Below are 40,411 nucleotides of genomic sequence, written 5' to 3' on the forward strand. Positions count from 1 at the left end.
GGGTGATTGTGGTGGGGGTGATTGTGGTGGGGGTGATTGTGGTGGGGGTGATTGTGGGTGGGGTGATTGTGGGTGGGCTCAGCGCCCGGTGACACGAGCGACGATCTCGTCCTGCACGGTCTTCGGGGTGGGCTGATAGCTGGCGAAATGCATGGTGTAGTTGGCTCGCCCCTGGGTCTTCGACCGAAGGTCGGTGGAGTATCCAAACATCTCCGACAGCGGCACCTGGGCATCAATCACCTGATTGGCGCCGCGCTGTTCCATCTTGCCGACCTTGCCGCGACGGCTGTTGAGGTCGCCGATGACATCGCCCATGTAATCGTCGGGTGTGACCACCTCGACATCCATGATCGGCTCGAGCAGCGTCGGCTTGGCCTTGCGCGCTGCCTCCTTGAACGCCATCGTGCCCGCAATCTTGAACGCCATCTCGGAGGAGTCAACGTCGTGATAGTCGCCGTCGGTCAACTCGACCTTGACGTCGACCATGGGGAACCCTGCAAGCACACCGGACGTCAGGGCCTCTTGCACGCCGTGACCGACCGACGGGATGTACTCCTTGGGGATGCGCCCGCCCGTGATGTTGTCGTCGAAACTGAAACCGCCGCCGGGACCCGTGGGGATCACGTTGATGACGATCTTGGCGTACTGGCCAGAGCCACCGGTCTGCTTCTTGTGCAGGTAGGTGTGCTTGATGACCTCCTGGGTCAACGTCTCCCGGTAGGCCACCTGCGGCTTGCCCACCGTGGCGTCCACGTGGAACTCACGGAGCATGCGGTCGACGATGACCTCAAGGTGCAGTTCGCCCATTCCGGCGATGATCGTCTCGGCCGTCTCCTCGTCAGTGCGCACCTGGAAGGTGGGATCCTCTTCCGCCAGCGAGACCAGCGCCTTGGACATCTTGTCCTGGTCGGCCTTGGTCTTGGGCTCCACGGCGACGTGAATCACCGGGTCGGGGAACTCGAGTGACTCGAGTTGGATGAACGCTGACGGGTCGCACAGCGAGTCGCCGGTGCGGGTGTCCTTCAAACCGATGGCGGCCACGATGTCGCCTGCGCCCACCCAATCCTGCTCGATCTGCTCCTTGGCGTGCATCTCAAGGAGGCGACCCATGCGTTCCTTGTTGCCACTGCGCGTGTTCAGCACCTGGTCGCCCTTGGTGAGCTTGCCGGAGTACACCCGGAAGTAGGTCAGCTTGCCGACGTGATCGGCGGTCATGATCTTGAACGCCAGTGCGCTGAAGGGCTCGTCCTCTTTCGGGGCGCGGCTGGTGGGCTCGCCCTTGCGGTCGGTGCCGTCCACCGGGGGCAGGTCCAGCGGGCTTGGCATGTAGAAGCACACCGCGTCGAGCAGCGGCTGCACACCCTTGTTCTTGAAGGCAGTGCCGTTGAGCACGGGCACGACCCCGTGATGCAGGGTGGCATAGCGAAGGGCGGAGCGAATCTCCTCGGGGGTCAGCTCCTCCTCGTTGATGAACTTCTCCATCACCGTCTCGTCGGATTCCGACAAGACGTCGATCAGTTCCTGGCGGTACTCGTCGGCTTGCTCGACGAGGTTCTCGGGAATGTCGGTCACCGTCCAGGCGGCCCCAAGTTCTTCGCCGTCCCAGACCCAGGCCTTCATGGTGACCAGGTCGACGATGCCCGCGTACTCGGCCTCCGCACCGATGGGCAGCTGGATGACGGCCACCTTGGCGTTGAGGCGATCCTTGATTGATGCCAACGCGCCGAAGAAGTCAGCGCCGGTGCGGTCCATCTTGTTGATGAAGCACATGCGCGGCACGTGGTACTTGTCGGCCTGGCGCCACACGGTCTCGGTCTGGGGCTCCACCCCGGCGACCCCGTCGAACACTGCGACCGCGCCGTCGAGCACTCGCAACGAACGCTCCACCTCGACGGTGAAGTCGACGTGGCCAGGAGTATCGATGATCTGCACCCGATGCTCAACGCCGTTGACCGTGTCGGTCCAGTGCGCCGTCGTGGCCGCCGACGTGATGGTGATGCCGCGCTCCTGCTCCTGGACCATCCAGTCCATCGTGGCGGCGCCGTCGTGCACTTCACCGATCTTGTAGCTCTTGCCGGTGTAGAAGAGGATCCGCTCGGTTGTGGTGGTCTTGCCGGCATCGATGTGGGCCATGATGCCGATGTTGCGGGTTCGTTCGAGGGGAAGGTTCGACATGATCTCACTCGGTTCGTGCGTCGACGTGTGGGGAAGGTAGGGAGCGGGGAGAGACGGCGAGGCCCGGGCAGGTGCCCGAGCCGCCGACGAAGTGGTTGCTGTAACCGGCCGGAAAGGGCCTACCAGCGGTAGTGGGCGAAGGCCTTGTTGGACTCGGCCATCTTGTGCAGGTCGTCGCGGCGCTTCACCGACGCCCCGATGCCGTTGGATGCATCCAGCAGTTCATTGGCCAGGCGATCGGCCATCGAGCGCTCACGTCGCTGACGGGCGTAACCCACCAGCCAACGAATGGCCAACGTGTTTGACCGACGGGGGCTGACCTCGACCGGCACCTGATAGGTGGCACCACCGACACGGCGGCTGCGAACCTCGAGCGCCGGCTTTACGTTTTCAATCGCCCGCTTCAGCGTTGCGATGGGCTCGGCGCCGGTGCGCTCCTCGATCAAGGTGAGTGCGTCGTACACGACCCGCTCGGCCAAGGAACGCTTGCCCTGGCGAAGCACCTTGTTGACGAACTGGGTGACGAGCACCGAATCGTAAATTGGATCTGGGGACAGTTCGCGGCGAGTGGCCGGACCCTTGCGAGGCATCTCAGCTCTCCTTCTTGGCGCCGTAGCGGCTTCGGGCCTGGCGGCGATCGCGCACGCCGGCGGTGTCCAGGGTGCCTCGGATGATCTTGTAGCGAACGCCGGGCAGGTCGCGGACCCGTCCACCTCGCACCAGAACGATGCTGTGCTCCTGAAGGTTGTGACCCTCACCCGGGATGTAGGCGGTGACCTCCATGCCGGACGACAAGCGGACGCGAGCCACCTTACGCAGGGCGGAGTTCGGCTTCTTCGGGGTGACCGTGTACACGCGGGTGCAGACGCCGCGGCGCTGTGGTGCGCCCTTCAGCGCAGGAGTGGAGTTCTTGTTGCGCTTGGAGGTACGGCCATTTCGGACCAACTGTTGAATGGTGGGCACTGAGGACCTCTTCTGGGTTTCTGGGTCGATGGAGATGGGGGCGACTGTTCGCACGAGGCGGCAGTTCGGGAGCGGGTGGGCTACGGCAGTCCGCCCCTCACGGGACGCACCGATCAAGGAGCAGTCGGCCCAAAGGGACCGAGCACGCAACGGCACGCAGAACAGCGGACAACTCTAACGGGGAGCGACTCGCATGGGCAAAGTACCGGCCGGGACAACAAGGGGACCCGCTCACAAAAGCCGGGCCCCCTGTGCTGTCTTCTGGAGGCGAAACCCGCCCTCGGGCGTGCCACCGCCCGATTGACGGCGCCGAGTTAGGCCAGCGCCGGGGCCGCCAACTTGGATTTATCGGCCGCTGCCGCCGCCTTGGCAGCACTGCGGGTGAGCCGCTTGGCGTCGCCACCCCACGCCGAGAGAAGGTCGACCATCAGCGAGCGGGTAAACCCGTCGAGATCCTTGACCGTGCCCTCGGGCAGGTTGTTGAACAAGGATGCACCGTTCAACGTGGCAGCAAACTTCGAGGCCCGCTGCGCCTTGTTGGCCTTGTCGAGCACGCCGGCGTCGACAGCCTCACTGAGCCGCTCATCGATGATCTTCATCCACGAGTCGGCGGCCTCCAACACGGTGGCCTGATCCTCAGCCATGATCGAACGACCGCCATCGGTCAGCAACAACTGCTGGAGAAAGAAGTCGTCCCGAAGTGCCTTGGGCACCCGAACGGCAAATTCAACCAGCAGCGTCAGTCCAGCCTCGGCCTTTCCCTTGGCGTCGAGACGGCCCATCTCGGCCTGCCAGCGGGGGGCGGCATCGTTGAAGGTGGTGGTCAAACGACCGATGGCCAAAACCTGCAACTCGGCCACCAGGGCCGACTTGGACGCGAAGTACGTATACGCCGTGCCAACCGCTGCGCCCATCTCACGGGCCAGCGCCTGCATGGTGAGCGCTTCCAACCCCCCGTTCAAGACGATGCGGATGGCGGTGTCGATGTACTCCTGGCGCTTGCGTACCCGGTTTGCTGCACGTCCGGTGGTGGGCGCCTCGGTTGCCTGAGTCATGGTTGAACTCCCCTGAATTGTTGTTGTGATGTGTTTTGGAGTGGGTGAGGTGCCCGGGACGACCGGAGTGGTCGATTGGGAAGGCTGTGGCCCGTAGGATTCAGACTGCATGAATGCACTGAAACGCTTCCGTCATCAAGCCACCACCGGGAAGTCCGGGTGGGCTGGCGCCCTTCGAGGACTTCGTCGAGCGGCGGCACGAATCGAGGCACGACACCAGGCAGGCTCCATTGAGGCCTACTTGGACCACACGGTACGGGAGTGCGTTGGATTTGCCACGGCACCGAAAGAGATATCCCATCTTCAATCAGCACGCATCGCTCCTCGGTCACTCTCGGCTGACGCCCGACCCGCCGGTCAATCACCCGTCGATCAGTGTAAGTCCCCCACCACTCAATTGTCCACCATGTTCAATCAATTGAAGCCAGACGAATGGCCTCGTTCATGAGCAAGATTGCCTTGGTGGCCCCCAGCCCTGTTCCATTTCGCGAGGGAGGGGCCGAGCGACTCTGGAACGGCTTGACGGCAGAACTTCGCCGACAGGGGGTGTCCGTCGAACTTTTGAAGGCGCCGATCAGGGAGCGAACGCTCACCCAATTGTTGAAGGGTTATGCAGCCTTTGCCGAATGGGATCTCTCACACTTCGATCAGGTCGTCACCGGCAAGTACCCGGCGTGGGCGATCGATCATCCCAACCATCGGGTCTGGATGCTGCACCCGCTCCGTGGGCTGTACGACCGCTATCCGGCCGGGCTACCGGACCGGCTCCCCAGACCCCTGGACCCGGACCTGCAGGCGGCGCTTGAACTGCCCGGACGGTTGAGCAACGGTGCGGCCGCAGGACCGATCATCGACGAGGCCACCAACCTCATCGGGCGCGCCGCCGAACGACTCGGGGCCGAACACCCCGACCTGGCAATCCCATCACCGTTGGCACGGATGCTGGTGCAACGTCTCGATCACGGGCTGCTCGCAGCCACGAGGGTTCGCTCACACGCCGCCATCTCAGAAGCTGTGGCCCAGCGCCCGAACTGGTTTCCAGCCGGGGTGACGCCGCAGGTGGTTCACCCCCCGCTGGACACCCGGTGGGCGAAAACGCTCAGCACGGTCGCCCTGCCCGAGCGACGAACGTCCGATCCGTTGAAGGTGCTCAGCGTCGGCCGCCTGGAGCAGGCCAAACGACACGATCTAACCATCGGAGCCATACGGGCCATGAAGCGGCCCGCGCAGTTGCGGGTGGTGGGCTCAGGCCCGGACGCCGACCGACTTTCCGAGCTGTGCGACGGCGACGACCGCTGCGAGCTGACCGGAGCCGCGACCGACGAGGAACTGGTCGACGCCTACCGCTGGGCCGATGTGGTGTGCTTTACCGCCGACCGCGAGGACTACGGCCTGGTGGCGTTGGAGGCGCTCACCGCAGGTCGGGGGTTGGTGGCAACCAGCGACGCCGGGGGCGCGCTGGAACTGTTGACCACATCATCTTCGGGTACAGCAATGGGGACCGGATCGTTGACCAAGCCGCCCAACGGCGTCGTCGTACCGCCTACGGCAAAGGACCTGGCCGAGGCACTCGATGTGGTCGCCGCCACCGACGGCGCGGCCCGATCCCTGGGCGAGTCGGCGCGACACGGCGCAGCAAAGCTGAGCTGGGAAACCGCAGTGCGCGCCCTCCTCGACCCCCCGCAGCCGCCAGGACGCCGGGACCGGAGCCAACCGTTGGTCGTGGCCCTCAGCTCCTACCCGGTGTGGCCCCACCGTCAAGGAGGGGAACTGCGGGCATTCCACCTGTTGTCCGGCGTGGCGGAGGCCGGCGCCCGGGTGAAGGTGCTGTCGCTGACCACCGACCCGGACCTCGCCGGGACTCGACGGGTGACGCCCGGGATGGACGAGGAGACGGTGCTGATCTCCCCTCGCCAGAGCGCTGCGGAACATCGCATGCGACTGGTGTCCACGACCCACGCCATCACCGACGTTGCCGCCTCACTGCTGTGGTCCGCCACGCCGGCATTTGCCGAGGCCGCAGGCCGCGACCTCCCCAACGCATCCCTGGCGGTGCTGGTACAGCCCTATCTGGCCACTGCGTTGTCAGCCCTCGCTCCCGAGGGACTACCGGTGATCTATGACGCCCACAACCACGAATCCACGCTCAAGGGCGCCCTGTTGGGCGCTACCCGAGGAGGCCGGTGGCTCGCACGTGCCGCCGCCGAGACCGAACGGGTGGCCGTGGCCCTTGCCTCGGAGATCCTGACGACCACCTCGGAGGATGCCGAGCTGTTTGTCAGCCTCGATGGCGTGGAGCCCGACCGGCTCACGCTGATTGAGAATGGCGCAACGGTCGCGGGGACCCCTTTCGCCGAGGGTGCGGAACGGGAGGCCAACCGCATCCGCCTGCTCGCCAAACTGGGTCTGGGAGACCGAAAGCGGCTGGCGGTCTTCGTCGGGTCGGGCCACCCCCCCAACGTGGCCGCCGCCCGGCACATCATCGACGCTGTCAGGCATCGAGACGATCTGGCGGTGGCCCTGATCGGCCGTCATTCCGACATGCTCAGTGGGCGGCTACCCAGGCACGTTGCCACCCTGGGGCGCGTCGATGACGACCAACTGGCCGAATTTCTGGCGGGGGCGGACGTGGCGCTCAACCCGATCGACGAAGGATCGGGCTCGAACCTGAAACTCGTCGACTACTTCGCCGCCGGGGTCCCGGTGATCTCCTCCACTGTGGGGGCCCGCGGCATCGAGGATCCCCGCCGTTTCGTCCTGCTGGCACCAACCGATGGGCTGGGTGAGGCGCTCGACGCCATCGCGGTTGATCCACGGGTCACCCAACGCGCTCGAGCGGCACGCGCCTACGCCGAATCGCACTTGGACTGGGGGCTCCTTGGCCGACGCGCCGCCGAAGTGGCGCTCGCTCTGGCCCGGACAGCGAGCACCGGGCCAGGCGCTCCCACTGCCGACCGCGCGGCTGAGGCCCAACGATGAGGCCCATCGTGTGGGCCGACGTCACCAACACCGTGCAGGGAACCGGCACCACCGGAGTGCAGCGGGCCGCCAAAAACCTGCTTGCCCCACTGGCCGCAGGCGACGAGCGCCTCGAACTACGCCTTGTTCGCTGGTGCGAACCGTGCGGCGCCTTCCTACAGCTCAACGCCGCCGAACAGGAGCGATTTGCCGCTGCGGCCCCGCCGCCCACGCGCAGGGTCGACCGGCTGCCGCAGCGGGTGCGGCCGGCGGCCAGACGGGCGGCGGACCATCCTGCCATTCGACGACTCAACGCGGCCGCTCAGGCCAAACGTCAGGGCGAGCACCCCTACGCCGAGCATCGTGACCGTTCGACACAGATCGATTCCGGCACCTTTCTGGACCTTGACGCCGCCTGGCACAACCCGCTGATTCGCACCGATCTGCTCCCCGACCTCATCGACCGCGGCGTCCGCACGGCCACCCTGTTTCACGACCTGTTCCCGATTGAACACCCGGATTGGTCCGACCGGGGCACCCGGGCGCTGTTTCCGCCATGGGCCGACGCGCATCTGCGCTCGGACCAGCTCATCGTGGGGAATTCGGACTGGACGCTCCGACGCGCCCTCGACCGTCGTCGTTCGCTGGGCGTGACCGACCCTGAGGTGGCAGGCGTGGTGCACCTCAGCGGCGAATGGCAAGCCGTAGAGGTGGCGTCCCCAGGGGCGGCCTCCCCCGCGGCAGCCTCACCATCGCGCCTCCCACCCGAGCTGGAGGGGCTGCCGTTGGACGGCTACGTGATCTGCGTCGCCACCCTGGAACCCCGCAAGAACCATGCCCTGCTGTTGGACGCCTTCGACCGCTGGTCAACGCGCTCCCCCGGGTTGGGTCTGGTGTTGGTGGGTCGGATCGGGTGGAACACCGGCACACTCGTCAAACGCATCGAGACCCACCCATTGCTCAATCGGCAACTGTTCTGGTTTGCCCACTCCGACGATCCCGCCATGCGAAACATGCTGCGACTGGCCACTGTGGCAGCCATGCCCAGCCACACGGAGGGCTTTGGCCTGCCGGTGCTTGAAGCTCTGGCGCTCGGCACCCCCGTGGTCACCACCAACGGCGGAGCACTGGCGGAGGTGGGCGATGACGCCCCCCTCCGATTGCCCGGCGACGACCCCGCCACCTGGGCGGAGGCGCTGGTTCGCCATCTCGACGATCCTCACTATCTGGCTCGACGACGGGAGGAGGCCCGCGCGGCAGCGCTCACGCTGCCAACCTGGGAGGATGCCCGCGACGAACTGGCCGACCTCCTCACCCGGTAACATCGCCGTCCCCACCCGGCTGGTTCACCTCCATTCCCTCTCATTCACAAGCGAGGTTGGTTTGTACGCGTTTCTCGGCACGACCTCGATGACTCCAACCTCCGAAAAGCCGTCCTGACGTGCAGGTCATCTATCTCTCGAACCGGCCCGACGTGCTGGCGGTCACGGTTGAAGCGCTTCGTCACGCAGTGAGCGAAGCGTTGGACGTGCTCGTCATCACGCCCACCGCCACCGGGCTCAGCGGGGTCACCGATCTGATCGAGTCCGAGTTGCTCTCGGTGGCGGAACGTCGGAGCGCGAAGGCGGCCGACCATGGCGGCCGCAACACCATGCTCCGCGACCTGGCCATCCGCCGCGGTCCGGTGGCCGAGAAGTTTCTGCTCTCCGACGACGACTACCGCCCGCTGGGTGCCATCCCACCCGACTTCTGGCAGCGATCGGGCAGGCTCCGCAACTACGTCAGCCACGACCTGGCCCGTTGGCGCCGCCTCAACACCAGTTACGACGGCACCCAGCTGAACACCTGGTTGGCGCTGGCCCAGTGGGATTGCCCCCACCTGGGGTATGGCTCGCACCTGCCACAGATGATGGTTCGCGATCACTGGATTGAGGCGTTCGACGCATGGGGCCGGTTGTCCGCGGCCACGGCCGAGGCCGGAAGCCCGATGGGCTGGCAGGTGGACGAATGGTCCCTCCCGCTGAACTGGGGCCGACATGTGCATCCCGCGGATTATCACGACGCCGAACCGCATCACACCCTGTGCTGGCCCCAATTTCCCTGGGAGTGGAGCCGCGACTATCGGGCACCCCGTTACGACTTTGAGAACTTCTACCCCGAGCACTATCGCCCGGGCGGACTCTTCGAAGGGCTCCCGCAGGCTGCGCCGAGCGATCCTGGCGCCGCGGCGGCCACCGCTTTCGAAAAGGCCCGCCGCTGGCACGAGCTGGAACGGTCGATGGTCGACCTGCGAGTCCCGGACGGCCTGATCACCCCTTGGACCCACAGCGCGCCCAGGCGCACCGCCCTGAAAGGCCTGCGCCTGGCGAAGTCGGTGCGCTCCTGGACCGGCCTGGCCGCCTCGGGCCGTGACGAAGACCTCACGGAGGACCTGCGACCATGAACGAAGCCAGCGCCGACGTCCGGACATCGGGCGAACCGTCCACCAACAAGCACAGCCCCGTGACCGAGCTGTCTCGTTGGGAGCCGGCCGTCGCCGGCGCCGCGATCATCCTCGGCCTTGCGCTGCGCTTCTGGCCGCGTGGCCCGCTGTGGTTGGACGAGGCCCTCTCGGTCAACATCGCCCGGGTTCCCTTCGGCGAGCTGCAGGCCTACCTCAAACAGGATGGCCACCCGCCCCTGTACTACGCCCTGTTGCACGTTTGGACCGGCACGATGGGCACCTCCACCTTCGCGGTGCGTGCCCTCTCGATCATCATCTCGTTGGCCGGTTTTCCCCTGACCTGGCTGGTGGCGCGCCGGGCGGGCGGAACCCGGGCAGCGCTGTGGGCCGTGGCCGTGTGGGCGATCCTGCCCTACGGAGTCCGCTACAGCACCGAGACACGCATGTACGTGCTGGTCATGGTGCTGGTGTTGGCCGGTTGGTGGTTCCTCGGTCGGCTCTGGTCGGAACCACGATGGCCGGACGCCGCCGCCCTCGCCGTGATTGCGAGCGTCTTGCTGTGGACCCACTACTGGGCGATGTGGTTGCTGGCCGCCGTTGGTGCTGCGACCGTGTTGCGTCGGTGGCTGAACCGGGCCCTACCCAACGCCAACCGGGAACTGCTCCTCACCGGAGGTGCCCTCGGGTTGGCCGGCCTGAGCTTTCTTCCGTGGGTGCCCACCCTGCTGTTCCAGGCCGAGCGCACCGGCACGCCGTGGGGTGCGGTGGAACGACCTACCACCGCAGTGGTCATCACCTTGATCGACTTTGCGGGTCAACCGTCGGCCGAGCCCCAGCTGATGACCTACGTGCTCGTCTTCCTCATCGTGGTGGCCCTCGTCGGGCGTACCCGCGGTGACGACCGGTGGGGGCTGGTCCTGGCAGCACCAGCGCGGCGGCAGGCCATGTGGGCCTTGGCGCTGGCACTCGGCACCCTGCTGATCGGCGCCACCGCTGCCATGGCGAGCGGCGCCACGTTCGTCAGCCGCTACGCCGCAGTGATCTACCCGCTGGTCGTCGTGCTCATCGGCTGGGGCTTGGCCGCCTGCCCGCCCCGACTTCGAGGAGTGCTGGGTGCCGTCGTGCTGGCGGGCTCGCTCGCCGGTATCGCCCTGTCGATCAACGTACCCCGCTCCATCTCCGGCACGGCGGCCCAGGTCATCGAAGCCAAGGCCCCCGACGCGTTGGTGGTGACCTGCCCGGACCAGTTGTCGGTGGCGTTGGGACGCGAACTGCCCGATGGCCAACAGCTGGTGTCCTACCCCGACCTCGACTCCGACCCGAGGTTCATCGACTGGGTGGACTACGCCCAACGGGTGAAGGCCGCCGATCCCGCCGAGGTGGCGGACAACGTCTGGACACTCGCCGACGGTCGTCCGGTGGTGCTGGGATACTCCGACACCTACGACACCCACCGCGAGGCGTGTCCTGCGTTCTTGGCGGCCTTGTCCGAAGGTCATCGCACCGAAACCCTGTTGTCCAGCACCGGCCAGGACGCCTTCGAAAACATGAGCCTGGTGCGTCTCGATCCATGAGTGGACCCGACCAGCAACCAACTGCGGGCGCTCCCGAAACGTCGGGGACTCAGGTCAGCGGTCGGCGAGCCCACGTTCCCGGCCGTTGGTGGTTGACCGTTGTTGGCGCATGGGCGGGCGGGCGCCTGATCGTGCTCACCAGCGTCATGGTTTCGCCCAGCCTGGCCAAACTCGTTCCATCCGCGATACCCCTCGGGCCGGACCTGCGTTGGAGAGCTTGGGATGCACTCTGGTACGAGCGAATGCTCACCCTGGGGTGGGGGCACATCGCTCCCGAAAGCTACAGGTTTTTCCCGGGCTACCCGCTTGCCGCTGAACCGCTCTCGCACATCTTCGGCTCGCTCCTCGCATTGTTTGCAGTCACCTGGCTGACCGCCCTCGCAGGCATAGCCCTCGCCGGTGAGCTCACGAAGCGGGTCACCGGCGATGAGTCATTGGCGCTGCGGGTGATGATCCTCACCGGCCTCTTTCCAGCCGCAATGGCCTTGGTCCTGCCCTACAGCGAGGGCCTCGCGCTTACGCTGGTGGCCGCCACCCTGCTGGCCCTGCTGGACCAGCGCTGGGAGTGGGTGGCGGCACTTTCGCTCTTGGCCTCGGTGGTTCGACCGACCGGCGTTCTGCTGGTTGTCCCAGTGGTAATCGAACTCTGGCGAGCATGGCCCAACGGCACATCACGGAGCCGCGCAGCCATGCTGTCGGCCGTCGCTGCTCCGGTAGTCGGACTGGCAGGAGTCTTCGCCTGGGTGGGCATCGCCTCCGGCGATTGGGGACTCCCCCTCACCGTCCAACGTCAGATCCGCGGCGGTTTTCTCGACCCTGTTCGGGCGGTGGCTCAGCTACCCGGCGAGATCCTTGGCGGCAACCTGTCCGACGGAGTGAACCTGCTGTTCGTCGTCGTGCTGGTGGTCGGAGCGATCGGCATGTGGCGTCTGCCCATGCCAACCTCCTTGCGGGCCTTCGGTGTCGTCACGCTGTTGGTGGCCCTCTCAGCCAACAACATCGACTCGCTGGGGCGCTACGGCATGGTGACCACGCCTCTCATTATCGGGCTGTGCGCCTGGCTGGATCGTCGTTGGGCCTACGCGGCCGCCGTCTCGGTCTCGGCTCTTGGTTTGGCAGCCATGACGCTCACCTCGCAGTGGGGTCTCGTGGTTCCGTAGGACCCGAAACCGAGAGATCACTCGGTGCGTACGGTCACCAGTGTTCCGTTGGGAAGGCTTGAAACGACGCGCCATTGCTTCGGGACCTCGCGCTTCTCCCCTGAAAAGAGCACGACAGCGAGGTCGCCCGATCCGGGAGCGTCCACCCAGAGCGATTCGGGCACAGCCAACTGCAACCCCTGGATCGTGGGGTCACCCGACGTCGGATCGACCTCGAGCCCGACCGAAACGTCCACTCCCGATCGGTTAAGTGCAGCGACAAAGCCCATGGCGAACGAGAACTCCTCGTTCGAGACCCCACCGGGCGACGACTGCGAAACGACGACCCGGCCTCGAGGGCCCAGTGCAGTCTCCGCGGAATCCTTGATGACCTCGACCGGCCGGGAAAAGGAGTCGGACCTTTCACCTTGTGGTTCGAGCGAACCGGTCCTCATCGACGCAAAAACAACAACTCCGGCGAGGGCGACGACCGGGACCAGCCTGCCGAGGTTCCACGGGTGGAATCCGACAGCCCAGTCGCCGCCTCGACCCCGCGAGAGCCTCAAGCCACGGAGTGCCAGGTACGACACGGACGAAGCGACGATCACTGCCGCCAGGCTCTCGAGGTGGACCGTGTAGTACGCGCGAACCGGTCCCCGCCCCTGGCCCAGCATCACCACGGCGCCGAGCCACCCGACGATGGCGATTCCAAGCAGGCGTCTCGCCACCCGTTCGCCGATACGGCCGTTCCCTTCGACCCCGAGGGCCCCTCCGCCTTCCCCCGTGGATGTCCCCCCCGCGTAGCGGTCCCACAACAGCACCATGCCGACCCCAAGCGGGGCCAGGAGCCACAACGGACGACCATGATCCGCCACACCCTCGTAGACGTTGGTCGCACCCAGCCAGGCCGGACGTGGTCGAAAAGCTCGCATTCCGGCCTGTATCGCATCGCCGAACCCCGTCTTCGGAATTGGGCCGTTGCGACTGAACCGCATGATCTTCCAGACGTTGCCGGAACGCCCTGAGACGAGTTGCTGAACCCCCGGCACCAGCCACAGAAGCAGCGCAGTGCCGGCAGCAGCACCCCAGGCCTTCCGCAGGTCAGACCGAGCATCGGTTCGCAACTGGCCCAGAGCCAGCACGGTCAGAATCGCCATGCAGGTCCCGACGTTGCCGACGTGTGCTTGGATCAGAAATGAGGCCACTGCCACGGCGGCCACCGACGACACGACATCTCGATCCCACGCAGCGGCGGCGACGACAACCAGCAGCGGCAGACCCAGGAGTCCCACCATCGGATTCCACGGGGAGGTGACGTAGCTCCATCCAGTCAGCGGGGCGAGTAGAACGAAACTCATCGCGACGGCGAAACCAACCCGTCTCCCCCAGGCCCTCCAAGCGATCCACACTCCCAGGCAGGCGGCGACAGCCGCCAGAGCCGTCATACCAACGAGGTACGCCGCGCTACCGCTCGCTATCAAGCGTGGCCAACTCATCCACCAAATAAAGAGTGGCCCCGGGTGGCGGAATCCATACTGCGAATAGCTCCCCAAGAACGCCGGCCCGGACCTCACGTCCAGGTCCAGCGCCGCCCAATCACCCAGGGGGCTTCCGCTGTCCCAGGAGAGGATGCGAATCGCAGCGATCGCGAACGGCAACAGGACCAGGAATCCCACCAGAAAGGGCAGGGATCGCTCAGCAACGCCATCAAGGCGTTCGGAGAGCCGCCCGATCATTCGCGCCCTCGACCAACCACAAATCCGCTCCAACCTGATGCACGGGTCAGCGATCGTATCCCAGTGTTCGTGCGGACCCTCGACGGGTCAGTTGGCCGAGTGACCGCTACGCCCAGGGGTGACCCCGACGGCATCTGCTCCGATGATGTCGAGGGCGGCCACCGCACCGACCACGATCACCGCCGGCGACCGCACCGCCGCACACCCCAGTTCATCCAGGCGGCACCGCACCACCTCCTGCCGGAGGGTGGTCGCTGCGTGAACCGCCGCCACCGGCGTGTCGCCGGCAAGCCCACCGGCCTGAAGCTCGGCCGCGATCTCCGCTCGGTTGGCCACCCCCATCAGGATGGCGATGGTGCCGCCGACCTTGGCCATCGCCCGCCAGTCCACCGGCGTCTCGCCGGGACGTCGATGACCGGTCACCACGGTGTAGCTCGGCGACACGCCACGATGGGTCACGGGTATGCCCGCCGCTGCCGGCGCCGCCACCGACGACGAAATGCCGGGTACGACCTCCACCTCGATGCCCGCCCGCTGAAGCTCGAGCGCCTCCTCGCCGCCCCGGCCGAACACGAACGGGTCGCCTCCTTTCAACCGGACCACCATCAGCCCCTGGCGGGCCAGGTGAACCAACGTGGTCGAGATCAGTTCCTGTGGCGTGGCGCGTCCCGGGCGCTTGCCCACGTCGATGCGTTCGGTGCCCGTCGGGATCAACGCCATCACCCCCGCTCCCACCAGGGCGTCGTGCACCACCACGTCGGCCTCGGCCAGCAGCCGAGCCGCTCTCAGCGTCAGCAGGCCGGGGTCCCCGGGGCCGGCACCCACCAACGCCACCCGACCCACCGGGGCCGCCTGCCCGCATCCGGCCCCGCCCTCGATACCGGCCGCGTCCCCGGCACCGGCGCCGGCGCCGGCGCCGGTAACACCGTGGCCAGGGTTCAGCGCGCTCACGTGCTCACCCTGGCTCGGGCCGTGGATCGACGATGGACGGAAGGTTCCGGCAGCCAGGGCTGCATTGCGACCACCCCGACCGAAGCGGCCCAATCGCCAAAGGACACCTGATCCTCGGCCGAAACGGCGAATCGCTCCAGCACCGGTCGAACCAGTTCGGGCACGTCGGCAAGGGCCACGTCAGCGCGCAGCAGCACCGCCAAGCGGCCGCTGCCCCCTCCGACGTACACGTCGTAGGTCCGCTTACTGCGACCCACGACCCCCAGTTCGGCCGAGTATGGCCGGGCACATCCATTGGGGCATCCGGTCATGTTCACCCGAAGCGGCAGCCCGGTGTTGCCGGTGTCGGCCAGCACCTTCTCCAGCGCATCAACCAGATCGGGCAGGACACGCTCGGACTCCCCAAGCGCCTGGCCACAGGTAGGAAGGGCGGGGCAGGCAATGGCCAGATTGCGGACTGCTGACTGCTCACTCGCCGTTCGCAGACCGTTCTGGCGCAACAGCGTCTCAACCCGGTCTCGCTCGGTCACTCCACACAGCAGCAGGTCCTGGCGGGGTGTCACCCGAAGTTCGGTGACCAGACCCGCCTCAACGACCGCCGTGATGGCCCGGCGTTTGGCGACGTCGAGACGTCCCGATGGAACCGGCACCCCCAGAGTGCCGCTTGGGCTTGCGGAGGATCGTGACGACTTGGCGCTCAGCCGCACTGCGACGATGCCCGACGACGCCGGCTCGGAGCTGCCATCCTCCGGTCGGCCCAACGGGTCGTGCCAGCCAAGGTGGGCGTGAGTGCGCCATGGGAGCAGCCTCACCGGGGGCGCCAACGTGGCGCCAAGACGGTCCTCAAGCTGGCTGCGCAGCCAACCGATCCCACGCTCCTCCAACAGGTACTTCAGTCGCGCTCGGCTGCGGTCCTGCCGATTGCCGTGGACCCGCTGGGTCTCCACCACGGCGGCGACCAGGTCCACCACCTGTGCCCGGGAAGCCCACGCCAACGGACGGGCCACCACCGGGTAGGTGTCATCGGGACGGGCATGACTCATCCCCATTCCACCTCCCGCCAGGACAACGAAACCGGTGAGTTCCCCGGACGTGCCGTTGCTCAGTGTCGGCACCAGGCCGATGTCGTGGCTGTGGATGTCGACACAGTCGTCGCCAGGCCAGGCCAGGCCGATCTTGAACTTTCGGGGCAGGTAGGCCTCCCCGTACACCGGTTCCACCTCCGCTACGCCATCGCTCCCCGAAGCGGCCTCCTGCGCGATTGGGCGGGGGGCGGCGGTCGCCGACACCGCCCGCTCGCCGTTGACGAACAGATCCCAATATGCGGGGGTCCGTGCCCTGAAGCGGGCCACCAACTCGTCGACCAGCGGACGCAACACGGCAGTTCGTGTCGGATCGGGCAGTGGGCAGGCCATCACGTTGCGCACGACGTCGCCGCACGCTCCCAGCGTGGTCAGACCGGCCGCGTTCACTTCGCTGACCAGGTCGACAAGTTCACCCTTGGGCACCAGGTGGTACTGGACCCCCTGCCGGGTGGTCAGGCGCAACGTGCCGTCACCGACATCGGCCAGGGCATCGAGGGCGGCCCACCCGTGCGGCGAGATGACCCCGCCGGGCACCGAGGCCCGCACCATGCACGAATGCGCCGGACCCAACCGGGCCTGGGTGCGGACCTTGCGCAGGTCTCGATCGTCCTGCTGGTAGATGCCATGAAACTTCAACAACATGGGGCTGTCGCCCGCGAAGGCGTCACCGCCCGCCTCCACATCGGCAGCGAGTTTGCCCCGGAGGTATCCGCTTTCGCGTTTGGTGAGTTCGGCCTTGGTGAGTTCGGCCTTGGTGAGTTCCACGCTCAGGTGCTCCGTCGTCATGTCCGGCCTCCGCTGGTCAGGGCAGGTTGGGTTCCCGGGACCTCCAGATGCAGGCCACATTCGGTTTTGCCCTGACCCGCCCAGCGTCCCGAGCGATCGTCAGCTCCGTCGGCCACCGGCGCGGTGCATGGCCAGCATCCGATGGAGGGGTAGCCACGGTCAGCCAGTGGGTGGGCCGGAAGGTTGTGCCGAGCCTGATAGCTCTGCACGTGGTCATCGTTCCAGGCGGCCAGCGGGTTGATCTTGACGACGCCGCGCGTCAGGTCTTCGTGGGCGACCCGAACGTGCGCGCGCGCCGACGAATCGGAGCGTCGAAGGCCGGTGACCCAGGCCGACTTGCCGGCAAGCGCTCGATTGAGTGGCTCCACTTTGCGGGCCGCACAGCATGCGTTGGTGTCGTTACGCCAGACATCACGGTCCGTGCCGGGCAACGGGTGGATGGTTCGAAGGTTCAGGTTGAAGCGACGACGCAGATCGTCGGCGAACCACTCGGTCTCGGCAAACAGGTAGCCGGTGTCCAGCAACACGATGTCGACATCGGGGATGGCGCCGGCCACGAGGTGCACCAGGGTGGCGTCGCCAAAGCTGGCGGTCACCACCAAACCGCAACCGAAGCGAGCGTCGGCCCAGCGGAGAACCTCGGTTGGGTCGTCTGAAGGAGGGGTGTGAAGCGTCATGAGGACGCCAGTAGATCAAAGTCGACTAATCAGGTCAACTTTGTCGACTACAGTTCTTCCATGTTCGACTACCCCGTGTTTCTCAACCTGGTCGGTGTCGACGTGCTGGTCGTGGGGGGCGGCCCGGTCGGCCTCCGCAAGGTTGCCGGACTCGCCCGGGGCGGCGCCCGGGTTCGTCTCGTGGCACCCGAGGTGGCGTCAACCTTCGACCGTTCGCTGGTCGTCGAGCATCGTCGGCGCCCGTATCGGACCGCCGACCTGGACGGCATGCGCCTGGTGATCACCGCCACCGGAGTCCCCGAGGTGGACAGCCGGGTCAGTGCCGAGGCAACCACAGCGGGCCAGTGGGTCAACGCCGCCGATCGTCCCGAGCATTGCTCGTTCATCCTGCCCGCGGTGGCTCGGGCCTCACCCCTCTCCGTTGCGGTCAGCAGCGACGGCGCCAGCCCTGCGCTGGCGGGTTGGGTGCGCGACCGGGCCAAGGCCGTGCTGAGCGATGAGGTGGTGGAACTTGCCCATGAACTGGCCCAACGCCGGGCCGCCATCCATGCCGCCGGCGGCTCCACCGAGGAGGTCGACTGGGCATCGATCATCGACTCGACCTTGTCGACCCAACCACCCGCATGCCGCCCCTGAACTTGCAGGCACCGGCGAGTCCCGAAGTTGGCAACCCGCCGAAACTTCAGCGCCCGCCCGCTTGGGTAGGGTGCGCACTTCCTAACCCGGGAGGACCATGAAGTTCACAGCTGCGCTCGCGTTCACCGATCCCGATCAATACCTGCCGTTGGCCAAGGCCTGCGAGGACGCCGGCATCTGGGCGGTTGCCTGCTCCGATCACGTGGTGCATCCCCGGGAGATCAACTCGCCGTATCCCTACACCACCGACGGCAGTCCCCGGTTTCCCCCGCAAAGCCCGTTCGTCGACCCGTTCGTGGCCATGGCCGCCATGGGTGCGGTCACCGAGCGGCTGCGGTTCTTCACCAACATCTACGTGCTCCCGCTGCGCCACCCGCTCAGCGTGGCCAAACAATTGGCGTCGATCACGTCGATCATCGGCAACCGGGTGGCGCTGGGCATGGGGGTCGGCTGGATGGAGGAGGAGTTCGAGTTGATGGGCGCCGACTTCCGAACCCGCGGCAAGCGTGCCGACGAGGCGGTCGCCATCATGCGAGGGTTGTGGGACCCCGAACCCGAGTGGTTCTCATTTGAGGGCGAGCACTACCGGCTGCCCGAGATCGAAATGACCCCGCGCATCTCCGAACCGGTGCCCATCTACGTGGGCGGTATCTCCGAGTTCGCCTACAAGCGGGCCGCCCGGTTGGGCGACGGCTGGATCTCCGACCTGATGACCTCCTCCGAGGTGGCCACGTCCATCGAGCGCATCGAACACTGGCGGGCCCATTTCGGCACCCAGGACCAACCGTTTGAGTACGTCGTGTCGGTGTCCGACGTCGTCAACGCCGAAGGATTCGCCCGATTGGAAGATCTCGGCGTCACGTCTGTGCTCACCATGCCGTGGGTGTACACCCGCGGGTTCACCGAGGAACTGGACGAACGCCTGGCGGGCATCACCGACTTCGCCGACCAGGTGATCTCCCAGCAGTAGAAGAAGCGCTCCTGAGCAGTCGAAGAACCAGGTAGGGCGCCGTCAGGTTCTAGCCTCTCGGGTTGTGACTCCAACAAGCGTGAAGCGGTGGATCGCGCTCCTCATCGGAGTCGCCACGATCTCGGCCGGCGTGTTGACCTGGCGAGGCGGCCAAATCGGTTCATCCGCCTCCTTCAACGACCGGCAATCAGTCGGCGAACAGGTCGATCTCGACAACGCCGAAGTGGACGTCACGATCGAGGCAGCCCGCCACGCCCGCCAATACGACCGCTACCTGGCGGAGTATGCAGTGGCCGACGGGCTCGACAACGACGCCGAACAGCTTCGGACAGCGGGCAAGCCCGAGCTGGCGGACCTTGCAGCGCGGCAGGCCGACCAACGGCGGCAGGCAGCGGAGACACGAGCAAACGATGCCGGAGTCTTTGGATCCCTCACCCTGAGCGATCCACACTCCGCCGCCCCAACCACCCCCCGGGTGTTCGACCTTCAGGAGCGCGTGCACGAGCTCCGGGTGCTCGAGACCACCTCGTTGGGGTCCTCCGGCGATCTCCAGCCCCAGAAGTGGGCCGACAAGTCCGATCGGATCCGGGTGCGCATCCGCAATCTCACCTACTGGGTCGGCCTGTTGTTGATCGCCGTCGTGACGCTGACCGCTGCCGAGGTCACCGTCAGCCAACAACTTCGCCGCTCGGGCCTTGTGTTCGGGGTTGTCTGCATCGGGACCGCCTGGATCGGCGCATTGGCCACGGGGTTCGCCACTTGAACGCCGAACCGGAGGACGTGGTCGCTGTCGGCGAAGACGACCAGCTTGAGACACGCGTCGATGTGACCGACGAACTGCCCGAGGAAAGCGACCCCTACAAGCGCCGAGTAGCGGTGGTGTTGGCGGTCCTCGGCGTCCTGGGCGCTTGGATCGGCGTGTTGCACATGGACTCGGCAAACCAGGAGTCATACTTTGCCCGCCAGACCACCCGCACCGCCGTCGGATCGCTGACCGCCAACCTCAACAAAGAGGCACTGGAGGGCCTCTCCACCGACCTCGACGCAGAGGCGGACGCCCTGGAGATGTCGACGAAGTTCGACCCGGGGACACCGGTCGGCGCCAACGAGCCCAAGGAGTCCAAGGAGCCCGACCAGGTGCTGGCCGCGGACGGCGTCCGGGCGGGTATCGATTCCAAACAGCGCGACCGACTGACCAGGGAGTTCACCCTGAACTCCGAGCGAGAGGTGCTGAAACGCAAAGCGCTGGCGGAGACCCGCGTTGCGTACAACATCCGCACCTCGCAGTTCGAAACCGTTCTGACCACCCTGGCGGCCGCGCTGTTCCTGGTCGGTTTCACACTCGTGCTCAATCGACGAACCCGTCCCCCGGTGTTGATCCCCGGACTGCTCCTGGCCGTATACGTCGCCGGGTGGGCCGTCTGGATTCATGCCAAAGACGTTCCGACCACCGCTCCTGAGTCCATCGACGCTGCGGCGGAGGCGGCAACCCATCTCGCCTTCGGCGAGTTTGCTGCCGCGGTCGACGGCTACACCCGCGCCATTGAGGCCGACTCCGACTTCGTCCCAGCCTTCAACGGTCGAGCGCTTGCGTCGTTCCAGATCTCCAATCCTGACTTCGCCTCCACCCTGGCCATCGTCGACACCGCCACCCCCGAGGCCAAACAGGCGGTGTCCGATGCCGAGACCGCAGTGCGCCTCGACCAGGAACAAAACTTCAACGGCCTCATGCTGTCCGGGATCTTCCAGTTTCATGACGGTGATTACGCCACGGCGGCACATCGCATCCGCCAGGCCACGGCGATCAACGGCAACGCACCCGAGGCGTACCTCACGCTGGCAGCCACCGAACTGGCGCTTGGAGACCAGGTGGCAGCCCTCGACGCGCTTGGCACCGGCATCGACATACTCAACCCGGCGACGGACTCGTCCGAGGCCCGCCAGCTGACCGCCGATCTGTTCACCCTGCTCGAGCAGGTGGATGCCGCAGAGCCCGAGCGGTCCGCCGACGTCGCTGAGGTTCGCTCGGTCCTCGCCGCCGAAGAAGCACAGCTGGCATTTGGGCCGTTCGACCCGAAGGCATCGACCGACGCCAAGCTGACACTCGAATCATCTTCCTACATCGGAAACGACCTCTCCTTCGAGATCGCCTACGCGGGGCTTCCGGCAGAGAGCCGCGTGTCGGTGTACGTCTTCGAGCAACCGGCCAAGGGTGCACCGTTCTCGCAGCGAGCCGAACTGGCGCGATTCGAAACCCTGTCGGGCACGGGCACCCTGGTGAGCGAGGCCTCAGTTCAAGCCGCGTGCACCCCGGTTGCGTTTCGATACGACGTGTACGTCGATGGGGCACTGGCCAATTCCTTTGATGCCGCCGGCGCCGAAGGCGGCCAGACCGCGTGCTGAACCTGGCCGAGGCGCTGGCCCGAACTGCCACCGATCCGCCGCCACCGGTGAGCACCGACGACCTGGAGGACGTGGTGCACCTGCTGGAGGGTACAGCTCGCCAGGCAGCGGCCGGCATCCCCGTCGAGGGGCTGCCGTTGCGGGCACCCAAGTCGGTGGTGGCCGACGCCATTCGGTGCGCGCGGTTCGCTGCTGCCCGGCGTGCAGCGGGGTTCGACACCTCCTCGCCTGCTGCCCAACGCAGACGTCGGCGGGGCGTGGTGGCCGACATCCTGGTGGCTCACGTGCTGGCCGGAGGCAGCCTCGACCGACCGGGGAAGGCACGCACCCCGAACAACGAGGTCGCCACCATCGTGACCGACGCGTGGCGGGCCCGTGGCGATGACGACGAGTTGATGACACTCGAAGCATCGACTCAGACAGAACTTGCAGACTTCAACAGCGACTGCGAGGAGATGGCCAATGCGGTGACGGCCGGCTGGGCGGGGCTCGATTGGACCGGGGACCAAGGCCGGTGGTGGCCACGCACTCAGACGACTGCGGCGATCTCGTTGGCAGACGGAGATGTGGTCATCACCATGAGGCCCGATGCCGAACTGGGTGGCCCGGCGGCCGCGCTGCCAACGGTGCTCGTCGAGGTGAAGGCCAACGCCTTGTCACCCGACCACACCTTCGATCTCAATCTGTATGCCCTGGGGATCGCCTTACGAGATGGTCTGGCACCTGCCCTCGTGTTGCATTGGAGCCCCGGCAACGGTTGGGTGCCGTTGCCCCCCACGACCGCCGATGTGTTGGAAAGCGCCGCCCGGCGCCTGGCCCACGCGCTCGACGTGTTGGGCGCTCTGGCCCGGGGAGAAACCCCCGAGGAATCCCCCGGAGTTCACTGCGGGTGGTGCCCCGATGCTGCTGTCTGCCCCTCGGTCGACCCTTCAGCCCAGCGAAGGACCAGCGAACAGCGGTGAACGACACCGAACTGCCCGACACCGAGCATCCACCGGGCCCTCGAACAGTCGCAGCGGTCGACTGGACCTGGCGGACTCGGTTGGCCGACGCGCTCTCGCCGATCGGGGCCCGGCTGGGCGACGGCGGTCCACCTCGAGTGGACGTCGACGTCTTCGGCCTGACCAATTACCGCAGATGCCCTGGGTTCGAGTCCGAGCCGTTTGTGTGGAATGCCCGCCTTGCGCGACGGTCGCTTGGTCTCACCGCGCTGACGGAATTGCCCCATGTTGAGTATCGCTGCGACCGGGCGCTCGATCGCGCTGAGGCCGCCCAGACGGGTCGGAGTCTCGGCGAGTGGCTGGAGGACCTGCCCTCGGGCGGGTACCGGGCCGTTCGCGCCGAGGCAACGACATGGTTGGCCGCAGCAGTCGGGGCAGTCGGTCTCGGTCAGGTTGCAACGCTCGCCTGGGAATCACCGCCCGGCAGGTTCGATTGGAAGGCGCCAGGCACCCCGCTGGTGGTGTCCGCCAGGTTGGAGGGCGGGACCGCTGATCATCGTCGTGCCACCGATCTGGGCCTGATCCGGCTGACCGAGAGGGCCCACGACACCCAATTCGAACGAGCCGAGGCCGGATGGCTGGCGGTGTTACACGCCACCCGCTTTGGGGTGGCACCCACACGCGTGATCGTCCTCGACCTTCGTCAGGGCCGACGTCGAACCCACCGGGTAACCGAGGATCTTCTCGACCGGGGCATCGAGATCATCACGTCTGCGGCTGCCGCGGCGGTGGAGCGGGCGCTCAACGACCGCCATGACCCGGCCGATCTCACCCCTGGCCGCCACTGCTCCTACTGCGCACGGCGATCGGTCTGTCCTCAGGCGCTGCACGAGCCACCCGGGTAGCTTCGCTCCGGCAACAGACCGTGCCCACAACCGCGCCGTGCCCACAACCGCGCCGTGCCCACAACCGCGGCGCCTCAGCGCACGCTGCGGCTCCACTTTTTGGCCTCGTCCAGACGACGCTGCAACTGGCTCTCGGTGGCCTCCGAAATGCGGGTGACGCCCGACAGCCGGTTGAGCTCACGGTTGACCTGGGCGTGGGTCATGTTGGCCCGGCGTGCCAGATCGCGCGCCAGGGCGGCATTGCTGTCGCGCAGGTCGTTGCGGCGCTGCCGGGCGGTCTTCTCCGGGGCCGTTCCGGGGGAGCCCAACGCGTTGCGTACCTTGCCGTCGGGAGTCGGTGGCGCCACCAACTCCAGGTCGACCCCGGCGTCGTCGTCACCGTCGATGTCGAAGTCGTCGTCATCATCTGCAAACACGCCGGCGGCGGCCTCAGGTTCATGCTGAGCGACCGCACCGATCACGGCGAACAACGACATCTGATCGGCCTCATCGCCACCGTCGGGCGAGTCGAATGCGGGCTCATCGACCCGGTCGTCGTCATCATCCCGGCGTCGACGGGCCAGGCTGTGACGCCGCTGGGTGGCCAACGAGTCGGCGTGGGAGCGCAACCTGGGATCGTCGGGGAGGAAGCACCAGGCCTTCTGCCGGGGTACACCTCTGGTCCAGCGCACCAGCCGCCCCATCGCTTGACGAAAGAACAATTCGGTGGAGGTGTTGGTGGCGAACACGCCGATCCGCAGCCGCGGGATGTCCACGCCCTCGGACACCATGCGCACCGCCACGATCCACGGCTCGCTGCTCTCGGCGAAACGGGCAATGCGGTCGGACGCATCGGGGTCGTCCGATACCGCCACCACCGCCCGGGTGCCCAGCCGCCGAAGCAGGTCGGCGATGCCGGTGGCGTGGGCCTGGTCCATGGCGATGACCAGACCACCCGCCTCCGGGTGCACCTGGCGAAGGGCCTGCAGGCGCTCGTTGGCCTGGGCCAGCACGGTGGGCATCCAATCGCCCTCCAGCGACAAGGCCACGCGCAACCGCTGGTTGGCGTGCTCCCTCGTCAGTTCGTCATCGAACGTGGCGGCCACAGTCGCCCCATCCGGAGCCACCCACTCCATAAATCCGCCGATGCGGGGAAAGAACAACGGCCGCACCACACCCCGGTCGGCCAACGCGTCGCCGTAGCCGTACTCGAAGTCGGGCTGGGCCTCATCGAGGTGGTAGCTGACGAACGGGATCGGCGTGACGTCAGAACGAAATGGCGTGCCAGACAGCGACAGGCGGCGTCCTGCATCGGCGAACGCCGCGATGATCGCAGTGCCCCATGCCCGATCATCGCCGGCGTGGTGCACCTCGTCAAAGACGACGAACGCGCCCGGAGCCAGGCGCGCCAGTTCGGCCGAACTGGTGGCCACCTGTTGGTAGGTGGTGACGATGCCATGCACGTCGCCGGGCAGGCTGCCCTCCCGCGCCGACCAGGCCGGGTCGAGGTGCAGGCCGAAGCGGGCGGCCGCATCGGCCCATTGAGTCTTGAGGTGCTGGGTGGGCGCCACCACCACCAGGCGTCTGCCCTTGGTGGCCGCCAGGTACTGCGTGGCTGCCGCCAGCGCAAAGGTGGTCTTGCCCGCCCCCGGCGTGGCCACGGCCAAGAAGTCGACGCGTTCCGACGCGTTGAACTTCTCCAGTGCCTGGTGCTGCCAAGGCCGCAGCCGTATGCGTGTCGCCATTGGTCGTGACCGGGAGGGTAGGGGGACTCGGGGGAACGAGGGGGTCGATGATTCTACGGGGAAGCCAGGGCGGCCTGGACCATCGACAGCTCCACGCGTCGACGTTTGGGGTCCACCCTCATCACCTTGACCCGCACCGCTTCGCCGGGCGCCACCAGCTCCTCGGGCCGATAGCCGCGACCTTCGGCCATTTCGCTGAGGTGCACCAACCCCTCGGCGCCCGATGCCAGCTCGGCAAAGACCCCGTAGTCCACCACCCGGGTCACGGTCGCATCCTCGATGGAGCCCTCCTCCACCTTGGCAAGCGGGTCATCGCTGAGCCGACGCAGCGACAGCCCGATGCGCCGCTTGGAGCGGTTCACCTCGATGACGACCAGTTCCAGCTCCTGCCCGGGGACGGCGAAGTCCTCCAACCGATCAACCCGACCCCAGGACATCTCTGTGCGGTGCAGCAGTCCTCTGGCGCCTGCAAGGTCCACCAGCGCCCCGAACTCGACCATGGCCACCACCCGACCGGTAACGGTTGCACCAACCTCCAGTCGCTGGAACACCGAGCGTTCCTCGGCGCGCCGGCGCTTGCGCAGTGCGTCGCGTCGCGACACCACCACGCGGTCACGCTGTCGGTCGGCCTCGGTCACCCGCACCTCCACCTCGACTCCAACGAGTTCGGCCAGGTCGCCGCCCGACCCCTCGAAGGCCTGCGATGCCGGCAGAAACGCTCGCTGCCCCAGGTCCACCAAGAGGCCGCCCTTCACCTGTTTGAGCGCCTTGACCTTCAGCAATTCGCCGGACGCCAGCGCCGCATCGATACGCTCCCACGACTGTTGCTTGGCGGCCCACCCCCGTGACGTGGCCATGCGGCCCTGCGGATCCTCCCGGGCCAGCAATGCCACTTCGATCGTGGCGCCAACCTGTGGAACGTCCCCGTCAACATCGGTCACGTCCTTTCGCATCACCACCCCCGGCCGACCGTCCACCATCTTGAGGATGATCTCGCGGTCGCCCACCTCATCGACCACGGCGGTCACGATTCGGCCGACGTGAACGTCTGGGCCTGAAGGCGCACCGCCGCGGGATGCTGGAGGGGGCATCGGAACACCTCCATCGCGCGGTGGCTGTGCCGGGCGCGGTGGTGGCCCCGGCGGGCGAGGCATGGCCTGGTCGGCAGATGGATCAAAAGGCGAGTTGGACACCGAAACCTCGTTTGGTACCGGACGTTGAGGCGACCAGTCTGCCCGCTTGCGCCGGCATCGCACCCTCAGGGTTCAAATCCCACGGTGCCGCTGTTGGATTCGGTTGCAGGAACCTCCTCCCGGTGCCGTACCGGAGTGCGACGACGGCGCTGGTAGGTCACCTGGTTCCCAGCGCCACCGCCGATGCGAGGTACACCGACGCCAAAATCACACCGGACGTGCGCCCGAAGCGCGCCCGGGTCGCCATCAACAGGGTCACCGCGGCCAGGCTCACCACCATGACCAGCATGCCCCGGTGCAACACGTCGCTGGTGGGTGCGGCACCGCGTCCCACCACTCCGACCAGCCCGCCAACCAGCAGGCTGTTGAGGATGTTCGAACCCACCAGGTTGCCCACCAACAGCTCGTCCTCGTGGCGCCTCACCGCCTGGATCGAGGCAGCCAGCTCGGGCAGCGAGGTACCGACCGCCACCAGGGTGAGACCCACGAAACCGCCTGACCAACCAAGCCGGTCTGCCACCCCAAGGGCGCCGACCACCAGCATCTGGGCAGCGACCAAGGTTCCAACCAGCCCGATCAGGGTTCGTCCGACCTCCATCCAGATTGGATAACGATTTTCCACCTCGGTGTACTCCTCCACATCACGAATCAGGAGGTCGTTGCGGCTGCGGCGCGCCAGCCAGAAGGTGAGCATCAGGTAACCGGCCAACCCGGTCAGCAGGATCAGGCCGCCGGTCAGCGTGAGCTTCCGCCAGGCCAATGCCGCCATCAGCACGCACGCGCCCAGCATCAGTGGCGCCTCACGTCGGACGATCGCGGACTCGGCCCTGACCAACGCAATCATCGCCGCGATGCCCAGCACCAACGTGAGGTTGGCCGTGTTCGACCCCACGATGTTGCCGATGCCCAAATTGAGGTCGCCGCGAACAGCGGCCATCGTGGACACAAACACCTCCGGAAGCGAGGTGCCCAGGCCGATCACCAGGGTTCCGATCACCAGCGGCGGCACCGACAAGCGGTCCGCCAGCACGGCAGCACCGTCGACGAACCAATCGCTGCTGTAGGCCAGCGCCGTCACACCGACGCCGATCAGAAGGAGGGACCAAACCAAGGCGCCAATCTTGGCATCAACCCGAAACGGAGGTGTGGAACCGTTCCCGAGGGGTTGAATCCACTTCCAGTTCGGCGGGTCGACGGTCATCCCAGGTGCTTGAGTGCCTCGCGTCTGGTCAGACCCGACAACTCACGCTCGTGGATCGAGACGAACCGACGGACCGCACCGGGATCGATCCGCCCATATTGCCGGAGCGCCCAGCCGATGGCCTTGCGGATGAAGAACTCGGTGTCGCCCGCCCGAAGCCGGGCGTAGGTGAACAGCCGCACCGGATCGGTGTCTTCTCCGTACATCAACTGGTGCAGGATGGCCGTCCGGGCCAACCAAATGTCGTCGCTGCGCACCCAGTGGTCCATGCCGGCGATCAACTCGGGATGCGCCGTGATCATGGGTCCGACCACCCGGGTGGCGAGTGGGTCGACCGTCTCCCACCACGACCTCGTGGTGATCAGTGTTCGGAGATCATCAAGATGCTCCGCGTGTATCCGTGCAACGTTCGCTCGCAACGCGTCACAGGCCACGTAGGCGAACTCGCGCTCCCGCTCACCCCAGCACGCCATGGCGAATGCCATCAGCTCATCGGTGGTGACCCCCTTGGACACCTCCAACGTTGGACGGGTGGCAACCCTGCGATCCGCCGCCGCGACGCCAAGACATGGGAACTGGTCGCGTAGGTACGTCTCCATCGCCTGCGCCCGCTCAGGATTGGCGACCTCCTCCAGACGTCGCCGCAGCGACACCATCTCCAGTTTCGCCTCCACGGCCCCCATCGTTGCACGCCATGTCGTTCCGTCGTATCCCCTCGCTGGGAGGCGTGATCTCACCCTGAGGAGGTCCTTGGGTCGGCCCCTACCAGCCAGGTCGTAGCCTGGCCACCGTGAACACCGAGACCTCCACCAAGCCCGGCACAGGCGGCGTCACGCTGCACACCATCCGCTGGACACCCGATGCTCAGCCCACCGCACGGCCAACCGCCGAGATCCTGCTGGTGCACGGTTACGCCGAGCACTCCGGCCGGTACGAACAGGTCGCCCGACGATTCTGCGACGCCGGCTTCGCGGTCACGTCCCTGGACCACCGGGGCCACGGCCAAACCACCGGGGTGAAGCGAGGCACGATCGACTCCTTCCCGGCTCTGGTCGACGACCTGGTGGCGATGGTCGATGGCATCGGCACCGACACACCGCTGTTCGTCTACGGCCACTCGATGGGCGGCCTGGCCACCGTCCGGCTGGCCGAGCGCGACGACTCGAGGTTTGCCGGCGTGATCATCACCGGGGCGTCCCTGCAGGCGGCGGCGAGCGTACCCAGGCCGGTGCTGGCCGCTGCCAACCTGGTCGGCAGGTTCGCACCCAATCTGCCCACCATCCAGCTGGACGGCGACGCCATCTCCCGGGTACCTGAGGTGCGGGCCGACTACGACGCCGACCCGCTGAACTTCCGGGGCAAGGTCACCACCGGCACGGCCCGGCAGTTGTCGGTGGCGATGGATGCCGCGATGGACGAGGCCGCCAACATCACGGCGCCGATCCTGATCATGCATGGAAGCGACGACACCCTGGCCGATCCTGCCGGTTCGGTGCGGTTCTCGTCCAAGGTCGGGTCGACCGACCGCACGGTCAGCATCTGGCCCGGCTGTTTCCACGAACTGCACAATGAGCCGGAAGCCGACGCGGTGCTCGCCACCGTGATCGACTGGATCAACGGGCACCGATAGCCCACACCCGTGGCCAGGACGACAGCAGCGGCGCACGTCTGATCCCCGAGTCGTTCTCGCTGCCTGCCGCGGCGGCTACATCTCGAGTTGGGGTCGCTCGGCGCCTCCATCAACCTCAATGATCTTGCCGGTGATGTACCCGCCGGCGGGCGAGGCGAGGAACAGCACGGCCGACGCGATCTCTTCGGGTTCGCCGATGCGCCCCAGGGGCGTGGCGTCCTCCACCGCTGTCCGCAGTCCGTCGTCCTGGGTCACGATGTCGAGCGCCGAGGTGGCAATCGACCCCACAGCGATCGCGTTGACCCTGACCGTGGGTGCCAGGTCGGCCGCCGCCATGCGGGTCCAATGGCTAAGAGCGCCCTTGCCGGTGCCGTAAGCAACAAAGCCCCGGCCACCCACCCGGCCGATGAGCGACGAGATGTTCACCACCGCACCGGTGCCCTCATCCTCCATCATCAGCGGCACCGCCGACCTGGTCAACGCGTGGGCCGTAGCCACATTCCACTCGAACGCCCGGGTCAACGCGTTGGGGGTCGTGTCCAGAAAGGGTCGCGGCATCGAGCCACCGACGTTGTTGACCACGATGTCGAGTCGCCCAAACGCGTCCTTCGCCTCACCTGCCAGGCCGGCGACCGCGTCCAGATCGCTGAGGTCTGCGGTGACAACATGGGCACGTCTCCCCGCCGCTTCAACCTGCTTGGCCACCGTGCGCAGTTGATCCTCCGTGCGTGCGGAGATGACCACGTCTGCGCCCGCCTCGGCCAGAGCGACCGCCGTGGCGGCACCGATGCCCCGTCCGGCGCCCGTCACCACCGCCACCTTGCCATCAACGCGGAATCGGTCAAGGATCATGTGCGACTCCCCCGGTCTGTCGTCTCGACCCAGTGTCGCGACGACATGACGCTACCGGCCGGGTGGGGTTGCTCAGGCACTGAGTGCCGCCAACGACGAGTCGGCCAGGTCGACGATGAACGCCTCACGCCCGAGGACGGGCATGTCCTGCGCCTCGTCGTCGATCACACGCGCCTGTTCCGCCAGCGCGAACAGCACCAAGCCGAGGACGTTTCCTGCCCGGTGCCGTTGGCGTTCCGGTGCCAGATGCGACACCAACGGCGACAGGTTGGCAGCCCCCCGTTCGAGGCTCGAGGCGAACCCCATGCCCGCCTGGGCGTGAAACCGAGGGTGGTTCGCGGCCTGGTTGAGCAGCCGAAGGTAACGACGTCCCTCCTTGGATGCCAGCAGGTCGGCGAGCGGCTCGACGATCGCCACAAACGCCGCTCTTGGCTCGACCGAACCGCCCGCCTCAAGCTCGTCGAGCCGGGAGTGACGGATGACGTTCAGCTCGGTGGCCCGCCGGTCCAGCACCGCACGGATGAGTCGATCCAGGTTGCCAAAGTGATAGTTGACCGCTGCGGCATTCTTGTGCCCGGCTGCGGCCGTGATGGCTGCTCCAGTGGTGCCGTCAATACCGGCTTGATCCAGCAGCGCTTCGGCGGCGTCGAGCAGTCGTGTCTTCCCGTCGGTTCGAGGCCCGGTCTGCGATGACGAATCGGTTCCCATTCGGAGAGTCTCGCCCACATGTCGGGTCAGCGTGGCGGAGCGAGCAACCCGGCCGCTGCCAGTGCGTACTGCAGCTCGACGAATGCGGGTGCGCTGAGGTCGACGTCCCACCATTTGCGGCGCGGGCCCGCCGTCCACCCGTTCCAGTGCTTGCGGATACCGGCACCATGGGGACACCCGACGGTGATCGAGCGATGTCCATCCGCCACCCGAAGGTAGGCACCTGCCCGCACCTTGAGTCCGGTGCTTGAACCGCCGGAGTTGGACCGGTCGGAACGGACGATGAACAATGTTCCGGTTTCGACTGCGGCAGGCAGCGGCACGTGACGACGACCAGTCCCCAGGCGATGGCTCAGTCGAATGGCATTTCCGGTTACGGTTATCCGAGCGCGGAAAGCTCCGGCCGCCCGGAGGATGGCGATGATCGCGCCGATCACCAGCCCGAGGGCAACGATGATCACGACGGGAGTCTGTGCGACCTGTGTCGGCGTCCGCTCGCCGTCGACACCGATCGGGACCGGTCCCGTGACCAACAGAACGATCACGGCGACAAACCACGCGAACGTCAACGCGGCGAAGGTGCGCCGAATGCGGTGATCGATCCCAACGAGTTGCAACTCCTCGACCCCGACGTTGGGGGTGCCACTGTCCACCTCCGGGTGTTTCTCCCGCAGGTGGCGCTCGAAGTTGGTGCCCTTGAGGCCGGCGGCGCACGCCGGGCACGGCAGGCGACCCTCGGGGTGCGCTCCGGCGCGCCGCTGGGCGGCAGCAATCGACTGGGAGGCCGTGCCGTCATGATCGAGTGTCCGCAACAGAGGTCCCCTGGCCACAGCGCCGCCCCCGGACGGCCGGCTCCCAGAGAGGCACCCTATGCGCGTCGTCCTGTACTCTGCGCCGCTCACGCCGACCCACAGCCCGTGTGTCAACGCCGGTCGGACCGCTTGGCCCCTCAGGCGGTCCGCGATACTGGCGGGCGCCAATGAAGGACACAGCACCAGTGCACGTCAAGGATCAGTCCGCCGTCGAGGATGGCCACGCAGGGGTTCGTGGCAGGAACACGAGGACGCCCACGCTGCGCTTGCTGCTGACACTCGCCCTTTCCGGCCTGATCCTCGGTCTGGCGTCCTGCGGCAAGGGTGACCACGCCGACGCCGACGGGTCGTCGACATCCACGTCAACTTCGCGTCCACGGCCAGCAGAGCCGATCGTGGCAGCGACGCCTCCGATGGGATGGAACAGTTGGAACCAGGTCCGCTGCCATGATCTGGACGAAGCCGTCGTGAAGCAGGCTGCCGATGCCCTCGTTCGGAGGGGCCTCAAGGATCTTGGTTACCGGTACGTGGTGGTCGACGATTGCTGGCAGGCCCCAAGTCGCGATTCGGCGGGCGCGCTGGTTGCCGATCCCATCCGCTTTCCCTCAGGCCTGGAGTCCTTGGTCGACTACGTGCACGACAAGGGCCTGAAGTTTGGCCTGTACCTGGCACCGGGCAGCGAGACGTGCGCCATGCACTGGGATGACTATGCCGCCAGCGGCATCGGCAGTTACCGGCACGAACGCCAGGACGCGGAAATGCTCGACGAGTTGGGAGTCGACTACTTGAAGTACGACTGGTGCCGGGCCGATGAAACCGACGGGCTGGAGCACCAGAAAACCTTCGGGCTGATGCGAGATGAACTGGCCCGGCTCGATCGGCCGATCGTCTACAGCATCTCGGAGTACGGCGACACCAAGCCGTGGACGTGGGCACCCAAGGTCGCCAACCTGTGGCGCACCACCTCGGACATCATCCCGTTCTGGCCGTCGGTGGCCTCAATCATCGACCAGCAGGCCGAGCTGCACTCCTTTTCGGGTCCGGGCCGTTGGAACGATCCGGACATGTTGCAGGTCGGCAACGGGCCACTGACCCCGGACGAGACCCGCGCTCACATCGGCATGTGGGCGATGCTCGCGGCGCCCCTGATGATCGGGACCGACCTGGACAAGTTGACCCCGGATGTGATCGATGCCCTTTCCAACCCGGAGATCATCGCAATCGATCAGGATCCGGCGGGCCGGCAGGCCAGTCGACTGCGGTCGGGCGAGACCGAGGTGTGGGCGAGAAGCCTCGCTGATGGCGACATGGCGGTCGCCCTGCTCAACAAGGGCGACGGCCCTGCCGAAATCAGCACCACCATCACCGAAGTCGGTGCCCAGCCTGGCAGTTGGAGCATTCGAAACGCTTCGACTCGCAAGGATCTTCCTGCCACCGATGGCCCGATCAGCGAGACGGTCGCGCCCCATGGGGTGACCATCCTCCGGCTGTCCTCGTAACCACCTGAGCTTCAAGCCGGCTCATCGCTCGTTGCCTCCATCATGGGGCTGCTCAGCCGCCGGGCGGCGGCGCCTCACCCGGCGAGGTGTCGAGTTCGGCGGTGCCGGTATTGGATGTGGCTACGTCGTCAACCGCCGGGTTGGATCCGCCAGGTGGTTGCTCACCGTAGGCCGAGGCGTACACGACCGCGTAGGTCTTCCCCGAGTTGGCGATGATCGACGTGATGAGCGCAGCAAACGGGAGTGCCATGAACGCGCCCATCGGCCCTGCGATCGCTCCTCCCGCCAGCGCCGCCCCGAAGGCCACCCCGCCGTTGATCGACATCGTTTCGGCACTGAGCTTCGGGCTCAACCAGTAGTTCTCACCCTGCTGGTAGATCAACGTCCACACCAACAGGATCAGCCCAGCGCCGAACCCCTGAACGGCCAACGTCATCACAATTGGAACCGCTGCACCGATATAGGTGCCAACCGCCGGAATGAACTCGGCGACGAACCCTTCAAACACCGACATTGGGAGGGCGTACACAACTGGCATCCCAATCAGTAGCATCACCACAAAAAACAACCCACCGTTGATCAACATCAGCAGCAGACGCGAGTAGAAGTAACCGCCGGTCTGCTCGATCGCTGTGTCCATCACCCACCCGGTCACCTTCTGACGGCGGGGTGGCATCCTCCCCAACAATGCCTTTTGGATCCGCGGCCAGTCCGCTGCGAAGTAGAACGTGAACAGCGCAATCGTCGCCAGGTTGAAGATCAGCCCGAGCCCCTCGGACGCGATGCCCCCCAAATTCTTTGAGAACTTCGTGATGGCGTCGTTGGCCGACACCACAGCGTCATCGCCTTTCGCTTGTCCGATCAGGTCCTTGCCGATCAGTTCCTGACCCTTGGCATTCAGCTCCGTGACCCATTTGTCGCCGTTCTTGTCGACCTCGCCGGCGAAGTCCGAAACCCCTGGGATCAACACCACAACCATGAGCACCAGGAACAACAGCACCACGGCGTAGATCGCCCCTACCGCCGCCCGCGCTTCCACCCTCGCTTTGCGTGGAGGTGATTCACCGCAGGGACCATCGCTATCGCGAAGAACAACGACAACCCCAGCAGCCGCAACAGCGACTGGGCCCGCCATGCCATCGACACCAGGACGAAGGTCGTCAGCCCGACCGCCACGACCTTCCACAGCGACTGCCACACCCACTTGTTCAGCCAAGCCGGGGGACTCACCGACTGGGCAGCTCCGGCACGCGCCGCCGCAACGACATCGTCCGGCATCTCGCCCTCAGCAATGGGGCCACGCGGCGAGTCCCGCCCTTCGGACGCGTGGTCATCGGCCAACGCTGACATCTCGTCACCGTACACATACCCTGGCCGCTGGTCGTCACCTGTTACGAGCGAATCGGACCAACCCATGCAACCGACGCTGCCATCCGGTCGCTCCAACGTGCCTTCGAGTCCGTCGGAGTGCTCGCCGCACCAGCGGTCGAGGTGCAGATCGTGCGCTCCGCAATGACGCTCGACCAAGCCCCCGCAACCCCAGCACCGCTCAGTGAACGACACACCGACGACTTCCTCAAAGGGGACGCAAGCCATGACCAACACAAACGCGACCACACACAACTCGGGGTCGGGCGCAGGCTCTCACCGAGCTGGCGGCAGACACCTACCAGGCAGTCGATCACCGACTTCGTTGTTGCCGTGACCGACCCCAAGTCGCCCGACTACGTCGAAGAGCCTGAGCGCGTGGCGGTATTCGACAACGACGGCACGTTGTGGGCCGAGCCGCCGCTCTACGCCCAACTCGCCTTCGCCCTCGACCGAGCGGCACAACTGGGTCACCCCACCAGTTTGGATGACCTGCATTCGGGCGGGATGGGCCCATTGAAGGAGTTGATCGCCCTCACCCACTCGGGTGTGACCACCGAGGAGTTCGACGACCTGTGTCGGAGCCGGCTGTCATCGGCGCGTCACCCACGCTTGGATCTGCCGTACCCAAAGACCGAGACCCGACCCTTGGAAGCGGCACCGACCAGATCACGTCGGCCTCCACCGAACGCGACTGGACCGAGGTCGACCTGGCCTCCGACCGGGCCACGAACTACCCGTCGGGCTCCTAAGCATTCTGGCGCAGGGTGGGTCGACGTTGCAGCGCCAACCGTTTCAGCCGGCTCCTGCTACCACCCGAAAGCCAATGTTGCCGGCGGTGGAGTCCGTCTGATTCGCGCTCCGGGCGTCCACTCGGTAACGCCAGCAGTAGCTCTCGTGGCACAGGTACGAACCGCCACGCATCACCCGCGCCGACCCCGCCGGCGGACCGGCCGGATCGACGGCGGCCCTGCGGTTGTACGTGAGTAGCGCGAACCAATCGAGACACCATTCCCAGACGTTGCCGGTCATCTGGTGGAGGCCGAAGCCATTCGGCGGGAAGTGGTCGGCGGGACTCGTCCCGATCCAACCGTCAGCACCGGTGTTCCCGCCGGGAAAGTCACCTTGGAACACGTTCATCCGATGCTCACCGTTCGGCTCGAGGTCGTCGCCCCACGGAAAATGCGATCCGCTCCGCCCCCCACGTGCAGCACGCTCCCACTGCGCTTCGGTCGGCAGGGTCGTTCCGCTCCAGTCGCAGAACGCAGCTGCGTCTTCCCAACTGACGTGGACCACGGGGTGGCCACCTCGATCCGCAACGTCGCTGTGCGGCCCTTCCGGGTGTCGCCAGTTCGCCCCGTCCACCTCACGCCACCAGGGAGCCGCCGCCACACCGCGTGTCGGCGGGAAGTCATCGGGGAGGAGGCCGCCGAAGACAAACGAGTTGCCGAAGCGGTCGGCCGTGCTCTGATGCCCGGTTGCAGCTATGAATGCTTGGAACTGATCGTTGGTCACCGTGGTCCGGGCGATTGCGAACGGACTCAAAGCCACCGTGTGTTCCGGACCTTCACCGTCGCTCGGGTAGCCGTTTGGATCGTTGGTGCCCATGGTGAACTCGCCGCCCGGGATGTCAACGAAATCGAACTCGACCGGATCGCTCTGCGACCCGACCTGAGGTTCGGGACCAGCCCCAGCAGCGCTTGGTTCGACGGTGGCGGGCAAAGCTCCCGGCCCGGTCGGCCGTTCCGGCGCACAACATGGTTGATCGTCGGAATGCACGGTTCCTCCCCTGCGCTACGTGGTGTTTTGACCCCCGGTCGCTCAAGCGATCGGGCACCCTGCCCATGCTCCCAGATCGGAGTACGCCGGTGGGCGGGCAACCGGCATTTCACCCGATGTAGGCGATGCCGGGCGGCGCACATCTCACCCACACCTACAAGGTGCCGACGAGGCGGCTGGACGTCGTATGCAACCTTCAACGCGCCCGCGGAGAAGTTGGGGCTCGACACGCCCCATACCTGGGATGGCGTGAAGGGCAGCAAGTCGACCGAGGTACGCGAGCTCAACTTGGAGGTGCGGCCGCTGCTCGATGAGCGATCGTCGGCAAGACCACCGATTACATCAAGGCCAAGGCCAAGGCGGATCAGCCGTTCTTCACCTACGTCGGGCTTGCGAACATGCACCCGCCCGAAGCGGTCCACCCCGATTTCGATCAGACCGATCCGTCGCGGCTGGGTCTGTACGCCGATCTCATCGCCGAGCTGGACCATCGAGTCAACCAGATCATGGACTGCCTCGACGAGGCAGGCGTTGCCGACGATACCCTCCTCGTGTTCTCCAGCGACAACGGCGGGGTGATCGACACCGTGCCCCATGGCTGTTCGAGCGGCCCGTTCCGCGGCGGCTTCTTCACCCGCGGTGGGATGGTTCGACGCGCACTGCGGCCATGGTCCGCTACCCCGGAACGGTGCCGGAGGGCGTGGTGACCCAACAGATGCTCTCGGCACACGACTGATACCAGACCTTCGCCGCCTTCGCAGGAGCCTCGGACAAGGTGCCAACCGACCGGCCGATGGACGGCGTCGACGCGGCGGAGTTCATGCAGGGCACCAGCGAGGAGACAGGTCGGGAGTCGTTGCTGTTCTTCGGACCCGACGGGAGCCTCATGTCGTCGAAATGGCGCCAGGTGAAGGTGTGGCTTCCTCACTGCAGGGGATCGCCGACCCGATCGTGCAGCCGAAGTTCCCCATGTTCTTCGACGTCGGTTGCGATCCCGGCGAGCGCTACAACCTGTTCCAGTTCAAGCTCGACATGGGCTGGATGTTCGGTGTGGCGTTCAGCTCCATCGCCCAGTTTGAGAAGACCGTTGCCGAGTAACCGAACGTCGAACCCGGTGAGGAATTCGACGACTACCCGGTAGCAGCCGCCAAGTAGGAAACCCGAGCAAGGCTCGTTCTCAATCGGGTCCGGTTCGAATCGTTTGATGTGGGTGATGCCGTATGAATCGCCCGACCTCAAGCTGATTCCACAACCAAGCGGAGCACCCTTTCAAGGGTTCCACGAATAGGAGAGATCACATGGCAAAAGTAGACGGAACGTTCCTCTACATCGGCACGTACGCAGGCGAGGCGGCCGCCCGAGACGACTACGCCATCGTCAAGGACCTCCACACCGATGGCGCTGTCGGCACCTATGACGCAGCCGTCATCACCAAGGACTCGTCCGGCAAGGTGCACGTCAACAAGGACGAGATGGCCACGCGCCACGGCGGTTGGGGCGGCGCCGCAGCCGGCGCCGTCATCGGCATCCTGTTCCCGCCGGCCGTCATCGGCACCGCACTCGTCGGTGGGGCCATCGGCAGTATCGGCGGGCACGTCTGGCGCGGCCTTTCCCGATCGGACGTCAAGGAGCTTGGTGAGCTGCTCGACTCCGGCGAAGCTGCACTACTGGTCATTGGCGCAAGCACCCTTGAGGCTGCGCTCGACAAGGCACAGCTGAACGCCGAGAAGCACATCGCCAAGGAGCTCGGTGTCAGCACGGACGAAGTCGACGCCGCGGTCCAGGAAGCCGCCTCCGAAATCAACTGAGTTTTTGGACGCGTCGTCATCAACCCGGCGGCGCCATCATCAACGCTTGTGGGCTCCGCCAACCCGACCGGGATCGTCAGGTCCTGCACGGAGTTTGTGCGGGGCCCGCACTCGTTGGTCCCATCTTCGGGCCGGCGCTTTCTGCTGGACGAAGGTCCCCACGCGGATCGTGGACATCCTCGCCGGGTTCGTCGCCGGAGCGATGATTTCGGCCGTCGCATTGGGTCTCCTCCCCGTGGCGGAAGTGCACATCGCCCTCTGGCAGACGGTGCTCTGGATGCTGATCGGCGTGGGTGTCTTCCTGCTCGGCGACTACGTGGTCGACAAGCGCTTTGCCGGTGAGGGCGCCGGGGAAGCGATGGGCATCGTCGTCGGGTCGGTGGTCGACGGGGTGCCCGAATCGCTCATCTTCGGCATCCAGATCGGTATCGGCGCGACCATCAGCCCGGCCTTCTTGGGCCGCGCGTTCGACTCGATCATCCCGCAGGCCATCGCCCCTTCTGCGGACCTGGCCACTCGAGGTTGGGGTCCGGCGAGGCTCGGGCGCCTATGGCTGCTGGTCGTGCTGGGCTGTGGCTTGGCGGCAGGCCTCGGATACCTCCTCACCACGAACTTCTGGTCGGAGGGCGCGTACGACCCGCAGACGGGGTCCGAGCTGCAGACCTCCCAGTCGATGCCCAGCACCAACAACAATGGCGACGACCTCGTGATCAATTGCGACGGCTCCGTCGGCCTGTACTTCGGTCCGACAGCCCCGGATGGTGACAAGGTGAATTGGGTCGCGACGTGCAGCTGTGCGGTGACGCCCACGTCTTGAACTTCAGACTCTGGGCAACGCCGGAGCGCACACTCGCGTCCGACGTCGGCGCGGCCGCAGCGAGCGCCGCTGCCCGCGGCCAACCGCATCGTGGACGACCCGCCCTTCCGCACCCACCTCGAGGGCCGTAGTGACGAGGCGTCGCTGTTCCTCCAGAGCAAGCAGGCCGTGTGATCCCCGACAACAAGCGGATCGGACCGCACCTCAGAAACTTCGCGTTCGCGGAGGCTGTCTGGCCCGGGCTCACCGCGCCGACCAAGCTGCCGCCGACACCACCACGGTTGCAACTCCGAAAGCCAGCAGAGCGACGTGCTCAAACACTGCGCCGGCGATGTAGCTTCCCGGAAGCAACGGCACAGCAAATGAGGTCCAAACCGTCACCGCGACGCCGACGACCAAGACCCCCTTCGCAACGAGGGCGGGTGCGCCCACATTCTGATGCAGGCGACGGCGAAACACCGCAAGGATCAAGACGGCCAGGATCGAGATGACCGAGATGCTCAAGTTGATCCACACACCTGACGGGATACCCCCGGGTCCGCAGCTCGCGGTGGTGTCCGCACTCTGTTCCAGCCGGACTCGCTCAAGGTCGAGCGCGTTCGAAAACTGCAACGACAGGGCGAGGATCGGACCGAGTAGGGCGGTCACGACCTGCATCGAGTCACGGGCAGCAGCAAAGACCACTGCGTTGGCCCCATAGGACTTGATCACGGCTCGAAGACCAAACAGCAGCAGCAACGACGCCAGACCGAAGACCGCTCCGAACAAGAACTGCTCGTGTGCCGCTACGCCGGCCGCCGCCCCGTCGCTGGGCCGACCCGATAGCCCTGCGTAGTTGAACGACAAGACCAGCAGCGCGAAGAACGCACACGTGAAGACGACGATCGAGTCGGCGATGCTGCGATCCTCGTCCTGCACCGCCTCGTGATCGAGGGGCAACAGAATCGCCAGTAGCGCGAAGCCGGCAAGGAGTCCGGCGATCGCCGAGTACCAGCCGGCGGCAGCCGCTATATCGAACTGAAGCAGGTCCAACCGGCAGTTCAACGCAGACCCACCGGGCTTCTGTGACCCGAGTTTCGACGGTCCGGGCCCTCCGGCGGAGCAGCATGCGAGTGCAGCTCAGGACCACATGCCACCTGCGTCGTCATGGGGCTCCGATCCGCGCAGGAAGCGTTCTGACAGCGTAGCCAGAGCGGCATTGAGCTAGCTCCGACGTGCACTACAACGCCTCGCCGCTCTGCGCGTTGGCGACTGATTTCAGTTGAGCGTCAAAGGTCAGCACGTCGGTGCCATGCCAGATTGCGGTAGCCAGGACCAGGCAGTCGGGCATTTTCAGTCCGCTCTCGGCGCGGAGTCGAGCCAGCGCGACCGCATCGACGCGCATCTGAGACTCCCGCATACCAATGCTGATCAGCGTGTTCAGAACGGCCGACTCCGTGCAGTGACGCGCCGGGTGCACCAGCACCTCGGCGAGCGTTACCGGATGCACCAAAAACTGGTCGACATCGATCAACCCCTGCACGGCATCGGCATGATGTGCATCGCCAGGGTCCAGATAGGCGATCAGCGCGCCGGCGTCGGCGACGGTCAGTCTGGCCATTCGTCGCGCAAACCCTCTAGATA

Annotated in this window: 37 protein-coding genes and 2 pseudogenes; 19 read left to right on the forward strand and 20 right to left on the reverse strand. The window is 66.3% G+C overall.

What is annotated here, in order from left to right; translation table 11 throughout:
- Nucleotides 1-78: 78 nt before the first annotated feature.
- The 4 genes from fusA to MPARV_RS0120190 all read right to left on the reverse strand — a co-directional run bounded on the left by fusA (nt 79) and on the right by MPARV_RS0120190 (nt 4,193).
- Nucleotides 79-2,175 (reverse strand): elongation factor G, encoded by a 2,097-nt coding sequence (fusA, locus tag MPARV_RS0120175; protein WP_020379542.1) that lies wholly within the window; start codon nt 2,173-2,175, stop codon nt 79-81.
- A 119-nt stretch (nt 2,176-2,294) separates the two neighbouring features.
- On the reverse strand, nt 2,295-2,765 hold the full coding sequence (gene rpsG, locus MPARV_RS0120180) for a 30S ribosomal protein S7 (protein WP_012225297.1): 471 nt from the start codon (nt 2,763-2,765) through the stop codon (nt 2,295-2,297).
- A 1-nt stretch (nt 2,766) separates the two neighbouring features.
- Nucleotides 2,767-3,138: a 30S ribosomal protein S12 gene (rpsL, locus tag MPARV_RS0120185; protein WP_012225298.1), complete on the reverse strand. Its 372-nt coding sequence runs from the start codon at nt 3,136-3,138 to the stop codon at nt 2,767-2,769.
- Nucleotides 3,139-3,452: 314 nt separating this feature from the next.
- Nucleotides 3,453-4,193 (reverse strand): TetR/AcrR family transcriptional regulator, encoded by a 741-nt coding sequence (locus tag MPARV_RS0120190; protein ID WP_012225299.1) that lies wholly within the window; start codon nt 4,191-4,193, stop codon nt 3,453-3,455.
- 444 nt (nt 4,194-4,637) lie between these two features.
- Between MPARV_RS0120190 and MPARV_RS0120195 the strand changes: the two genes are divergently transcribed.
- From MPARV_RS0120195 to MPARV_RS0120215, 5 genes are all read left to right on the forward strand, one after another.
- Nucleotides 4,638-7,172: a glycosyltransferase family 4 protein gene (locus MPARV_RS0120195; protein ID WP_172636607.1), complete on the forward strand. Its 2,535-nt coding sequence runs from the start codon at nt 4,638-4,640 to the stop codon at nt 7,170-7,172.
- Entirely contained in the window at nt 7,169-8,473 is a 1,305-nt protein-coding gene (locus MPARV_RS0120200; protein ID WP_031279561.1) for a glycosyltransferase family 4 protein, read from the forward strand. The genes MPARV_RS0120195 and MPARV_RS0120200 overlap by 4 nt, the downstream gene beginning before the upstream one ends.
- Before the next feature lie 119 nt (nt 8,474-8,592).
- Entirely contained in the window at nt 8,593-9,594 is a 1,002-nt protein-coding gene (locus tag MPARV_RS23305) for a hypothetical protein (RefSeq protein WP_012225302.1), read from the forward strand.
- On the forward strand, nt 9,591-11,168 hold the full coding sequence (locus MPARV_RS0120210) for a glycosyltransferase family 39 protein (protein WP_012225303.1): 1,578 nt from the start codon (nt 9,591-9,593) through the stop codon (nt 11,166-11,168). Before MPARV_RS23305 ends, MPARV_RS0120210 begins: the two co-directional genes overlap by 4 nt.
- Nucleotides 11,165-12,328 carry a hypothetical protein gene (locus tag MPARV_RS0120215; protein WP_020379545.1) on the forward strand — a complete coding sequence of 388 codons (1,164 nt, stop codon included), beginning with the start codon at nt 11,165-11,167 and terminating at the stop codon, nt 12,326-12,328. Before MPARV_RS0120210 ends, MPARV_RS0120215 begins: the two co-directional genes overlap by 4 nt.
- A 17-nt stretch (nt 12,329-12,345) precedes the next feature.
- Here the strand turns inward: MPARV_RS0120215 and MPARV_RS0120220 are convergent, their stop codons facing one another.
- The 4 genes from MPARV_RS0120220 to MPARV_RS0120235 form a co-directional block, all read right to left on the reverse strand.
- Nucleotides 12,346-13,665: a hypothetical protein gene (locus MPARV_RS0120220; protein WP_157789756.1), complete on the reverse strand. Its 1,320-nt coding sequence runs from the start codon at nt 13,663-13,665 to the stop codon at nt 12,346-12,348.
- A gap of 465 nt (nt 13,666-14,130) precedes the next feature.
- Nucleotides 14,131-14,994, reverse strand: a complete 864-nt coding sequence (gene cobA / locus MPARV_RS0120225; protein WP_020379547.1) for a uroporphyrinogen-III C-methyltransferase — start codon at nt 14,992-14,994, stop codon at nt 14,131-14,133.
- Nucleotides 14,991-16,865, reverse strand: coding sequence for an assimilatory sulfite reductase (NADPH) hemoprotein subunit (locus tag MPARV_RS0120230; protein ID WP_020379548.1), 1,875 nt, complete (start codon nt 16,863-16,865; stop codon nt 14,991-14,993). The genes cobA and MPARV_RS0120230 overlap by 4 nt, the downstream gene beginning before the upstream one ends.
- The gene (locus MPARV_RS0120235; RefSeq protein WP_012225310.1) at nt 16,862-17,542 is read right to left on the reverse strand and encodes a phosphoadenylyl-sulfate reductase; all 681 of its coding nucleotides are present in this window, start codon (nt 17,540-17,542) and stop codon (nt 16,862-16,864) included. The genes MPARV_RS0120230 and MPARV_RS0120235 overlap by 4 nt, the downstream gene beginning before the upstream one ends.
- 60 nt (nt 17,543-17,602) lie before the next feature.
- On the opposite strand from MPARV_RS0120235, the gene MPARV_RS21875 reads away from it, so the two are divergent.
- The 6 genes from MPARV_RS21875 to MPARV_RS0120265 all read left to right on the forward strand — a co-directional run bounded on the left by MPARV_RS21875 (nt 17,603) and on the right by MPARV_RS0120265 (nt 23,397).
- Nucleotides 17,603-18,178, forward strand: a complete 576-nt coding sequence (locus tag MPARV_RS21875) for a precorrin-2 dehydrogenase/sirohydrochlorin ferrochelatase family protein (RefSeq protein WP_020379549.1) — start codon at nt 17,603-17,605, stop codon at nt 18,176-18,178.
- A gap of 97 nt (nt 18,179-18,275) precedes the next feature.
- The gene (locus MPARV_RS0120245; RefSeq protein ID WP_012225314.1) at nt 18,276-19,148 is read left to right on the forward strand and encodes a TIGR03619 family F420-dependent LLM class oxidoreductase; all 873 of its coding nucleotides are present in this window, start codon (nt 18,276-18,278) and stop codon (nt 19,146-19,148) included.
- A gap of 64 nt (nt 19,149-19,212) precedes the next feature.
- Nucleotides 19,213-19,911 carry a hypothetical protein gene (locus tag MPARV_RS0120250; protein WP_157789757.1) on the forward strand — a complete coding sequence of 233 codons (699 nt, stop codon included), beginning with the start codon at nt 19,213-19,215 and terminating at the stop codon, nt 19,909-19,911.
- Nucleotides 19,908-21,551: a tetratricopeptide repeat protein gene (locus MPARV_RS0120255; RefSeq protein ID WP_020379551.1), complete on the forward strand. Its 1,644-nt coding sequence runs from the start codon at nt 19,908-19,910 to the stop codon at nt 21,549-21,551. Before MPARV_RS0120250 ends, MPARV_RS0120255 begins: the two co-directional genes overlap by 4 nt.
- A complete protein-coding gene (locus tag MPARV_RS0120260; protein ID WP_012225317.1) occupies nt 21,545-22,513 on the forward strand; it encodes a hypothetical protein in 969 nt (322 codons plus the stop codon). Before MPARV_RS0120255 ends, MPARV_RS0120260 begins: the two co-directional genes overlap by 7 nt.
- Complete coding sequence (locus tag MPARV_RS0120265; protein WP_020379552.1) at nt 22,510-23,397, forward strand: hypothetical protein; 888 nt, start codon at nt 22,510-22,512, stop codon at nt 23,395-23,397. The genes MPARV_RS0120260 and MPARV_RS0120265 overlap by 4 nt, the downstream gene beginning before the upstream one ends.
- Nucleotides 23,398-23,471: 74 nt before the next feature.
- Here the strand turns inward: MPARV_RS0120265 and MPARV_RS0120270 are convergent, their stop codons facing one another.
- From MPARV_RS0120270 to MPARV_RS0120285, 4 genes are all read right to left on the reverse strand, one after another.
- Nucleotides 23,472-25,121, reverse strand: coding sequence for a DEAD/DEAH box helicase (locus tag MPARV_RS0120270; RefSeq protein WP_020379553.1), 1,650 nt, complete (start codon nt 25,119-25,121; stop codon nt 23,472-23,474).
- Nucleotides 25,122-25,174: 53 nt separating this feature from the next.
- Complete coding sequence (locus MPARV_RS0120275) at nt 25,175-26,212, reverse strand: 30S ribosomal protein S1 (RefSeq protein ID WP_172636608.1); 1,038 nt, start codon at nt 26,210-26,212, stop codon at nt 25,175-25,177.
- Nucleotides 26,213-26,471: 259 nt separating this feature from the next.
- On the reverse strand, nt 26,472-27,425 hold the full coding sequence (locus MPARV_RS0120280; RefSeq protein WP_031279564.1) for a calcium/sodium antiporter: 954 nt from the start codon (nt 27,423-27,425) through the stop codon (nt 26,472-26,474).
- A gap of 86 nt (nt 27,426-27,511) precedes the next feature.
- Nucleotides 27,512-28,198: a DNA alkylation repair protein gene (locus tag MPARV_RS0120285; protein ID WP_012225327.1), complete on the reverse strand. Its 687-nt coding sequence runs from the start codon at nt 28,196-28,198 to the stop codon at nt 27,512-27,514.
- 107 nt (nt 28,199-28,305) lie between these two features.
- On the opposite strand from MPARV_RS0120285, the gene MPARV_RS0120290 reads away from it, so the two are divergent.
- Nucleotides 28,306-29,145, forward strand: coding sequence for an alpha/beta hydrolase (locus MPARV_RS0120290; protein ID WP_012225329.1), 840 nt, complete (start codon nt 28,306-28,308; stop codon nt 29,143-29,145).
- 75 nt (nt 29,146-29,220) lie between these two features.
- On the opposite strand, the gene MPARV_RS0120295 is transcribed toward MPARV_RS0120290, so the two are convergent.
- The 3 genes from MPARV_RS0120295 to MPARV_RS0120305 form a co-directional block, all read right to left on the reverse strand.
- Entirely contained in the window at nt 29,221-29,997 is a 777-nt protein-coding gene (locus MPARV_RS0120295) for an SDR family oxidoreductase (protein ID WP_020379556.1), read from the reverse strand.
- A 72-nt stretch (nt 29,998-30,069) separates the two neighbouring features.
- On the reverse strand, nt 30,070-30,705 hold the full coding sequence (locus tag MPARV_RS23310; RefSeq protein WP_020379557.1) for a TetR family transcriptional regulator: 636 nt from the start codon (nt 30,703-30,705) through the stop codon (nt 30,070-30,072).
- Between the two features lie 26 nt (nt 30,706-30,731).
- Entirely contained in the window at nt 30,732-31,535 is an 804-nt protein-coding gene (locus tag MPARV_RS0120305) for a hypothetical protein (protein WP_012225332.1), read from the reverse strand.
- Between the two features lie 149 nt (nt 31,536-31,684).
- Here MPARV_RS0120305 and MPARV_RS0120310 point away from each other — a divergent pair, with 149 nt between their 5' ends.
- Complete coding sequence (locus MPARV_RS0120310; protein ID WP_100221386.1) at nt 31,685-33,016, forward strand: glycoside hydrolase family 27 protein; 1,332 nt, start codon at nt 31,685-31,687, stop codon at nt 33,014-33,016.
- Nucleotides 33,017-33,068: 52 nt separating this feature from the next.
- On the opposite strand, the gene MPARV_RS23315 is transcribed toward MPARV_RS0120310, so the two are convergent.
- Complete coding sequence (locus MPARV_RS23315) at nt 33,069-34,055, reverse strand: AI-2E family transporter (RefSeq protein WP_020379559.1); 987 nt, start codon at nt 34,053-34,055, stop codon at nt 33,069-33,071.
- Nucleotides 34,034-34,366 carry a hypothetical protein gene (locus tag MPARV_RS25085; protein ID WP_157789760.1) on the reverse strand — a complete coding sequence of 111 codons (333 nt, stop codon included), beginning with the start codon at nt 34,364-34,366 and terminating at the stop codon, nt 34,034-34,036. The genes MPARV_RS23315 and MPARV_RS25085 overlap by 22 nt, the downstream gene beginning before the upstream one ends.
- Before the next feature lie 593 nt (nt 34,367-34,959).
- On the opposite strand from MPARV_RS25085, the gene MPARV_RS25090 reads away from it, so the two are divergent.
- Complete coding sequence (locus MPARV_RS25090) at nt 34,960-35,136, forward strand: hypothetical protein (protein WP_020379561.1); 177 nt, start codon at nt 34,960-34,962, stop codon at nt 35,134-35,136.
- Nucleotides 35,137-35,179: 43 nt separating this feature from the next.
- Here MPARV_RS25090 and MPARV_RS0120330 read toward each other — a convergent pair whose 3' ends face one another.
- On the reverse strand, nt 35,180-36,163 hold the full coding sequence (locus MPARV_RS0120330) for a formylglycine-generating enzyme family protein (protein WP_012225338.1): 984 nt from the start codon (nt 36,161-36,163) through the stop codon (nt 35,180-35,182).
- Between the two features lie 317 nt (nt 36,164-36,480).
- Here MPARV_RS0120330 and MPARV_RS0120335 point away from each other — a divergent pair, with 317 nt between their 5' ends.
- From MPARV_RS0120335 to MPARV_RS26240, 5 genes and pseudogenes are all read left to right on the forward strand, one after another.
- Complete coding sequence (locus MPARV_RS0120335; protein ID WP_081582497.1) at nt 36,481-36,870, forward strand: sulfatase-like hydrolase/transferase; 390 nt, start codon at nt 36,481-36,483, stop codon at nt 36,868-36,870.
- A gap of 208 nt (nt 36,871-37,078) precedes the next feature.
- Complete coding sequence (locus tag MPARV_RS0120340; RefSeq protein WP_157789761.1) at nt 37,079-37,261, forward strand: hypothetical protein; 183 nt, start codon at nt 37,079-37,081, stop codon at nt 37,259-37,261.
- Between the two features lie 200 nt (nt 37,262-37,461).
- A complete protein-coding gene (locus MPARV_RS0120345; protein WP_020379564.1) occupies nt 37,462-37,971 on the forward strand; it encodes a DUF1269 domain-containing protein in 510 nt (169 codons plus the stop codon).
- Between the two features lie 610 nt (nt 37,972-38,581).
- Nucleotides 38,582-38,758 (forward strand): annotated as a pseudogene (locus MPARV_RS26235) (DUF1214 domain-containing protein); the annotation flags it as partial.
- Nucleotides 38,749-38,835: pseudogene (locus MPARV_RS26240) on the forward strand (DUF2252 family protein); the annotation flags it as partial. The pseudogenes MPARV_RS26235 and MPARV_RS26240, both read left to right, overlap by 10 nt.
- A 196-nt stretch (nt 38,836-39,031) precedes the next feature.
- On the opposite strand, the gene MPARV_RS0120355 reads toward MPARV_RS26240, so the two are convergent.
- Nucleotides 39,032-39,820, reverse strand: coding sequence for a hypothetical protein (locus MPARV_RS0120355; protein WP_157789762.1), 789 nt, complete (start codon nt 39,818-39,820; stop codon nt 39,032-39,034).
- A gap of 187 nt (nt 39,821-40,007) precedes the next feature.
- Nucleotides 40,008-40,388 carry a type II toxin-antitoxin system VapC family toxin gene (locus MPARV_RS0120360; RefSeq protein WP_012225352.1) on the reverse strand — a complete coding sequence of 127 codons (381 nt, stop codon included), beginning with the start codon at nt 40,386-40,388 and terminating at the stop codon, nt 40,008-40,010.
- Nucleotides 40,389-40,411: the final 23 nt, after the last annotated feature.

Origin of the sequence: Candidatus Microthrix parvicella Bio17-1 (assembly GCF_000299415.1) — a bacterium.
GTDB classification, from domain to species: domain Bacteria; phylum Actinomycetota; class Acidimicrobiia; order Acidimicrobiales; family Microtrichaceae; genus Microthrix; species Microthrix parvicella.

Bases quoted from the DNA above. Each gene is read 5' to 3' on its own strand.
- MPARV_RS25085 (WP_157789760.1), bottom strand. From the start codon at position 34,366: ATGTCAGCGTTGGCCGATGACCACGCGTCCGAAGGGCGGGACTCGCCG.
- MPARV_RS0120275 (WP_172636608.1), bottom strand. From the start codon at position 26,212: ATGCCCCCTCCAGCATCCCGCGGCGGTGCGCCTTCAGGCCCAGACGTT.
- MPARV_RS0120360 (WP_012225352.1), bottom strand. From the start codon at position 40,388: ATGGCCAGACTGACCGTCGCCGACGCCGGCGCGCTGATCGCCTATCTG.
- MPARV_RS0120295 (WP_020379556.1), bottom strand. From the start codon at position 29,997: ATGATCCTTGACCGATTCCGCGTTGATGGCAAGGTGGCGGTGGTGACG.
- MPARV_RS0120270 (WP_020379553.1), bottom strand. From the start codon at position 25,121: ATGGCGACACGCATACGGCTGCGGCCTTGGCAGCACCAGGCACTGGAG.
- MPARV_RS0120235 (WP_012225310.1), bottom strand. From the start codon at position 17,542: ATGACGCTTCACACCCCTCCTTCAGACGACCCAACCGAGGTTCTCCGC.
- MPARV_RS0120195 (WP_172636607.1), top strand. From the start codon at position 4,638: ATGAGCAAGATTGCCTTGGTGGCCCCCAGCCCTGTTCCATTTCGCGAG.
- fusA (WP_020379542.1), bottom strand. From the start codon at position 2,175: ATGTCGAACCTTCCCCTCGAACGAACCCGCAACATCGGCATCATGGCC.
- MPARV_RS0120190 (WP_012225299.1), bottom strand. From the start codon at position 4,193: ATGACTCAGGCAACCGAGGCGCCCACCACCGGACGTGCAGCAAACCGG.
- MPARV_RS21875 (WP_020379549.1), top strand. From the start codon at position 17,603: ATGTTCGACTACCCCGTGTTTCTCAACCTGGTCGGTGTCGACGTGCTG.
- MPARV_RS0120215 (WP_020379545.1), top strand. From the start codon at position 11,165: ATGAGTGGACCCGACCAGCAACCAACTGCGGGCGCTCCCGAAACGTCG.
- MPARV_RS0120345 (WP_020379564.1), top strand. From the start codon at position 37,462: ATGGCAAAAGTAGACGGAACGTTCCTCTACATCGGCACGTACGCAGGC.
- MPARV_RS0120285 (WP_012225327.1), bottom strand. From the start codon at position 28,198: ATGGGGGCCGTGGAGGCGAAACTGGAGATGGTGTCGCTGCGGCGACGT.
- MPARV_RS0120245 (WP_012225314.1), top strand. From the start codon at position 18,276: ATGAAGTTCACAGCTGCGCTCGCGTTCACCGATCCCGATCAATACCTG.
- MPARV_RS0120230 (WP_020379548.1), bottom strand. From the start codon at position 16,865: ATGACGACGGAGCACCTGAGCGTGGAACTCACCAAGGCCGAACTCACC.
- MPARV_RS0120220 (WP_157789756.1), bottom strand. From the start codon at position 13,665: ATGAGTTTCGTTCTACTCGCCCCGCTGACTGGATGGAGCTACGTCACC.
- rpsG (WP_012225297.1), bottom strand. From the start codon at position 2,765: ATGCCTCGCAAGGGTCCGGCCACTCGCCGCGAACTGTCCCCAGATCCA.
- MPARV_RS23310 (WP_020379557.1), bottom strand. From the start codon at position 30,705: ATGGGAACCGATTCGTCATCGCAGACCGGGCCTCGAACCGACGGGAAG.
- MPARV_RS0120310 (WP_100221386.1), top strand. From the start codon at position 31,685: ATGAAGGACACAGCACCAGTGCACGTCAAGGATCAGTCCGCCGTCGAG.
- MPARV_RS0120210 (WP_012225303.1), top strand. From the start codon at position 9,591: ATGAACGAAGCCAGCGCCGACGTCCGGACATCGGGCGAACCGTCCACC.
- MPARV_RS0120200 (WP_031279561.1), top strand. From the start codon at position 7,169: ATGAGGCCCATCGTGTGGGCCGACGTCACCAACACCGTGCAGGGAACC.